Genomic DNA, 56496 nt, shown 5'->3' on the forward strand with positions numbered 1-56496 from the left:
CGCCATCAGACTCGCTCGAAAGCGAATCCAACCCGCACACATCATCGCATGGTCACTTTGGCGTAGAGCTCACCAGGCCGCCGCCCAGCGCGCGCACTTCAAAACAAAAAGACAACTGTAATGCTAGTCGACTTATACCCTTTCACTAGCCGGAGGGTACCTCAGTACGGTCACTTCATACCCGCGCGCAATGGCGTCAACCAAGTGCTCGGTGCTACCTAATGAATGCGGAGTGAAAGGCAACGGAACCGGCCACGAGCAGGCAGTTGCAGGATAAGGTCGGCGGCGTAGCGCCCGCCGGCCTTTCTCTTGATCGAGCCGCGCGTTTGCCGCTCCAGTAATTAGAGTCTACTGCAGTTGGCTGCGGAGAGTACGCCATGAAAAACGTTGCCGATCTCTTGATGCGGTTTTGGCAAGGCAGCCAGCGCGCGTCCAATACTTAGGTTGCAGCTATGGCCGGCAATCGGGATCGATCCAGCATGGCTGATTTTGTCCGCATCCTTCAAGCCTACGATCAAGAGCAGTACGGCAGGAGTTGGGGGGCGACCGCGTCCCTAGAGCTTCTTGGGTCCCTTGGTGAGCGTGAGGAATCCGGTGACCGCGCGACCCGATGTGAAGGTATTTGCAATTTCCATATACTCAATTATGTACCATTTGGTACACAACGACGGTGCGCGATGTGGCGAATGTCGCGTATCGAGACTGCGATCTTCGTCGCGGCGGTCGTCGTCATGGTCGCGCTGGCGGTATGGATTGGCCTGTAGCCAAGGATCGAGAGAGGTGACGATGACAGATCGATCAGACAGCAGGCGATCGGCGGCGGCGACAGGGCGAGCGTGTCCTACCTCTCCTTCATGCTGGATCACCGCATCACGCAGAAGGTGGTGTCGTCAGCGTTGCCGATGCTGGTCAATCTTGGCCTGATCGAGATCGAGACGGGTCCGCGCGGCGGCAACGTGTTTCGGTTATCGAACCGCTGGCGCGGCATTGGCGAGGCCGAAGCCAAAGAACTGGCGCGCGAGGTGAAGCCGCATCGCACGTTCGAGAAGCGGCCGGAGGCGAGCCGGGAAAGAATCGCCAACTTGGCCACTCTGAAGCTGCCGAAGCCCATGACGGGCGAGCGGCGGAGGTACAGGCGGCGGCCGCCGTCGCTGCCAACGATGCCGTGGCAGGATGACCGGCTATATAGCACAAGCCTCGCGACCTCAATGTCTTGCCCGCGGAACGCCAGCAACTTGATCCCGGCCGTCACCTGCTCAGCGAGGACGCGACTGTCGGTAAGCAGGATGCGGGCATCTCAGAACTTCGTGATTGGAGTTGCTTCCGTGCAATCCAGAAAAAGTGTCCACCACCTCGGACTTAGATCCCTCGAGGACAATGTACCAGCTTGGAAAGGATCAACATCATGGTCTACGCTATCGAAGTCTGCACAAGACGGCACGGCTTGTTGGTGAAGTACGGAAAGGACGCTGGTGGCGACTTGAACGGACCGTCCAGTTGCGTCTGGATGGTACCGGGGACTTGGAGCGAATGATCGTAAAGCGTCCGAAATTGGACAGTTTCCCGGCGCGACCTCGCAACGCGGGCAAGTCGCAATTTTGGAGTTGAAAAACCAGCGCTTAGTGAAGGAACAAAAGCACCGAATTTCGTGATTTTCCCGGTGTGTGTACCGAAAATCTCATCCGAGTTGATGACGTGATGGAATCTCCTAAGCTAGCGGAATGATCGAGGTTCTGCGGTTCGTGCTGGCTGTCCTGGCCTCGCCATTCGAGTCGAAGTTGCGGCTTGAGGCTGAGAACGCGGTGCTTCGACATCAGTTGAATGTCTTGAGACGGAGTATCCATGGTCGCGTCAGGCTTACGAACAATGATCGCTGGTTCTTGATGCAGCTGTACCGCTGGGTTCCGTCGATCTTGCAGGTCGTCACGATCATCCGGCCGAGACGCTCGTGGGTTGGCACAAAGCCCGCTTTCGCTGCTATTGGCCTTGGAAATCGCATCGACGGGGAGGGCGGCCGCAGCTCTACGCGGAGCTGCGTGCGCTGGTCCGGCTAATGAGCATCGAGAACCCGCTATCGGGGCGCGCCACGCGTCCACGGCGAATTGCACAAACTCGGGTTTGAGGTCGCGCAATCGAGTGTCGCCAAATACCTGGTCAAGCGGCACGGGCCGCCAAGCTAAGGATGGCGCACCTTCTTGAGTCACCATGCGCGAGATGTTGCCGCCATGACCTGTTCGTGTCCCGACCCTTCTTCGACCCGCTGTACGCCTGCATCATCATGCGGCTGGGTTGCAGAGAGCTTCTCTGGATCAACGTCACCCCGCACCAACCGCGGAATGGGTTGCACGCCAGATCACGGAAGCATTCCTGTGGAACGAAGCTTCGCGTTACATAGTCCGCGACCGGGACCGGATCTATGGCGCGCTCGTCACGCGTCGATTTGCGCGCCGTGGGCATCCGCGGCAGATCCGCCGCCGAACTTCTAATTCGGTGGAATCGACCTCTCATCTCGGTGGCAACCAGGAGCTTCATGTAGGCGCTGATTTGGTCGCGCAGAGGCCGGCCTCACGCCCGCATCGCTTCCAGCAATCCACCTACGCCCATGATCGTCCTCACGCGCTTCATGTTGTAGGCGAGCACGGTGAGCGCCATCTCAGTGGCCACCTTCGGCAGCTTTTTCGTGAGAAAGTGCGTTGCTCCCATCCAACACTTCATCGTGCCGAACGGATGCTCCGCTGTCTGACGGCGGACCCCCATTGCATGGGGGGTGTGGTCGAGCCTCTCCTGAACTTTCCCCAGAATGGCCTCGTGCTCCCAGCGTGAGATGCGGCGCTCGGGGGGCTGTCGTGCACTGAGCTTTTAGCGCGCAGGTTTTGCAGGTGCTTGTCCAATAGCGACGCAGGGTCTTTCCGTCCTCTACGTTCGTATAGTGATAAGTTAGCCGCTCGCCGGCGGGACAGCGATAAACATCGTCGGCAGCGACATAGACAAAATCCTGTTTGCCGAAGCGGCCAGCAGCTTTGGCGCCCGAAGTCATCGGCTTCGGCAACGTCACCGTGATGTCGGCTTCCCCGCAGGCCCTGATCTCCTCTCCATCGCAATAGCCGCGGTCTGCCACGACTTCGAGCGTCTCGACAGCCATCTCGTCGCGCGCCTGCCGGCCATGTTGGCGAGTTGGTGGCGATCGGTGCCCACGTTGGTCACCCCGTGAGCCACGATGAGATGATGCTGCGTATCGACTGCAATCTGCACGTTGTAGCCAACGATCCCGGTGTCCTTGCCGCTTGTCGCCATCGAGCGCGCGTCAGGATCGGTCAGCGAGATCTGCTTGTCCTCGCTCTTCATCATCTCCGCATTGACCGCATTGAGCCGGACGGTCTCCTCCTTGAGCTTCTCGATCTCGCCCTCCAGCCTCGCAACTTTCGCCTCTGGCACTGCATCGCCGTGCCGATCGGCGGTCTCGAGCTGCGAGAGATAGCGGGCGATGCTCTCGTCGATCCGCTCCAAGCGCCGCTTCATCTTCGCCTCGGTGAAGTTCTTGTCCCGCGCAGTGACGGCCTTGAACTTCGATCCATCGATGGCGACGCTCGCTGCAACAAGCAGGTCAAGCTTGCGGCACAGCGCGACGAACTCGCGGCAGACCTCACGAATGGCCTTGCCATTGTCCTTGCGGAAATCTGCGATGGTCTTGAAGTCCGGCGCGAGCTGCCCGGTCAGCCAGATCATCTCGATATTGCGCTGGCATTCCCGCTCCAGGCGTCGGCTCGACGGCACGCGATTGAGGTAGCCGTAGATGTAGAGCTTGAGCATCATGCCGGGATGGTAGCCGGGTCGCCCCGTGTCGAGCGGCTGGACGCCAACGAAGCCGAGCTTAGCCAGATCGAGCCCGTCGACGAACACATCAACCGCACGTACCGGATTGTCCTCGGCCACGTAGTCGTCGAGCAGCGCGGGGACCAACGTGCTCTGTCCGCGGTTCACCCCTTCAACAAAGCGCTTCAGTAGATGCTCCCTGCAAACGCAGGGAATTCTTATCGCGCCAATCACGGCAAACAGATCGTTTTCACACGGCCTGGGCCACTAGCCGACATTCGCTCCATCCGCTTTCGCTTCAGTGCAAAGCAATTAATTGAATGCCGCGCTTCCGGGACGCCGTCGGCCTCAGGCCGCTGGATGAGATAGTAGGCAAGCTCCAGTCCACCGCGTCGTCTGGCCCGCCGAAAAACAGTCACCAATGTTGCCCTACCCAAGGCAACGCCGCTTTCGTTAATCGCCGCTTGATAAGCCGCTGCTGAAGTCGTTGATTTGCAGCCCAGGCTTTCCGTGCCGCCGGCACAGTCATCTCTGTTGTGACAACGAAGGCTCTCTGTGCAGCCCCTTAGTGTAGCCCAAGAGTGCAGGCAGCCTGCAATTGCAGGCTGATAGTTTCAATGCCGGCGGACGAACGCGCCTAACCGGCACCATCCGCATCGGCAGGAGTTTTGGTAACCGCTTACGTCACGAAGAGCGAAGTTCGCTCACCGCTCGGCGGTGGCGCGTCAGGCCTCGGCGATCAGTGAGGCGATGTCCTCGAGCGGACGATGGCTGAAGTCCTTTGCGAGTTCGCCCAAGATCTTGCCTCTCAGGTCGTGGTTGAAGTGCTTGCGCATCTCGCCCAGGGTCCTGGGGTCGGAGACAACGACCAGGTGTTCTATGGTCCCGTCCAGGCTAAGCTTGTTCAGGAACGCGGCCGTCGCTGCCGCGAAGTCGTCCTCAACGAGCCGCCTCCCGTCGGGGTTAGCAAAAACGGAGCGATGCCGCGCACGCGAGCCTGAGTGGGCGGAGGCAGGCGGAGCTGCGGTGATCTCGACCAAGTGCACCCCAGGTTTCACGCCTGTATTGTGGAACAGGCGGATCGTCTCGCCGTCAGCAACGGCTACTGTCGTACCGGTAGGCAGAATCATCGAAAGACCTCCCGTTCACGATCCCGCTTTAACACGGCGGGCTATGATACTCGTATGCCGGCGTTCTGCTGCGCCTCTTAAGCTCCCGGCACGAAACTCCCCGGAGCAGGACAGTCCCAACGATCGCCGAAAGGAATCGACGTTAGGTAGAAGATTGAGTCTATGACGGTCCAAAGGAAAATCACCTCTCGCTATGGAGTCGATAGCCGGCCGTTATCGGCAACGGCTGAGAGACGCTTGGCACCGCTGCGGAGTGAGTGCGGCGCTTCTGTCTGCGAGCACTCGCCCGAGCGGAACTCTAGGGCGACCGCGACGAGATGTTCACATGCCTACCGCCATCATAACGCGCGGCTATCGACTTCATGGCGTGACGTCATTTCCCATTCGCCGCGCGTAATCTCATGCTGACGAGCGTGAGCGGCAACCTTTCGCCGCCTCTCCGACATCTGAACAAGGGTCCACAATCAGGAGGCTGCAAATGTCAGTGAAGCAACCGGTTCTCACGCCGCCCCACGGCGGCGAAACGGTGACCTCGAATGGGGGCTCGAGCGTCGAGATGAAAGTGGAGAGCAGCCAGACCGGAGGCGAATATGGCGCTGTCCTGTGGACGGTGCGGGCCGGGGAGGAGCCGCCGCTGCATACCCACTCGCGCGAGGACGAGCTGCTCTGCGTGGTGCAGGGGCAGCTAATCGCGCGGGTCGGCGATGCCCGCGTCGAGGTGGGGCCCGGCGCCTACGCGGCTCTTCCCCGCGGTGTGCCGCATACAATCGAGGTGGTCGGCGACCAGGCGACTCTGCTGCTCAGCTTCGTGCCGGGTGGGCTGGAGCGCTTCTTGGTCCCGCGGAAAGGCGAGCAGCCCGATCCGACAGCTTTCGGCCTGACGTTCCCCTAGGGGCGGGGACCACGGCGCGCGGCGTTCGCGACCGTGCGCCCGCTCCGGCCCGGGTGCCGGCCGCGCGCGACCGCGCCAACTGATTGGTTCCACGGGCCGGCCTAGGCGAGCGACAATGGCGCGAAGATTTGATCTACGATGAAAAATCACCTTTCGCCATGAAGTCGATGGCCAAGCGTTGTCGGCATGGCAGAAAGACGTTTGGCACACTGTGGTGGGAGTGCGGCGCTTCCCATCGGCGACCGCGAAGCGGTGTTCACGTGCTTACGGGGATCATAACGCGCGGCTATCGACTTCATGGCTTGACGTCATTTCCCATTCGCCGCGCGGAATTCCATGCTTCGCTGGTACCTTGCTCATCCGGCGCACAGCAGCTTAGCGTGTTGTGCGGGACTAAGCTCCTTTCACCCGCTGCTCCTTTCACCCGCTGACGGAGGAAATCCGCTATGGTCACTCGCGGTTTCACAGGCCGCCAATCCGGATCAGAACAATCGGACCGGATTCCCCCAGGACAGCACCTCGTCGAGAATTTCCCGGTGCTTACGGCCGGTCCCACGCCGCGAATCGAGCCCGCGGACTGGACTTTCACACTCAAGGTCGGACCTCGTCCGGTCAAAGCGTGGAACTGGTCGGAGTTCAACGCGCTTCCACGAACCAAGATGACGCGAGATATCCACTGCGTGACCTCGTGGTCGAAGCTCAACACCGCCTGGGAGGGCGTGGCCATCGACGACATCCTCGCCGACGCTGGCCTTAGCGCACCCACTCCGTTTGCACTCGCACATTGCTACGACGGATACTCGACCAACGTGCCGCTCGCCGACCTCGCAATGGGGAAGGCGATGGTCTCGCTCAAGTACGAAGGCCAGCCGCTGCCGCGCGACCATGGGGGGCCGGCGCGCCTGCTCGTTCCGCATCTCTACTTCTGGAAGTCGGCGAAGTGGGTGAACGGGCTTCAGTTCACGGAGCGCGACGAGGCCGGCTTCTGGGAGCTGCGCGGGTACCACATGTACGGCGATCCGTGGCGTGAGCAGCGATACGCGAATGACTGAAGCGATTGCCGCAAACGCGGGATGGCAGAGCTGTGCGATTATCGAGATCGCGACGAGAACGCCGGCTATCAAGAGCTTCTTTCTCTGCCTCTCCGAACCGTTCGACTATACGGCCGGACAGCACGTTGACGTGCGGTTGACTGCGCCCAACGGCTACACTGCCATGCGCAGCTACTCGATCGCCTCGGTGCCGAGCGATTCCAAGTTGATCGAGCTGGCGATCGAGCGCCTCCCAGACGGTGAGGTTTCCCCGTTCTTCCACGACGTCGCCCAAGTAGGCGACACGATCGAGCTTCGCGGGCCGATTGGCGGACACTTTCTGTGGCCGGGGCCTTCCGGCAAACCAGTGCTCTTGATCGGCGCCGGCTCCGGCGTCGTGCCGCTCATGGCGATGATCCGGTATCGGAAGGCCAGCCGAGAGCCAGTGCCTGTCGCGCTGTTGCTCTCCTCCAGGACCTGGGGTGACGTGCTGTTCAGGGACGAGCTCCTCGAGCTCGAGAGGTCGCTTCCCGATTTCGTGCTCGCCTTGGCTCTGACACGAGAGCCGGCGATGCGCCGCACCGACTTCAGCAGGCGGATCGACGGCAAGATGGTCGCTGACGTCGCGGGGCGGCTGCCTGTGTCCGCCGGCTGCGCCTTCGTGTGCGGGGCGAACGCCTTCGTCGACATCGCGGCGGACGCCGCGCTCGCCTTGGGACTGGAAGCCGCGGCGATCAAGACCGAACGCTACGGCGCTTGAGAGACGATCCCTCTCGCTCCGCGGGAGGATAATTTTCGCAAACGCCAGATTATCCGTGCGGCCTGCGGCGATCACGGTCGTGCTGAATGCAAGGATACGCAACTGTGAACGAAACGGGAGCCACGCAGATGCTGTCAAAGACGATCGATCGACGGCTCGAAGGTCTTCTGCTGTGAAGGCGGCGCGCATGGCGGGGGCACCCCGAAATCGAGATCCAGATCGACTTCGTCGCAACACTCTAGAAGCGGGATACGACCATGTTTTCAGTGATTTTCGAAGTCCTCCCCAACAAAGAGAACTGGGATGACTACCTCGACAACGCCAAGATGCTGCGCCCCGAGCTGGAGCAGGTCGAGGGCTTCGTCGACAACATCCGCTACAAGAGCCTGATCCGCGAGGGTTGGATCCTTTCGCTTTCGAACTGGCGCGACGAGAAGTCGCTCGTCCGCTGGCGCATCCGCATGCGCCATCACGAGGTTCAACAGAAGGGCCGCGACGAAATCCTCGCAGACTACCACCTCCGCGTTGGCCAGATCACTGCCGATAATAACGTGCCCGCGGGGTACGCGCTCACGGAGCAGCGGCTCGACGAGACCGAGGTCGGGGAGGGAACGACGGTCACGCTGATCAACGCGACGCGCCCCGCGGAGTGGAAGCAGACCAACAACCCGTACGACTGCGCCGAGTGGCTCGGACTGAATCCTTGGGCCGCCAACTGCACGTCCTGGGACATCTTCGACGCCGTGCTCACGCCCGGCGACCTGATTCTGCTCATATGCTGGAAGGACGCGGCTGCAGCGCAGGCCTACGAGGACGCTTCGGCGCCGAATGACAGGGCGAGGGTCCGGAGAGTGCGGATCGTGCGCGACTACGGGAAATACGACCGTCGCGAGGCGCCTCAATACTACGCAGATGCCAAGGGCGGCGCGACCCTCCACGCCTGACACCGCTCCGTCGGGAGGGGCGCAGCCTGCCGGGAGTTTGACTCCGCGTTCCTGCCACCCAGTCCCGCATTTCGCCAGGCTTCATGAGAAACAGACGTATTGGCGGTTGACGAATTGTCGCTGAGGCTCGCTCCGATTGTTGTCGAACGATTGACCTCAGCCCTCACGATCATGCCTTTTGGGGGTGCGTACACGCGGCGCGGCGGCCCGTCCGGTTCTCGCCCACCTCGCATGCACTGGCCCGGCTCTCAGAAGTTCCTGAAATCGTGTCCGTGCGTCCAAATCAATCGGCCGAGCCGTTCCAACGTGTGCACGCAAGTTACATCTACGCCCATGATTGCGACGTGCTCGACACGTCGTCGAGTGAAGGCTCGTCAGTATCGACAGCCGCACCTTGACGGAGAACAGAACAACCGATGGAGCTTCATCAAGTTCGCTACTTCCTCGCCGTCGCATCCGCGCTCAACTTCACCCGCGCGGCCGAGCAGTGCAATGTCACGCAGCCCGCCCTGACCAAAGGGGTGCAGAAGCTCGAGCAGGAACTCGGCGGCCAGTTGATCTACCGCGAACGCCAGCTGACCCAACTCACCGATCTTGGCAAGGAAGTCCTTCCGATGCTGGAGCGCACACTCGCCTCGGCAGACGCGGTGCGTCGCCGAGCCCAGGAGTTCCAACGCAAGGACGTCGCGCCACTGAAGATTGGCCTCGCCCCTTCCATCTCGGCGTCGCTCGTGCTCGATCCGATTGCGGAGATCGCAAAGTTCGTCCCTGGACTTCACGTCGAGCTGCGCGAGGGCGTGGCGGAGAAGCTCGTTGACCTCTTGCTTGAAGGGGAGATCAACGCCGCAATGGTCGGGGACGTGCGGGACGTGCCCGCCCGCATCGACGACTGGTCGCTGTTCGAGGAGCGCTACGTCGCGGTTCTCGCGCCGACACATCGGCTCGCAAATCGTCCCTCAATCGGCATCGACGACCTCCGTGAGACCGTCTTGCTGGAACGCGCCGGCTGCGACGTCGCCCCGAAAATCCAGCAATCGTATTTCCCCGAGAAGCCGCCCCAACTCGGCCACTGCAGCGGTCACGACTTGCACCTGCAGCACATGGCCGCTGCTGGCTTCGGCGTGATACTCGCGCCCGAGCACATGCCGCGCCTTCCGACGCTTAAGACCATTCCGCTCGAAGGCGATCCAGTTTCGCGGGAGGTGCGGCTCCTGGCTGTCCAGGGGCGTCGCTACTCCCCGGCGCTGGACGCTTTCGTCAAGGTCGCGCGGCTTCGCGACTGGTCGGTCGAAGTCCCCGACCGGGGCGTGCCGCACGCAACGCTCCCGGAGGTGGCGAGGGCGCCCACATGACCACGACACGCGCGCCGGCGGCCAACCGTTTCCAGCCAATCGATCCTCAGCCTGATGACCACCCACCGATGCTAAACCAGACCGACAAGACACTCGCCCGGGTTCGCACAGAGCTGCTGACCACGTTCAGCGCCGCGGACTGGGAGGCATACAACCACCTCGTAGCCAGGCTCCGCGATACAGACGTGGCATCCCACGCGTTGAAGGTCGGAGACGACGCGCCGGACTTCCTCCTGCCGGACGCCGACGGCCGTCTCCACTCCTCCGAACAGCTGCGCCGCAACGGACCCCTCGTCCTGAGCTTCTTCCGAGGCGGCTGGTGTCCGTTCTGCACGGCTGAGCTCTGCGCCCTCCAGGCCGCGAAGGATGAGTTCGAGAGCATCGGCGCGACCCTCGCAGTCGTGACACCCGAGACGAGAGACTTCCCGCGGCAGCTCAAGCGGCGCCTGGGCTTGGACCTGAAGGTGCTCTCGGACGTCGACTATGGCGTTGCCATGTCGTACGGCGTGCTGTTCCGGGTGCCCGACGAGATCAAGGCGCACTATTCCGGGCTAGGGTTCGACTTCGGCGCGCGGCATGGGTCACCGGTGTGGATGTTGCCCATTCCCGCGACCTACGTGATCGACGCAGAAGGTCGGATCCGCAGCGCGTTCGTCGAGCCCGACTTCACGATACGGAAGGAGCCGGCGCAAATCCTGGCCTCGCTGCGCCAGGCCGCTTCCACGTTCAAGTGACGGAGGCCGAAGGTGGAAAACGACATCCGGGACAATGCGGCAATGACGCGGTTTGGAATGTCCCTCGGCGACGGCGCGCTCGCAGTCGCCTACTACAAGATCGAAGACGGTCGCGTCGTTCTGCTCCACACGGAGGTGCCACAAAAGCTATCCGGCCTAGGGTACGGATCGAGGCTGGCGCATGGCGTTTTCGAAGCGTTGCGACGCGACGGGGAAAGAGTGATCGCGAAGTGTCCCTTCATGTCCTCCTACGCCGCCCGGCACCCGGAGTACGCCGCATTCCTCGACGGCTGATCGCCGACAGACGGGACGCCGGCGCGCACGGCGCTTTTGGACGGCGATACCTCACGCCTATCGAATGCATGTCCAAAGGGAATTTCTAATTTCGTCGGCTTCGTCCGATCTTTGGGTCTGCTAGGCCGGCCGAGCACACGCGGTCGGCTCCGCAGCGATTGAAAAAGTGATTGAAGCCGTCGCGCTAAGTCACCGTGCCGTGCGCGAGCAGCAAAGGAGACCCCCATGAAATTATCGAGGACTGTCGGCGTGGCTGTCGCCGTCTCGCCGGTCGCCGGCACTGTGGCAGCGCTCGCGCAGATCAGCGGAACGACTCCCGCCGGCCCGACCGCGAACGTGGCGGACGCCGCCGGGCACCTGCGCGTGCCGACGGACTACCGAACCCTCTACCAAGCGCTCGGGAGCTGGGCGATTGCCGCCGACAGCGGCCAGGGCTCGAAAGAAATCCACGCCGTCTACGGATCCCCGGGGGCGATCGACGCCTACCGGAAGACGGGGCACTTCCCGGACGGCGCCGTGCTGGTGAAGGAAGTCTTCGCGACCTCGACGAACGACATGACCACCGGCACGATAAGCCACGCCGACAAGCTCAAGGGCTGGTTCGTCATGGTGAGAGACAGCAAGGGAACGCACCCCGGCAACCCGTTGTGGGGTGACGGGTGGGGATGGTCGTGGTTCGACGCTGACAAGCCGTTCAAAACCACCTCAACGGACTACCATTCCGATTGCCAGGGGTGCCACGTGCCGGCCCAGGCCACGGACTGGATTTATGTGAATGGATATCCCGCCCTGCGTAACTAGGCGACAGTATGCCTCGACGCTCTCCTCTTGCCGCGGTTTCGCGGAGGTCATGCCCGCGAGCTGGTGCGGCAAGCCGGAAGATTGAAGAGCCTATTGTGGCCATTCGTTTCGGTGATCGACCTTTCGGGTCCGACCGACGTTCAGAGTACAAACGAGCGCATGGAGTTCGACGTGTCCCTGTCGGTCTATGACATCACGGTCCCTATCATGGTGCACGGACTGAACGTGATGGACGACTATCTCGACCACGCCCAAGCGCTCGAGCGGACCAGGGGATTCGAGCCTGGAAGGATCCTTGGCGAGCGGCTCGCGTCCGACATGCTGACTTTCGGAGAACAGTTTTCCGTAAGCTGCAATAAGGTCGACGCCCACATGGCGAAGCTGATGCAGCGTGACGCGCCAGCACCCCACAACACCCTCATGATGTATTCGGCATTGAAGGGGCGGCTCCTCGAGACGCGCGGCTTCCTGCAAAACGTGCAGCCGGACGAGATTGCCGGCGCGCGCTCCCACACATACGAGCTGACGCCGCCTATCGTGCGCGGGTGGTTCGGCGGCGACGACTACATCCGGCACCTGGTGCTGCCCGACTTCTTCTTCCACATCTCGATTGCGCACGCGATCCTTCGGCACCTCGGAGCGAAGATCGGGAAGCGCGACTATCTCGGCAACCTCAGTCAGCAGAGCGGCGGTGACTACTCATGAGAGGCGGGCGGGGCGCGCGGCACGGCCGGGGCTTTCAAAACAGGAAAGCAAGTCGAGGGGACGCCGATAGTGAGCGAGTTGCGAGAGGTCATTGGCGCGCTGCAAGGCGACGCGGACTTCAAGGCTGAGATGAGAATTGCGCGAGTTTTCCACGAGACGGTTGGGCGGGACAACGACATGCATATGATAGACGTACTCGCAAGCGGGGTTGCTCACGACTTTAATAATAGATTGCAGACCATGGCCAGCGCCCTTAGCTTGATGCGCGTGCATGTTGCCGCAGGCCGTGCGTCTGACCTCGGTTCTCTCATAGAAGTTGCAGAACGGTCATTAGTTAGCGCCGGCAAGCTCGCGCATCGTCTTATGACGGTTGCGCGTAAACCGGTTCATCAATCGGACAACCTATTTCAACTTAACGATGCTCTTCTTTCAATGAGTGACCTGCTGCGCTGCGTCCTCGGAGAAGGAATCGTGCTGCGCTTGGCTTTATCGGATTCAGAAACTCGGATCCGATGTGATTCTCACCTGCTCGAATGCGCGATCATAAACCTTGTGATGAACAGTCGAGACGCGATGCCCCTGGGAGGTATCATTACAATCGAGACCAGCAAGTCTCACTCGCCCAAAGGCGACGATGGCCAAGAGTATGTTTCCCTATGCGTCACTGATTCTGGATGCGGCATTACCTCCGACATCCTGGAAAAGATATTCGAACCATTCTTTACGATGAAGCCACAAGGCGTTGGAACTGGGCTCGGACTTCCAATGATACACCATTTTGTTGATCAGGCGCGCGGCCACATTGAAGTTCACAGCATGCCGCAACAGGGCACATGCATAAAGCTCTACTTACCGACTGCCGCCGAAAGCTGAGAGTATGCGCAAAGTCGGCGGCCGAAAGGCCGCGTCAGAGATTGCATTCTGATGGGCGGCGTCGAATGTTTAACGGCATCTCAGCGCCGCTGGGCAATGCTCTGCATCTTGCTTGGACTTGGCCTAAGTTCCCTCGGAAGCGCGATCGTGAATATCGCCTTACCCAATATCTCGCGTTCATTCGCTAGTAGTGACGCGGCGACCGTTTGGGTCGTGAATGCCTATCAGCTTTCGGCAACAGTCTGCTTGTTGCCCGTCGCAAGTCTGGTCGAGTCACTCGGTCTGAAGCGCGTTTATGCCGCGGGTCTAGCTATTTTTGTTCTCGCGTCGTTAGGTTGCGCTTTCGCTCCAACATTGCCGATGCTGGTGAGTGCGCGCTTGATTCAGGGTGTCGGAGCGGCCGGGGTTGCTGTGGCCGGCATTGCATTTATACGCGTGATCTATCCGTACCGCATGGTCAGTACGGGCCTCGCGTTGGTCGCATTAGCGGTGGCGATACCTGGAGCATTGGGGCCTACCATCGCGGCGACAATACTTGCCGTGGCAAGATGGCCCTGGTTGTTTCTGGTGAATGTGCCATTCGGCCTTGCGGTACCGCTGTTTATTGCCGCTGCACCATCAGACGTTCGGGTTCCTCGTCCCCTCGATTTGATCGGGGCCGCTCTCAATGCGTTGGCGTTCGGGCTTTTCGTCGTCGGTGTCGGTACGTTGGGTATTGGCGATAGGCGCATTGCGATGGGAGAGATCGTCGCAGGTCTTTTCTGTTTCAGCCTCTTCGTTCGACAACAGCTCCAGCACTCTATGCCAATGCTGCCATTCGATCTTTTCCGTATACCTCTGTTTGCACTATCGGCGTGGACATCTGTCTGCTCCTATGCTGCACAAATCCTGGCTTACGTCTCCTTGCCGTTTCTGCTTGAGGCGGGGATGCATCTTTCGGCCGTGGAAACAGGCTTTCTCTTGACGCCCTGGCCGTTGATGACGGCCATCACGGCTCCAATCGCCGGCCGCTTGACAATCCGCTACCCCGCCTCGGTGATTTGCAGCATTGGTTTGGCGTTGTTGGCGGCCGGTTTACTTCTGATGGTCTTCTTGCCGACAACTCCGGCGAAGTGGGATGTCGTTTGGCGCCTCGCCCTTTGCGGTATCGGCTTTGGCCTTTTCCAGACCCCGAACAACACCGCGATGATGACGGCTGGACCCATAGGGCGTAGCGGGGCCGCGAGTGGGATGAATGCCGCGGCTCGCTACGTCGGATGGTCACTTGGTTCCGCCTTGGTCTCACTGATCTTCGGCTTGGGCGGAGATCATGGCGCGGTCTTTTGTCTGGTCGCCGGAACGGCCTTCGCTCTGATGGGAGCCGCTACCAGCAGCGCTCGTCGGTTCAGATAGCGTCAAAATGCCGGACGCCAGCACCTCGTCGAAGGTTGTGTGGCAATGTGTGCGCTGTCCGGGGCATAGGTTTTGGGTACACACAGCGGCCGAGATCACCAACGCCCGCCGCGTGGCGAATGTTTGCCTCCGCTAGAATGGGACTGAATAGGCCTGTCCCTAGCCCCGTTGCAGCAACAGGGCTGTCAGCTCGTTTGGCATGTCGAGCATCACATCATGCCCGCACGCAAACTCCTCTCGCCACCAGCGGCGTTCTCCTGCGAGCTCGTAAAAGCCGTCGAAATAAGGGCTGTCATAGCTCCGCGCCCGGATGTATCCGATGTTCGGAATCGTGTCACAAGCGCCGCTGATCTGCGCCGATGCTTCAAAAGTGGACAATGGCTGCACCGTGCACTGTCGGTCAACCCAATCGGCGTCTGCCGCGTTCACTGCCAAGAACGATGCCGGAGGCGGCGGGACCTTCCAACCATCGCCGTTCGCCGCGGCGAGTTCTCGGAATCTCTTCCCCTTGTCGGGTACGTAGTCGAAAAGAGTTTTGCCGTTGTTTGGCACAAAGGCATCGAGGTAGATCAACGAGCGAATCCGGTCTGACATCCGGTCGGCGACGTGGCGCACGACAAATCCAGCATAGGAATGTCCGACCAGGACGATGTCGCGCAGTTCTTCCCAAACCATGAGGTTGGTGACATCCGCGATGTGGGTGCCGAGGTTGACCTCAGGGCTCAAGAGGTGCGACCGTTCTCCAAGACCGGTCAGCGTCGGCGTGAACACCCGGTGGCCTTTTGAGGCCAGGAGGCGGCGCACGCGAGTCCAGCACCAACTGCCGTGGAACGCGCCGTGGATCAGAACGTAATCTGTCATTCTTAAGCTTCTCCCGAGCCGCCCGCTATCGCCACGGCCGGCGTCGGGGTTGTTGCAGCTATAAAGGCGCCGCAGATCGAGGTCGCAGCGGCTACGACGAGACCGACCTTGTAACCGGACTCGAAAGACGCGACACCGGCGGCCAGGGCCGCGCCGACAAGTTGCGCAATCCGGCTCGCCGCATTGTTGACGCCGGAGGCGAGCCCTTCGTCCGTCTGGTCAACACTCGACATGACGGACGCGGTAAGCGGCGCCACGAGCACAGCGAAGGACAGGCCAAGCAGCGCCATCGGTACGATCACACCGAGCATCAAGGATTCTTTCTGACCAAGCGCCATCCAGAGGTAGGCCAGTGCGGCACCTGCTGGTCCCGCGATGAGCATGGTCCGCGCGCCAATCTTGTCCGCCAAGCCACCGAAGACATTCGACAAGAGCCCTACGCCGAGCGTGAAGGGCAGAAATGCCAGCCCGGCATCGGTCGACGACAGGGTGCGCCGATCGACGAGCTCAAAAGGTAGCAGGAAGAACATGATCGAAATCCCCGTATAGACCATCAACGTCGCGACGTTCAGTCCGAGGAAAGCGCGGTTCTCTACCAGACGGGGCGGCGTCATCGGGTGTGCGCTTCCGCGCTCCCAGATCGCGTAGACGGCGATCCCGACAATGCCGAGCCCGGCGACGATCGTGAGTGCCGTGGTCGTCCGGGCGGAAGCGCCTGCGGCCGCCCAAGCTTCACTGCGTCCGATTTGGCTAAGCGCCCAGGCAAGCGCGCCGAGCGCCGAAGCGAGGATCGCGGCACCGATCACGTCGAACGGGCGCTGGATGCGGCCATCTTTGGGCGCGAAGACCAGCAGTACTCCCACTGCTACGAGCGCGAGCGGCGGGTTGATCCAGAACACGGATGGCCAGCCAAAGGTCTCGGTCAGCCAGCCGCCCAGGACAGGACCTCCGGCGGTGGTGAGAGCCGATGCCGCGGCCCATATGCCGATCGCCCGGTTCCGCTCCGCGCGCCGGTAGGTGGCGCCGATCAGGGCGAGGCTGGCGGGGGTAACAATCGCCGCGGCCGCTCCCTGCGCGCCGCGGGCAGCGATCAGCCAGGCCGGCGAAGGCGCCAGCGCGCAAGCCGCGGATGCCAGACCAAACAGGACGCAACCGGACGCGAGCATGCGCGCCTTGCCATAAACGTCCGCGAGCGCGCCGCCGATCAATGTCAGCGAGGCGAGCGCCAGCATATACCCGTTGAGAATCCATTGAACGGAGGCGAGGTCCGCTCCGAGGTCAGCGCGCAATCTCGGTAACGCAACGGGCAGCGCTGTCGCATCGATGAATGCCATCGAGGACGCGATCACACAGGCCGTGAGCACCATGCGCCGGCCCCAAGGTGCCGTTTCCTGCCCGGGCTCTCGCGGGCAGGGTTCTGCATCGATAACGCCGCGGCCGCACTGCTCTATAAACGGCTGCGCCTCGTGGTGACAAGCTCGCCAACTCTGGTTTGCAGGAGTGGTCATTCGCGGTCTCGTATTGCGTTGTAGGTGCTTCTGACAGCGTGGCGGTCGCCACCCGGCGAGGGAAATCGCCTCTCGCCATAGAATCGATAGACGATAGTTATTGCCTCGCCGCGCGGCGTGAGGCCGCCGCGGTCTGCGCAACTTGCCTTGATTTATGAATGGCAGAGAGGACCGTCGCAGCAGCATTCTCGGCTGCTATGGAAACTATACATGCCGGCTATTGGAAAATTTCGTCCCGCGCTGCGATCAATGGTTAGCACTGTCGCAGATTTCATCGAGTAACGCGCGGGACAATCTCGGACGGAGATTACTCAATTGCGTGGGAGAAAAAGTATGGTCGGGGAGAAAAAAGGTAGGCGCCTTACCCTACTGATCGCCGGAGCGGTTTCCAGCGCAGTTGGCAGGACAGCTGTATTCGCGCAATCCGAATCCAATAACATCGGCGCACCGACGAGGAAGCGCTGTCTCCCCGAATATACCGCATCCGGCGACTTGATACTGCCGGAGAATTTCAATGAGTGGGTGTTCGTCGGCTCACCTGTCACTCCGAACGCGCTCAACGGCGGGAAGGCCAATTTTCCTGAATTTCACAACGTTTATATCAAACCGGGTTCATACGAGATCTACAAGAAGACAGGTGAGTTTCCGGAGGGAACGATCTTCTTCAAGGAGCTACAGCTGACGCTCCCAGCCGAGAACCCGGATGGCTCCCGCACCGAGGCCTCCCGGCGAGGCTTCTTCCCCGGAAAGCTAAACGGCGCGGACGTTTCCGTCAGGATAGCAAGCGCTACGACGACACTGGAGGCTGGGGTTACTATAACATCGATCACCACGAGCCGAAGGCTCCGACAGCCTAGCTGCGGCCGAAGTCCGAATGCGCGTTCTGCCACATGGCTAGCGCTAAGAAAGACGACGTCTGGACCCAATTCTATCCGTTGCTGGACAAATGAAATCGTCAACGAACGCTACCGGTTCGCCAACACAGGGTGCCGCTGGCATGAGATGTCGAACGGGCTCTCATCGCTGGAACATATCCAGCAAAGAGACAAGTAACCGAGGAGACAATTCATATGAAGGCGATCATCGTAACGGACCGGGCCGCGGGAACGGCGGGAATGAAGCTGGGGGAGCAGTCCGAGCCGCAGGCAGCGATCAACGACGTCGTTGTTCAGGTTCATGCGTCGGGATTCACCTGGGATGAGCTGACGTGGCCTTCGACCTGGACCGATCGCTTCGGCCGTGACCGGGCGCCGGTGATTCCCGGGCAAGAGCTGGCCGGAGTGGTCACCGCCCTTGGCTATGGCACGAGGGGACTGTCGGTCGGGCAGCGGGTGTTCGGAGTCACGGACTCGTATCGCGGCGGCACGCTGGCCGAGTATGTGGCCGTCGAGGCACGCAACCTCGCGCCGCTGCCGGGCGATGTCGAGTTCGCGGTGGGCGCGAGCGTGGCTATGCCGGGCCTGACCGCGTGGCAGGGACTGTTCGTGCACGGCCGCCTTCAGGCAGGGCAGAGCATCCTCGTGCACGGCGCGGCCGGCGCGGTCGGTTCGATGGTCACCCAGCTCGCACGTGAGGCCGGCGCCTACGTGATCGGCACCGGACGCGCCGCCCACCGTCAGACCGCGCTCGACTTCGGCGCGCAGGAGTTCGTCGCTCTCGAGAACGACGCCCTAGAAGACGTCGGCACAGTAGATCTGGTTTTCGATATGTTCGGCGGCGACATCGCGAAGCGGTCCGCAGGCCTGATTGGAGCCGGAGGAACGCTGGTGACCATCGCCGGCCCGACCGAGGCACGGCCTGCCGACGGCCTGACGATCGACTTTGTTCTCGTGTCCGATCGCGCCCAACTGGGTGAGATCGTCCAGCGGGTGCGGGACGGACGACTGCGGACGAACATCGGCAACATCGCGACCCTCGATGATGCTGTCGCCGCTTTCAATCCGAGCAAGCGGACGAGCGGGAAAACGATCATCCGCGTTCGTCCGTGAGGACTCGGGGACGGCGAGCGGTTCTGCGCTCCTCGTGGATCATCGTCGCCTTTTGGATCGTAGCGTAGCAACACAAGGAGACTGGTTGGATGCAAAATTACGTCTTGGGGCATTCGAGCCGGGAACGGCACCGCGGAAAGTGTCTCGACAGGTGGAGGCGGTCGGCCGGGCCGCCTTCGTCACGGGCGCGTCGTCCGGATCGACCGCAGCGCTGTCGCGATCACTACGGCCCGCGAGCGCGCGCGCCGCTGGTCACGCCAATATCGAATTCGAAATGACCGGCTCCGGAAACTGCGATCTGGCTATCGGTCGCTATGTCTTGGTCCACCAGAGCGACCCTGTCGCACTGATCCGCAGCGGCCACTCACGTCCAGCGAGGCGGCGCAGTTGCCTTCCACGAGGTATTCCTCCTCGGAACATGGTGGTCCTTTCCCCTGGTCCCGCTATGGGAGGATACCTCCGATCTCATCAATACGACGTTTCGCTCAGTCGTTACGTGCCCTGATGCCGGAGCGCGGATGGTGGAGCATTTCTACAATGCGGGGGGGAGTTGCCTCGCCTGTTTTCGGAGACTCCGGTGGACGGCGGCCCCGACTCGTCTCTTACGCATGGGCCGCGGAAACTCTTCCGTTCGCTGTTGCCAAGAGCCGAGGAAATCGGCCTTGTGGCACGCGGCGAGATCGATATCGACAGGCTTGAGGACCACCTGCGCCAAGCGGTGACGGCGGTCCATGCTCAGATCGGCTTTGCCCATCAACATTGCGGCTGGGCGCGAGTCCTATGACACTTTTTGAGAAGAGTACACGGGGAGGACCGACGAAGTTCATATGTCCTCCCCCAACGGAGGCGAATCGTCCTCGGTGCCTGACAAGGGGTGGCCCGGTAGAGCCTCTAAGCAAGGGGCGCGTGTCATGTGCGATGATAGCGTGGCTTACGTAGCCGTGAGCCGGAGATCCGGTCGGTTTCGCTGAGGTAAGGGGGGATTGAAGTTCATCCTCAATCTTGAAGGGATTCCCAGACAAGTTCTCAGCTGAAAACAACTTCGTCAGCCGATCCATGATAGGTGATAAACCCGTTCAGTGCTGTATCGGCAATCAGCCCCGTCGCGGCCTTTCCCGCCGACAAGAAAGCCCGTGCGGTCGGTATCTGATCCGCCATCGCGGTTGTCGCCAGTGGCGTCGCGCCCGCGATCGCCGGCGCGATCCTCGATGACAAGTCCTGGCGGATGATCTTTCTGATGCTCCCGCCTGCTATCGCCAGCGCGCTGGCCGTCGGCGCCCTTAGGATACCCAACGACAGCCCGACTAGGTCGTGGACTCAATTGAGCGAAGCTAAATATTTTTCAGTCTCGCGATGAGATCACGCGAGACTGCTTGAAACAAGATGAAACAGGTAAGTGCCTGACGGTACAGGCTAACTTCCGTTTCGTGCCTCGTTTCTGCCGTCTCTCTTGGTCTCACTGCGAAGCACAGTATTTCGCACTTTTGTTAGCAGAGCTAACAGCAACCCGAGAGACGACATCCATGAGAACGAAGCTCACCGACGCGGCCATCCGGTCGTTCGCGCCGCGCGAGGCCCCTTACCCGGTCGGCGATTCCACCTGTCCCGGCCTCTGCATCAGGATCACGCCGAAGGGGGTAAAGACCTTCGCCTTCGCGTACCGCAACAAAACCACCCGCAAGGTCGAGTGGCTGACCCTCGGCCGCTACCCGGACCTGTCCCTGACGCGGGCGCGCGAACAGGCCAACGACGCGCGCAAGGTCGTCGCCAATGGCGGTTCGCCCCAGGCGGCCAAGGTCGAGCGCCTCGACGCTGAAAAAAAACTAAGACCTATGCCGAGGTCGTCGCGCTCTATCACGACGCCAAGCTGGTCCTGCTCCGTTCCGGGAAAAAGACGCTCAATACGCTCAATCGCATCGGGCGCGTCTACGACTGGAACGACCGCCCGCTGTCCTCGATCACCGACGACGATGCCGCCGAAATGCTCCAGGACATCGCCGACGAGCGCGGCAAGAAAGCAGCGGCAAACCAGACCCGATTTATCCTTGGCGCGATGTTCAAGTGGGCGAAACAGCCCGGCCGCAAGTTCACGGCTATCAACCCTTTTGCGGACCTTCCCGCGCCCGGTGGGGCCTCCGTTCCGCGCGACCGCTTCCTGAGTACCGTCGAAATCAAACAGGTCTGGCGGGCTCTGGAGGAGCCGGAACGGTTCAAGGTGTCGCGCGATGCCGCAACCGCGCTGCGGCTGATCCTCGTGACGGCGGCACGGCCGGGGATGGTAGCGGGCATGGTTGGCAGCGAGCTTCGCGACCTCAGTGGGCCGAGCGAGCACGGTCCCCACTGGTCACTGCCCGCAGAGCGCATGAAGGCCGGTAGCCCGTTCATCACGCCGCTCACCGGCCTGGCGCTCGAACTGCTACGGCCGCACCTCAAGAGCGATGCGGATGTGCGGCTGTTCAAGCTAGCCGGGCGGCAGCAGTTGTACGAAGCGGCCCAGCGCATCGTCGAAGGCCTCGGGATGCAGCCGTGGCGGCCGCACGATCTTCGCCGATCCGCCGCGACGATCCTCGACAAGTCGGGCTACTCGCTCGAACAGATCGGCGCGATCCTCGCGCATACCCGCAAGGGCGTGACGGCGGTCTATGCTCGCTGGGACAAGTTCGACCTGCGGCGCGAGATGGCGACGGTCATCGAACGGTCATTGCGCGAAACGTTGACCGAGACGCCCCAAGTTGCACAACTCAACCGGGACCTGCTCGCGGCGTGAGATATAAAAGCGACGCCAGCGCCGGTCTGCACCCGGTCAGCACATCGCTGGCCGGGTTTTTCTCATTCCGGCCAGCGCGAGAGGGGCCGCGTCAATCGGTCAGGTTGAGCGTCTTATCGGCGCAGACGTTGATGCCGGACGCATCCATCGACTCGCCGTCGTTGAACATCCCGCGCAAATCGAAGCGGCAATCACTGGCCTGCGGCAGTTTAGCCGACGCTTGCTTGCCGGATTTCACCGGGCCGACCACTTTCTTCCAGTCTGAAGAGCCGGACTGGGCCGCCTCCAGTTGGACTAGATCCGCTTTGCGCGAGTTCGTCACCGTCACTGTGACGGTGACTGCCGGCTTCGCCTTGTGCTTGGGCGTCGGCGCGGCCTGCGCGGTAAGGCCGAACAGAGTCGCTCCCGCGAGCGCCGCAGCAAGTGTCCGAGTGATCATCAGGTTCACTCCTAGCTCAGGTTCACCCCCTAGCATCACCACGACGCGCGACCCTTACGCCCACTGCGTTAAGCATCTGTTAAAACGAATTGGGTCCGGCCCGACGATTTCGCGGCCTGCTTGCGGCATCGGGTTGGTGTCGGGAGCGGATTTTGTGCTGATCGATCAACGCACCGCGTGCGAAAGCCGCTGATGCGCGCTTGCCTCGCCCGGTGTCGGTAGCGGCCACCTCGAAATAACGCACCGGCGAGGCTGGCTGCGAGGCGGGCGAATTCGACAGTTGTCGGATTTGAACGGCGATGTGCCGCTCGGTTTCTTTGATCCATGTCAACGGGCGGTTCGGTTGGCTGCCTTTCCTTTTTCCAAAAGGAATAAGCCAATGAAACGCCTGATCCTCACCGCTGCCATTATCCTTGCCACATCAACACCAGCGTTCACCCAGAACACCGAGCAGGAGAACAGTGCGGCGATAGCTGCCGTCATCTACATGATTGCGCAGAAGCGCTGCAATCTGACCACGGGGGAAGATGGCAAGCTTCGCGGAATGACCATCTCCGTGATCGAGGGCAACGGCTTCACTTGGGAGCAAGTTGTCTACGGTGAGAAGCCGATGATCGGTGACTTCCTGAAAGACAATCCGGTCTATGAGAAGGCTACCAAAAATGATCCTGCTGCCGTCAGGACCATCTGCAATGAGGCGCGCGCCATGCTTGCCAAAAAGAAATAGACCTAGCTGAACGTACCGTGACTGGCCGTTTCCCGGCAGACGAGGCGGTCACCGGCACCGGCCTCGGCACGATGACTTCGCGGGCTGATTGTTCGCACGCTCGGCTTCGATCCGGCCGCATTCGCGGGCCGGATCATCTGGATGCCAGCGCGAAGACGCCGCACCGCCGCATGCGCTGCAGCAGCGCGATCAGCATTCCCGACCCTGACACTGGAGAACGGCGCAGATGCGAGCGAGGAGGATGACAGCCCCCAACGATGGCACCATCCGCATCGATCACCGGGTCCTACAGACCACGGAGGACCCGCGGGGACCGCGCGACCGCGCTTATTGAGGATATCCGGTGCGAGAAAATCCGTGGTTGCAGTTACAGGGGAAGCGGCCCGTCCTACTCAATGCCGCTATGCCGCGATAGCGACCAAATTCGGCAGCGCAGCAAAACGACGCGATGTGGCAATAGATTGCGGACTCGATGTGTTGCTTTCGGTACAATGTACAAATGGGTTCTAAGATACCGGCAGCGGGTCCCGCATCCGCTAACACGATTAAACGTCTAACACGCATCGCACCAGGCGTGCAGGCGCTTTCGCGCTATCAATTTGCCGAAGACTTCCGGTACGACCTCGTTGCAGGTATTTCGGTTGCGGCGGTCGCGTTGCCTGTGTCGATAGCGTACGCCCAACTCGCCGGGTTCAACCCTATCGTGGGCCTTTATTCGAGCGTCTTGCCGCTAGTCGCTTACGCAATATTTGGTACGTCGCGCCAACTGATCGTGAACCCCGATGCAGCGGTCTGCGCGATGATCGCGTCCGCAATCGGACCGCTCGCTGCTGGCGATGCTGAAATCTACCTCTCGCTCTCGATCGCGCTGACGTTTCTCACCGGCCTGTTGTGCATTGGCGCGAGCTTCTTTCGCCTCGGGGCATTGGCAGATTTTCTATCCAAGCCAATCCTTGTAGGCTTCCTAAACGGCATCGCGATCAGCATTTTTCTCGGGCAAGTCGGTAAACTGCTTGGATTTTCAATCGAGTCGCATGGCATCGTTCCTCGGCTACTCGAAGTCTTCTCTAAGCTTCCGCAAACCCATTTGCCGACGCTCGCGGTAGGAGCCAGCAGCTTTGTCGTACTCTTCATCTCACTACGGTTCTTGCCGCGCATACCGGCGGCGCTGGTTGTGCTGATCGTTGCGGGCGCCGCGGCTGCCATATTGAAAGTTGACGCACAGGGCGTCGCAATTCTGGGCACAGTTCCTGCCGGGCTGCCACCATTGCGCTGGCCGACGTTTCCACTCGAACACTTGCCGTCACTGGTAGCCGACGCGGCCGGGTTAGCCCTCGTACTCTTTACCAGCGGCACATTGACGGCCCGCAGCTTTGCCTCGAAGGGTCACTACGAAATCGACGTCGATCGCGAACTAGCGGCCTATGGTGCAGCCAACATCGCTTCGGCCCTGTCGCAAGGCTTTGCCGTCACCGGAGCCGACTCGCGCACTGCAATGGGCGCCGCTGCGGGAGGCCGTGCGCAAGTGACTGGGCTAGTCGCCGCGGCCGCGATAGCGATCGTGCTTTTGTTTTTGACCGGGCCGCTGCAATACGTGCCGATCGCGGCCCTCGGAGCGGTACTGGTGTTTGCGGCTTTCTCGCTCTTTGACGTGAAAGCGCTTACAGAAATCTGGAAGATCGACCGTCTCGAATTCGGACTGGCGATGATCACTACGCTCTGCGTCGTGGCGGTGGGGGCGATCAACGGCATTCTCATCGCAGTGGCGTTCGCGCTGGCGCGCTTCGTAAAGCAAACCGCGCGCCCGCGCGCCGAGGTGCTGGGCAAGGTAGTTGGCTTACCCGGTTTTCATTCGATCGAGCGGCATCGGTCTGCGAGGACATTCCCCGGCCTCACGCTCTTTCGCTTCAATGCGCCTCTGACGTTCTTCAACGCCGACTATTTCAAGCAGCGAGCACTGGCTGCGGCCGATGCAGCAAGCCCCGGCCTGCAGTGGTTTGTCATCGACGCAATTCCAATTAGCGACGTCGATATCAACGGCCTGTATGCTTTCCGCGACCTGCGCAAGGCGCTGGAGGCGCGCGGCGCCACCCTCATCATTGCGGGCCGCAGGACTGAGTTTCTTATGTGGCTACGGGAGATCGACCTCTACCGAGCGGAACACGAGCAACGCATCTTTCCGACTTTGCGTCAGGCGATGAAGGCATACAGCAAGGCGCATCCGGCCGAATTGCCGCCGGACGAGGAATAACTTGGCAGCCGTTCCCTTTGACCGCGACTTTAAAAGAGTTCTTTCACGAACCGCCGGCCCTTCAACCTTGCCGGGTCATTCGCGACCGAGCCGAGCCAGCAACGAGTCCGGTCATGTCCGCAGTACCGCCGAAAGCGGAAGTGGGGCTGCGGTAGAGACCGCCTTCACGCTGACGCTGCAATCGGAGTATCCTACCGACGCAACAGGAATGACGCTGATGACCGAGACCGTCACCATTGATCGCCCGCCCGTCGCCAAGCCGGTCTCTCGACGGCAATCCGCCAAGCCCGCGACCGTCAGCGCGTCCGCACTGGCACTGCATCTCGATTGCAGCCGCACCTACATCGGCAAGCTCGAAGCCGAAGGCGTGATCCAGCGGCAAGGTGACGGCTTCCCGCTTGATCAGAGCCGCGTAGCTTACCTCCGATACTTGCGGCGCGAGCGACCGAGGTGAACGCGGCTGTGAAGCCTATTCACCCGAAAGCCATGCCGGTGATCTTGACGACCGACTTGGAGCGCGACGTCTGGATGCGCGCGCCATGGGACGAAGCCAAGGCGCTGCAGCGGCCATTGCCGGACGATGCGCTCAGGATCGTCATGCGCGGGGCCGACAAAGAGGATCGAGCGACGGCCGCATGACCGCATGCGGCGGCCCCCCGGCTACAGCGAACCCTGCCAGCCGACGAAGGTGACCCGGCCACCGTCCGGCCCATTGTGGGTCCATGAAATCAAGCACGACGGCTACCGGCTGATGGTGCAGCGCAACGGTGCATGGGTTCGGCCATCGATGCTGACCTAGATTGATCGGTCAAAGTTAATCCAGATCAATGCTGCGCTCAGTAAGGCCGCAGACGGTGATCATCCCACTACGGCCTTGGAGGTCGCCATGACCAACGCTGTACAAGCTTTTGTTCTCTGCGCAGGAGTTTTTCTGCTTTCGTTTGCCGCCATTGTTGCATTCTGGTTCGCTGAAAGGTGGCGACCTGGCAGCGGACCACAGTGGACAACCACGCCGAAGAGAAAGGACTAGCTAACCTAAGCCGTTCGCCAAATCCAGCGGCGGCTTTTAGCTCAACGAACGCATGCAGGGCGAGATCGGCGCGGCCGTGTTCGAACACACGCCTGCAAGCTCCGCCTGAGGGCATCGTCTCCAAGCACCGGGACGGGGCGGTCGTCGCACTGGCTACGTGCAAGACGGCTCGGCTAACTAACCACGCGCCAAGTTACAGCAGTCTAAGTGTGAACGGCCCCACACACGGCTACTTTTTTGGGGTCTAACGTTATCCTCCATGCAAGGAATTTATTCTAGTTAGGGAGTTCGACCATGGAAACTTCCAAACAACGCACACTCGTCTTTGCGGGTTTCGCAGTTTTGATCGCTGCAGTACTCTACCTGGCATTTGAAGGGGCGGGTGCCGATGCGCTTCTAGTAATTGCAACGTTGGTGCAGTGACATAGCGCCGACCCAAAGCGGCGTGAGGTCTAGGCTTGGAAGACGCCGCGCTGCTGGCGGTCTGGTTCTTCTTGCGCGCGGCGGAGCCACCGCTGCATGGGAGAGCTGCAATGATCCAAACAGAGCTGATCTTTGATCGTGTGCTGAAAATAACCGTGCCTGAGAAGTTGAAGGCCGGGGACTTTCGGCAGCTTGCACCGCAGATCGATTCCCTCTTGCAGCAGCAGGGCAACATAAGCTTGCTGGTTGACGCCTCGAAGTTTGGCGGCTGGGAAGATATCGCTGCGTTCGAGAAGCACATCGGCTTTGTGAAAAATCACCACCAGAAGGTGGAGCGCATAGCCGTTATCGTCGGGCATAACTGGCAGTATTGGGTCATAGGCACCATGCGGCTGTTCCTGCATCCTGAAGTGCGGACCTTTGACAAACGCGAAGAACGTGAAGCTTTAGAGTGGATCACCGGGCAAGCCTGAGCGAGCCAGCTGGCTAGAAATCACGGGTGTCTAGTTCCCAGCGGGGGGGCAATTCATTGATATTCTCGCGGCCGATCATCAAGGCAGCTACGTCGTGTTCGAGCTAAAGGTCTCGCGCGGTTATGATCGAGAAATCACAATTGATCTCAAGCCAGATCGCGCATCCCCAGCGTTCGCTTGATTGAATACGAAATCGATTTCAAGTTGCGTCCCCTCGCGCAGATGCGGCTATCGATGTGCCGACGGCGACACGCTTAAAATCCACGGCCAGCGTATTCGGCTCTGGGGCATTCGATGCGCCCGAGAGCAGCCATCTTTGCCGTGGGCGAGAACAGCCTGCAAATATCGTCAGCCGCGCCCCGCCATGACTCGGGCAGCGCCGCCAATGCCGGCTGTTAGCCACTAGCCGCATCGAAAAACGAGTCCAAGGACTGAGCCAATCGGTCCGCCATTTGCGTAGCGGTCGGCGTGGACTGCTTTTCGGGGGGCAGCGGGCCGAGAGAAATGACGGCCAGCCCAGTACAAGCGGCAAGAACGGCTATCGCAATCGCAGCGAGATATTTGATCCTCATAGCGACGGTCCCCTTTATCGTCCCATAAACTAACCGGGCACTCTCTGAAATGGTTCCGAGTGCTATCCGTGTGTCCGTTGGGCCATCGTCTAAGACCCAGCCGACCGAGTCCGGGTTCTCCGAATGGAACATCGGGTTGCAATCAAAGGATCAAGGAACGAAAGAGCCTGCTAGGCTTTAGAAAAAACATGAGACCGTCGCTCGCCGGTACTAACACGGCGCATGTCGCGGATAGCCAAAGGTCGCTAATAGAAGACCCGCTGTTCTCAAACCAGCGCTCGCGCAGATAGCCAAAAGCGGCGGTCTCCGGTTCCATTCGGAACGGCCAGCCGTGCTCGCAAGCAGGAGAGCTAGGGGGCGTAGGTCTTCGCTGCTGGGCGCATTCTTGCCCCGAACGAGGCTTCGTTATGCCCAACCGGATTGACATAGACCACAAACACAGCCGCGCCATTGTTCGAGAGATCGGCGAGAGATTGCGTGCGTCGCTGAAACCGGAGCCGGAATTGCCAGCGAGCATTAGAACGCAAATCCACCGGCTCCGCGAATTGGAAGAGCAGTCACCATCGATCATTCCGGCGGCTGAGCGCTGGGACAGGCCTCGCCGCTGAACCGCTGTGGGACAGCACAGACGGCTCGGCCGAACATGGACGAGCAATGCCATCGGTGAAACGCCGTGCGTCAAGATTTTGCGTGAGTACGGTGAGGCGCAATCCGAATTGATCGGCAAAACCGTCGTCCTTACCGATGGAAAGGCAGGCACTGTTGAGAACGTATGGCTGGATGAATTGCACGGGCTTCGGATTTCGATCAAAGGTCATGATGGACGGTGGCCGGTCTCAACCATCAAGCTCGTGGAGAATTAGACCATCGGCTGCGCGCCGCCCAGCGCGCGCCCTGCTTTCCAGATCATTCCAGAAGGCGTGAAATACGAGCGGCGCGGTGCCAGTTCCCGAGCCCCAGGGAGCATCCCCTGAGAGCGCGCGGGATTCCCCATGGAATCGCCAAGCGGCAACCCGACGGCAGGGACGAATGAAACTATTTGAACTGTCGGGCTTTGGGTTTGCGGAGGGAAGATCGTGAACAGAATCCTGAAATTCCTCACTTACCTCATCGCCGTGGTGTACTTCGTGGTGGACGTGGTCTTCATGGCCGTGGCGAAGCCGGTGTCCGACTGGATTGCCAGACACGTGATGTTGCGCAGATTGCGGGCTTGGATCAGGTCGCTACCGCCATATTCCTCGCTGGCGTTGTTTTCCGTGCCTGTGATTATCCTGGAGCCGGTTAAACCTGTGGCGGCTTACCTCGCCGCAACTGGCCAAATCCTGGGCAGCGCCGTGACATTGATTGTCGGCGAGCTTCTCAAGCTCATACTTGTGGAGCGCCTGTTCAGGCTCACGCGCGACAAGCTGATGAAGATCCCCACATTCGCGTGGGCCTATGGCAAATTCCGACAACTCAAAGCATGGCTTGAGGCCACGGAGGCCTGGAAGACCATGCGGGCATTGAGCCGGGCGGCGCGCGATTACGTCGCGCATCTCAGACCGCGCGCTTTCGCCGACTGACCGGGGACGGTTTCTAGCCATGCTGCGTGAGATATAGCCGGGAACGCGAGGCGACGAGGCGACCAAACGGCTCTGTCGCTCATGGCGCAAAGGTATCGGTGCTTGCTCACCTATCGTTCAGCTCACCGTTGGCACCGGACTCGCAAGTTCAAAGCTCATTGTCCCATGGCTTCGGTCCATCTAAATCCGGGGCGCGACGGCCGACCGTTGGATCAGTCCTGCTTTTGTGGCGACAGTCGCAATCTCGCTGACAATGACACCATCGCCCGCATCGCCTTTTCCTGGACGACGATCCAGGGGCTCGGCTTGCCGTCCACGACGGCGCCGCGGGGCAGTTCAAACGATAGCTTTCTCGCCGAGAGTTGCCGCCTCGACATATCGGCAAAGCAGCGGCAGATCGGATTGAACGAAGTGTGTCGTATCGCGCGGCTTGACGATAGCAACGAAGGCGTTGCGCTCGGGCCGCTGAACGTTGATGGCGGCTCGAGCCGCTTAGGCTTGCCGTCGACTGCTATCGTCGCAAGTGCGGCGACCCGATTTCTTGCCGCGTTGGCGCATCCGAATGGACCTTCCTAAGGTCGGGCGACGAAAAGCCCGGTGAAGCCTGCGGGCCGGTCGCGGCGCGAAGCTATGCATTTCCTCTCATTTCCCCGGCCGCTTGCACTCCACAATCGAGCAGCCTCCGCGCTCGGTCCAATTCGTTCTAATGCCGCGATAAGGTCTGACGTTGACGTCCATGTCTGGTTTCGTCCGTCACGCCAATGACTCCGGCTTGCTGCCAGGACGTTCAATAAGTTCATATATGGGGACGTGGGTGCATTCTGTCCACGATTCTAGCGCAGCTCCGCAGACCGCGCAGATCGCGTCACCCGTATGCGGCACCAAGAACTTCTCTTCAGTGCGTCTGTACTCGGCGCCGCAATCGCATTGAACAATTGTCGCCATGCCTGAAGTATGCGCTTGGAAATGTGCATTTGCTATCGGGACCGCCAACAAAATGGGGCCGCCCAGCATCTGTGGGATGCCTAGCGGTTGGTGGCCATCCTTACTTCGATGCCGATTCAAGTGACGAAAGCAGCACAATTCGTGAAGGGTCAGTGCTCCTTCCATGGTTCTCCCGACCGCCAGGGAAAATCCAGTGCTATAAGAAAGGCTGCTTTTGTTTGCGTTGGCTGAGGGCGGGGCAATGCCAATCAATCGGTTGTTGAAAGACAAGCGCACGCCGCAAGAAATCGAGCTTTTGAATATGGCCTTCAATCAAGCTCTAAACTTGCTGGGCGTGGTTGATCGTAACGACCCGTTCTGCGATATGGTCGCTCGCAAGGTTATCGAGGCCCGCGCGACAGGCATAAACGGGTCGCGAGAGATCGCGGAAATTGCTGTGCAGCGCATGGGCCTCCGGTAAGGCCGCTCGGTTCGCCTAAGCCGAACAACGCTCTGAACAAGTTGGCTAACTGAGCCAGACCGGACGCGCTTTGGCGTTTTGATTGCCGCCGGTTCTGACCCTATTGAAAAGGGGTAAAATGCCCCAGGGTCACTTCCAAGGAGCAACAACATGACCCTACAAATCCCCAAGCTAGTTTCCGTCAGGATCGACTGGCGTGCCTTCGCGATCATAGGTGCAACGATGCCGCCCCGCGATCCCGACGACGACGAGGATGAAGACGAGGACGAAGAGGAAGAAGACGACGATGAGAATCGAACCGACGATCCGCCGGTCGTGCGAGAGCCGGACGAAGGCTGATACTTTGGGATTGGCATCGGCTGAGCTTCTGAGGACGTGATCCGCGCGGCCCGCGTGTCGTGCTCTACTAAAAGCATCCGATGGCGTCCAGGATCGATCTTCTAATCTGGAGCGACCGGCCAGACGTCGAATGGAAGACGGTGCAGGAGGCCAGCATGACCCTTATATGGCTTGGTGTGCTCCTTGTTTTCGGCGGCGTGCTCCAGATGGCGTATCAGCCAATCTGGCGAGGCAGATTAAGCGGTGGAAGACGGCTTCGCTCCGGTCGCGACACGCTGGAACCGGAAAGACCGGGTAGCGGTTTCGAAATCAAATCCAGTTGGCCCGGACTCGTGCTGGTCGCGCTCGGCGGCGCTTTCTTGCTGGCCGGAGCCGCCGTCTGAGTCGAAACAACTGACCGCTAATTCACCGTCATTTGGCTGTCGGATCAGTTCGCCCGAGAGAGGATTGCCTCCCTGGCGAATTGCTTTGGTGCTATACTTTAGGCGGTTTGCACTGAGGGAGGCATCGATGTCTGGCAAATCGCGATACGGCAGCTTCGGGAGCGTTAACAGACATGACGCGACCAACATCGCGACCGAGAAATCCATCCGCGCAGCGGCAAACACCGCGGCCGCCAGTGACGTAGCCGTTCAGGCCTCGTGGGCGCAGTACGTTCAGAACCTTGTAAGCGAGCAGATCGCAGAGATCCGTGACGGCGTCATTGAGGGATTGCGCGAGGGCATCAACGAACAGGTCGGTCGCCTTCGACGCGAGTCGGATTGCAATTCAGCGAAATTGGAACGGGCGCTGGCCGATATCCGCGCGGCCAAGGCGGAAATGCGGGAAGCGATTCGAACCGAGCTTCGCGCCGAAATGCGCGCTGAGATCGCAGAGCGGACGGCGCTGATCAAGCAGCCTGCCGATGGCGTACCGGGTCCGCGCGGCGAAAAGGGCGAGCCGGGTTCGATGCCGGTGGTCGAGCCGTACATCGCAGGCCGCATCTATTATCGCGGCAACGTGGTGGCCGATCAGACCGGCAGCTATCAGGCCAAGCGCGATACCGCAAAAGCGCCTTGTCTGGAGAGCGAAGATTGGACCTGCCTGGCGCGATCCGGTGCAGACGGCAAGGATGGTTGTACAATCCGGTCCCGCGGTACCTATGATCCCGCAAAAACCTACGAACGGCTCGACATAGTTATGCTGAACGGGTCCAGCTTTGTCGCGCACCGTCACGATCCTGGGCCGTGCCCTGGCGAGCACTGGCAACTGTTCGCTTCCGCGGGCAAGCGCGGCCAGCAGGGTCAGAAGGGCGAGCGCGGTGAGCGTGGTCCCGCAGGTCCGCTCGCGATTGCACCGCGGATCACGCGTTCTGAAATCGATGCCGAGTACAATCTCCATCTCGACTACACCGACGGCTCTCACGACACCATTCCGCTTCGCCCGGCGTTCGAGCAGTTCGAGATGGAGACCGGACGAACATGAAACACGATGCAATCGAGCCTTTCCACCGCGATGACCTGAAGCGCGCCAGAGAACTAACTTATCTCCGCGCATCCGCAGAAGCCTATTTCCTCATGGGCATCAAAGGCTGGAAGTTCGACCACGATACGTTTCGCCTGACGCCGGTCCTGCTCGACGGCAGCGACGGGCCGGTCGCGGAATTGCGGGAGATGTACGCGCACTTTCTCAGAGAGCACGCGCGCAAAGGTAGTTAAGGTACACCCAGGAGCGAGATGTTGCTGCGCGAGCATTCGCGCATCGCCTGACGCGCTGGTACGGGGCAGGCCTCTGTAAGCACTGGGTCAAAGGAAAAACGGCGCACACTCCGCCCATTTGCGGGTTCAGGATCAGCTTTGAGGTCAGTAAATCGCTTTTCGGAACAGACTATCCAGCCGCGTGCTTAACGTCGGCGATGGAATCGGCCGCCCCAACTCGCTCGCCGCTTCGATCCACACCGTGATGGCGTTCTGCGCATTGGCAAAAGCCTCGGCCGGACTTTCACCGTCCGACATGCACCCGGGCAGATCCGGCACCAGCGCGATGAAGCCGCCGCCATCCACCGCTGGCAACGGGCGGATCAGCACGGGATATTCGGTCAGCTGATTCATGAAAGATGCCAAATAAGCTCGAGGAAACGGACAAGGTCAAGGAAACGTACCACACGCCGGATATGTATCGGTTTGACCGATCGTCCGGAAGGAACGGTCATGATGTGATCCAGGCGCTTACCGAATAGCCTGTAGTGCGATCCACTGCCGCGCGCAGCTTCGCACGAGACGTTATACTGTTGGCAAAGCTTCTCCACGTCCTCAATAGTCCAACCGGCTTGCGGGTTTCGCCGCATCCGGTCCAGAAGATCGTCGACCAATGGCTGCTCCCAAAGGAAGGCGGCCAGATCTAAACAAGCACTGGCGCAAAAGCCATTTTAATTGCCGGATTTTCCCGCTTTCCGTCAAGAAGCTGCTTTCGCGGTGCAGCATCAGTTTCTGAAGCGTCCGGGACGGCGCGGGCCGCTGCAACCGCTGGAGATGAAGAATCGGGCCTAACCCGCCTATTCGCAGGAGCAAGATTGATTCTGAACTTTCTGGCCGCCCATAGGCATAAATTGCACTGACGCGGCTTAGCAAAAATCGTCGTTTTCTTCGTCGCTCCAAGCTCCGGCTTGGATGGCAGATGCTGATGACGGCGGCGAGAAGGGTTTGCCCTGCGTATCCCGGAAAGGGCCTATACCACGGCGTGATCGTCGCTGGCGGCCTTGCGCGGTGATGGTGGCGTTCGTGGCCGAGCCATCGGAGAGCCGGCAATGATCCAAACAGCCCCGCCTTCCGAATCGACATAAAAACTCACCCCCCGTATTCCTGATCTTCGCTTTTCTATCTCTAAAGAACCCGATCCGCATCGTCAGTTTCAACACCGCCGAAGGCTGGTCGCGCGACGCCTCGGAGGAGATCGCCACCGAACTGAGCCAGCGCTGCGCCGAGCGCGGCGAGGTGCCACCGGCACTGGACGGCTTTCTGGCGCGGCATGGGCATCGCGTCGATATCCAGCTTTCGCTGTTATAAAGAAGGGTTCAACCAACCCTACTCGCGGACAGGGGCCAGCTTCTGCGCACGAGCCGGACCCGCTCGATGCGCCCGCATTCCTCGCAGCGATATTGAATGAGGTCCTTGCCGTCGTCGCCCGGGCTGCTCCGCTCAAGCCGCATCGTCTTCTTGCAGATGATGCAGGAGATCAGCGTGAGCAGGGGGTTGCGATCGTCATTCACGGCTTTCTCTCGACCCAGCCTGAAAGCACGAGCTGCCGTTCATAGCGACTGCGGTGTTTGCGGCTGTGATGTTTTGTATCGCCAACGCGCCGAACGACCTTTGCCTTCGCGCGCGACGATGCCGGCTTTTTCCAGCCTCCACAGACTTATGAGAAGCGAAGAGGTTTTGCCGGGTAGCGTTTCGTGAACGGACACGTCATGGCCGAGTTTCAGCATTTCCCGGACCATGGCTTCTGCTGTCATCGGCCCGTGCTCGGCTAAGATTTTGCGCATCACTATCAGCCGCGTGCTGCTCAATTCATCCTCGCGGGGTTTGACCGCCCCGGCGCCGAGGAGTCACCGGATCAGCGCCGGGGCGTCGCTACCTTTCGGCCGACCCTTCGGAGGCTCCCAGGGATCGGCGCGAGAGATCGCCCACCGAGGCAGGCACACTCGAGGCCGCCTGTCTGTGCACTATGTAACCAAAGGGGCTCAGAATTCGAGTTGGTTACGGCACAAACTGCACTGACATCCGCGCTGCAGTTGTGCTTTTCTGTTCACGCGACCTCTCGCTGATCACCCCAGCCCCCTTCTACCCCGGTCGGCCGAGAGGGAGCGCCCCGGCGTCGATCCGCTCAATGATCGCGCCGGGGCCTGCTACTTAGAGGGCTAGCGTCATGCAGGACCGTCTGTTTACCGCGCTCGTCGTCATGGCGGGCATTGCCTCGACGATCATGACAGTGATTGCGGTTCTCTCAGTTCAGTGACTTGCTGGCCGCCTCGATCGGCCGCGCGCCGAGCCGGTAGAAGGTCTGCCTGGCCGGATGCCAGGTGTCGGGATCGAGCGCATGGCACAGCGCTTGCTGCGCGCCATGGTCTTCATCTTTGAGATCGGTTTCGGCGAGGATGGCTTCGATCTCGAGCAGCTCTGCCTCGATGGCGTCACGGTTCACGGCGGTCAATCAGCGATCCTCCTCGCTCGGGTGCACCCATTATAGGGTGAGATCTGACGCTGTTCGGTGAGTTTGATCATGTGCACGGGCGGCGCGGTGTGGCCCTTCCGGCAGTGGCGACACTTCAGCGAGGCTTCCAGTTTCCAGATTGGGGTGGCTTGGTGCTCACGGGCGCAATCGTCGGTTGGGCCATTGTGCAATGAACGGCTGACCGGCGTTCAGCACATCATTTGAAGGAGCTGGGGTACAGTTGGAATCTGACCACGATCGATGCCCTAACGAACACGTATGACATAACTTTGAAGAAGCAGGGATCATCATTCCCAGACTGGCCCCGTCATCCCGCCCGGATGGCGCGGCTTTTTTTGCGTCTGGGAGAATTGGCGCTCGGCGGCGCTTCCTTCAGGCGGAGCGGCGCATCGGGATTTGCTGGACGGAAGCCGCCTCGCCGGCCGCGCGCTGCCGGACGCCATGCCCCTGCTGCGGCACGCTGACGCGCTCGCGATCATCTCCCTCGGTAATCCAGGGGGATTCCGGACGAGGCAAGCTCGTAGACGCGCGGATCCGGTAGATCACGTCACTGGCCAGAAAGCCCTCCCTCACGATGCAATCGAGCGCTTGTCGTACCTCATCCAGGTCCAGCGGTCGATGATCCAGAAAGTGCCGAGTGGCCTGAGCGTAAGTCACTATCGTCGCAATGCGTTGCGTCACGTCAGCCAAATTTTCTGATGCGGCGCCCACATGTTCAGTGTCCATTACAGTGCTCTCCATTGCATGTTCGGAGTGGAGCACAAGACCGCAAAGGTCTGTCCCACGGCTGAGTATCTAACAACTGATCTAGCCTCTCTTTCAATTTCGACCGATTCAGCGGGGGTTGTCGGCTGGTCGATGTCCGCTTCTCCCGTACTCAGCCATCGCCGAGCAAACGCGAGCCGGAACAGTAAGAAGCCCCGGACGAATGCCGGGGCTGAGTTGGCTGGAGTTCGGAAAAATCAGTAACTGGTACCAACCGGTGGGGCGGAGGCGCCCCAGTTGAAGCGGTAATTGACGCGCAACGTGACCATGTCCACGTCCTGGCTGATCCGATTGAGCGCGGCGGCAACGATGGGATTGACCACCGAGAACGAATTGTTCGCGTGGCCCATGAACAGGTGGTCGTACTCGACACCGAAAGACCAGTTCGGTGCGAAGCCGTACTCGTATCCGACACCCACGCTACCGCCCCAGCGGGTCGAATTAAAAGAGGCGAATTCAATGCCGGTAAGCGTATCGAGAATGCTGAAGCGGTTGCTCGTCACCGCCGCGCCGCCCTTGAAGTACAGCAGCGACGTGTTCCAGGCATAGCCAACCTGGCCCGTGAAAAGGCCGATGCCATCGGTTCTCGCGCGGGTCGAGAACGTCGGGTCGATGAAGCTGGCGCGCGTGCTTTCGATACTAGTCCAATCCCCTTGGGCCTCCAGGCCGAACACCCAGCCACCGCCCCACTGCCACCGATACCCGATCTGCCCACCAACCACGGCGCCGGACTGGTCATGACACCCGTCCCTGAACGCGTTACCGAAAGCGTCGACAAAATCCACGCAATTGCGGCTCTGGCCCCAGCCGGCATTGGCGCCGACGTAGAAGCCGCTCCAGTCGTAGATCACCGGAAGCGGGGGCGGTGGCGGTGCCTTGACGGCCATATCCGCGGCCAGCGCCGGAGCGGACATGCCGAGGGCAATCAACCCAACAGTGCCCAGCAAAAACTTCTTCATGTCGTTCCCCCTTTTCGGCGTCGCTCAGGATCGGCGGCCGATGAATTTAATTGCGGCGGTTGTGTCTAAGTCCCAATGCGGCCTAACGAGCATAGGTGAATTGACGCCCAAAGGCCGTGCCGCAAGCGCAACACTCGGATTTTGTTTCGAGAAGAAATGGCAGCTAAGTTGACACTATGGTTATGCAAGTCTGTGCCAACCGGCGTCTCATAAGCGCGGCGGCTTTCCAAGGCCCATCTCTTTGGTCAACCGACCGCCTGCGGAAACTTCGACCGTTCGCGGGCCATTTCGGGCGGCTGCTCGATCATTTGGTCAGCCCATCATCGTCTAAGCAATCCCCTGAAAAATCCCAGAACAAACCACGCCGCCGTCAGCGTTATCAGAACAAGACGAAGCGGCGGCTGTCACAACAGATTGAGCGCGCAGTGATCGAAGGCGGGAAGCGCTGAGAGCCTTCCGCGACAACCAACCAATGAACTAAACGACCTACAGGTGAAACAATGACGGAAGCGATCGTGCTATCCGTGCTCTATGCAGCCAGCGTGTTGCTTGGCGCACTCGCCATCATGTTTGTGTGGAAGACAATCCAAATCACAGCTCAGAGCGTCGCCGCGTGCGTGCGGGGCAATGCAGCCGTCTTCTTTAGTCGCGCGGCCGGCGGATGCAATCCAGCGGAATGCTCGCGCGGGTCTTGCAGCGGTGGCACGCGACCTCCAGCCAGCTTAAGCCGCCGTTGAGGCATTGCGTTGGCGACGGCTGCGCCGGGCCGCCGTAACCTTCCATGCGAACGGACCAGGCCTCGGCCTCGGCGCGATCGGCGGCCTTGACCGCTTTGATCGCCTCCTCGCGGGCGTGCTTAGCGCGGAGGGCGGCGCCCATGATCTGGCCGCCCCAAATGACCTCGCGTGACTTCGTACCCATGCCGGCAATTACAGCGAGTCACGGCGCGCGATTCAATCCACTAGGACTAGCGTCGGTCGGTTGGTCGAGCCCAATGCCTCGGTCAATGGTGCTGCTGCTGGTCGACAAAAAAAGAGCCCCCGGCTTCCATCGGGGGCTCCGCAGGGGTCGTCTTCAGTAGGCGCCAAATGTGAAAAGGGCATCTCCACATTCAGCACGAGCAAGTGTGCCATGCCGAGGCCTGAGATCAAATAACTGGGTTAGGGTGTGGCGGCGATGGGGCTGGTGATCGCGCTTCGCCATGTCGTGGCGGTAGGGCCCCACCGAGGCGGCTCTTAACCTAGGTGGTTGATGGTGCCGGTTGGCATGGGGGACCCTTAGGCGCGCTGGTGAGCTGGGCGCGCCTACTTGCTGGCAAACAAATGGGACCAGATGAACTCGAAAAATTCGGAAGGTGCCATTCAGATGTTGGTTTGGGCCATCGAGGAGATTGCGAAGACTGGCAACAAAAAGGCCGAGCACCACGCGCGTCTGGCGTTGAAACACCTTCGGCCATCAGACGACGAACGCTCGACATCTAGTCGAGGTGCTTGACGCGGCGCTGGTCGCGTTCGCGTCGGCCGCTTCGCGTCCCTCAGCTTCGATATGACCTACGCGCTACCGCCAGAACACAGCAAACGCGGCCATCATGACCGCCGCCACACAGGCGAGCCCGACAATATAGGGCATGTCGCGTTTCTCGCGCGGCGTCATGCTCATTTCCTCTCGTTGTCTTAACCCGAACCAGCGCTTGCTCATCCGTTTCCGTCGATAGGCTAGAGCGCTGCCCGGGCGCGACTTTCGGGGGGAGCACGCCGGAGCTGCGCTCCTCTTCTGCCGATTATGGGCAAGGTAGATGATCGGCCAGAGGGTACGCCACTGAGCCAAGCGCCGCTTGGGCGGGAAGTCTGTGCACTTGTGCACCGGACGGCTTCGATTCGATTCCGCACCTGCGAATGTTTCGGTGCGCTGATGGTCTTATCCATAAAAAAAGAGAGCCCCTGTTGGGGTCCATCACCAAACGTGCAAGTCGAGATGTGCGGCGGCCGATGTGTCCGCTCGCGCGCGCCCCCTTGCCGCAGCGTGCGGCTTTGCTGTCATCGTCCCGGCAGAACAGTGAACTCTCGGGACGCGTCGATTCTCCAAAACGGATATGCAGCCATTTCTCTCGAATACTTCCCGATCATGTCGATCCGCCTGCTTGTAAATTCTGCAATGAGCGCGAAAAACTCGAGTGGTGACCTAATCGTCGCAAGCCTCTGGCTGAATTCAAAAGCAAATTGCGTGTTGGCATGTGCCATTTCCAGAAACTTCGCATGATAAGCCTGCATGTTTCGCGCCGCTAAAGAAACATCAAACCCTTCCTTTGGATTGTTATCCCTCGTCATCTGACTGATGGCTAAGTCAGCCACTCGATTGTCAAGGATGGGAGCCGCTTGTTTTGAATTGTCATGAACCTCACGAGGCGGTTCGGTCGAGCCTGCGGCGACAGCGTGCAAAGGGTTGCTTTTCGGGCTTCTAACAACAGTTTGCTTGTTCAGTTGGGCCCGCGCAGCTATTTTCCTGTCGCGGGCGCGCTTTAACGCTATGGCTGGTTTACGCTTACTCATCTGACGCTCCAAAGGAATGGTAGGTCGACCAAGACGGTCCTTTCTGAAAAGAACAACTGGCCTTGCGATGTAGCGTTCCAAACGCGCTTATGGGACGTTTGCGGATTTTAGGTAGCAACCGAGCGAACGAACGTCGTGCTAGAGAGGTCCTAAAAAAGGTGCTCATCCGCACAAGTGGCACAGCCGCCACTCGTTCTGCTTCCTACAGGATAGCGCTTTTAGTTGCAGCGACTACGCGGGTCTTTTCGAGCGGGACTTCCTTCGGAGCGAGGGAATGAGAAAACACCCATCGCTTCGAGCCACGAGCGCGAGTAGCCCGGAGAATAGGGAACGATCAGCTCCGTCGGTTATAGAGTCGGCGAAACAGCAGCTGGAAGCCGGCATGAACAATCCGCTGATCGTGGGGGTCGTCGCCTTTGCCGTAATCTTGGCCGGGGCATTTGCCGGCTGGAAGGTCAGAGACTACCTGCCAAATGATCACCTGACAGAGGAGACCAAGAGCCTCGTCACCCTATCGATGACCGTGGTTGCCACGATTTCGGCACTGGTGCTTGGACTTTTGATCTCGAACGCCAACACATCGTTCAATCGGCTCGCAGGAGAAGTAACCACCTTGTCAGCAGAAATCCTTCGGCTCGATCATATACTGCGAAGATACGGCACGGAGACAGACCCCGCTCGGAGAACGCTACGTCAGTATGCCGAACAGAAGGCTGCCGACCTGTTCCCCGAAGATGGAAACGTACGCCTCGGCAAGCCGTCGACCTACGAACTCCTCCAGCGCGTCGAGGACATGCTGCTTGCGTTGAAACCATCAAACGCCCGCGACAAATGGTGGCTGGATCAGGCGATGACGCTTGCGGGCAAGATCGGTGACGTTCGCTGGTTGCTCGCCCAGCAGTTGGGCGAAGGTACTCCCAGGGCCTTCGTCGCTCTCCTGATATTCTGGCTGACCTTGCTATTTGCCAGTTTTGGCCTGTTCGCGCCTCGCAATTGGACTTCCGCCGTCATTCTAACCTTGGCTGCGCTAGCCGTAGCTGGCGCTGTTGCAATGTTCCTCGAACTGGAGCAGGGCTTAGGGAGCATCATCCGCATCTCCCCGGGGCCGATGCATGAGGCCGTAAAAATCTTACAAGCCGGACAATTCCAGGCCGCTCCCCAGCCCTAGTTCAAGACCGCCCAACTTCCGCAAGCGATGGCAGAGTTCGGCTGGGGGACCGTTGACGTGACGCCTTACTGGGCTGCTTTGTCTGGCGGATTAACAAGTTCCCAGTGAATTTCGCGGCCTGTTTCGTTGAGGACCGAAATTAAAAGGCCTGCTTCGTTGTTGAAGCGTCGTTGCCGAAGCCGCGCGGCCAAGTCCCTGCAGTGTTGGATGGCTTCATCGTCCGACGTGAACCGCACTTCGAACCGGGCAAGGTCGGAAACAGCGCCTTTCACATCAAAGTAAAATGTTTTTAGCAAAAACCTCTCCGGTCTTGTAATTTGCCGGTTTCCAAGCATCCCCGCTCATTCTTTCGCTCGGCTCCACGCCCTATCTCATCGGGCTCGCTGGTTTGGCGGCGGCCCTGATCGTCGGGCTGGCCATGTTCTGGCGATAGCGTGCAGCCCCGAGCCGAGCGAAAGAATGATCGCGCGTCTCGCGTGGCGTCATCAGTTCCCTAGTGTCTTTTTGGCCAAAAGAAAGCCCTCGGAAGAACGACATCTCTTCGGGGGCAGCTGCAATCAGTCTTCAGGTAGTAAGGGGCGATGAAAGAGAAACGGGAATATCTCCTCCTTGGAGGGGGTGCCATGCCGACCGGTGATAACTTAGGTTAAGGCAGGCGGAGTTTGACCGCCCCGGCGCCGAGGAGCCGCCGGTTTGCGCCGGGGCCTCGCTTCCTCTCGGTTGACCCTTGGGAGGCCCTGGTGATCAACGTGAGATCGCCCGCCGAGACGGCGGCACACTCAATGCCAGGCGGCAGTGCACTATGTACCCAAGGACTCAGGAAATCGACTGCGCCGCGCGGCTGAAAAGCCGAGGCGGCGTCACAATGAAGCGGACTTTAGCGCGCGCGGAATAGGCAGCGGCTCTGCCGTACATGCCCGTGAGGCAGTGGCATCCGGCAAAAATCTCTGGTCTAATGCAAACACTGTGCTTCAAGTGAGGCGGTGACCATGGCTGAAACCACCAAGCTCTCGGTTGAGAAAGCGCTCGAAAAACTGCGCGGTACCGAGCCGCCGAAATCGAAAAACGAGCGGCTAGATGAGAAGATCAGCGAGCTTGACGAGGATATAAAGCGCATGAAAGCACAGAGGCTGCGTTTGGACCGGCATCAAGGCCGTCGGGATTAACGATTGTTGTCCGCGCCGACATCTTCGCGACGTGCGCCAGGAATCGAGCGTGTTTTAGAATTGAGCGCGCGCGAAAAGAGGCTTTTGAGGCGCGCTTGGCCAAAGGAATGACGGATCGCGCAATCGCAGCGCAAATCGGCGGCACCGAACGGCAGATCAATGAGCAACGCCAAAGGCTCGTCAACAAACTCGGAACTCAATCGCAAGCGCAGCTTGTCGCGGCGGCGATCGAACGGGTACCTTGGGCTTCAAGGGCGAAACCGCATCACACCTGACACAGCCACCCATGCCCCGTGGACCCAGCTGCGCGTCTTTCATGGGTGTCGGAAGGGCCTGCTTCTGAACGCACCATATTCAAGCCTTTCCTCGAACTTCGGCGGCATCGTCGAGCATGCGGGAACGCCTCGTCCTCGCGGCTAGACATCCGCTGGTCCGTTACTGGCCATGGCGATCGGGAATTTCTGGTCGAATGCTGGAAGCAGTGTTAGCCGAAACGACAGCAGATGTTGAGCCCGCAAGGCTCCGCCCGAGAGCTATCTCTTGACGGTGATCATGGAGGCGGCTGCGAGGGCGCTGCCGTCAATCTCCGTCCGCTCTTCGAGCAGTCCAGGTGCGAGCGCGATGGATAAGCCCAGCGAGCCCGGCAGCTCGATCCCCGACAGTTTCAGCCGAGCAGTCCATCGAATTTCGACGGCGGTGGCGGCGGCGTAATGCCGCTAAGCCGTAGCCGCCCGGACGGCGTCAAGCCGAACTGAGCGCCGATGCGCTGCATATCGTTCATCGCTTGGCTCGCGATGCGCAGCAGCGGGTTCGTGACCTGACTGCCAGCGCTGCCCGTGATCGTCAGCGCATGGCCACGCTCATCCTCCTTCGCCATTCGCTGGATCGCCTCCTCGGCCTGTCTGAACTGGGCGGCGGCGGTGCAGTAGGCGGCAAGCGGGCCGACGTCGAGGATGGTAAGTAAACCGAGTCGAAACAATTCGGGCGCCAGCTGATGCCACGTTTCCCTTGCGTAGCCGTTCAGATGCTCGGGCGGTGGAGGGCATTCGTCGGCGCGCGCAGGCTCCGGCGGAACGCGGACGGGGCGCTTCGAACGGTTACCCTTGAGCAGGCGCAAATGCGGACCTTGAGGCGGCGGACCGGGCATAAAATTTCTCCGTGAATTCGTGATGACGGACAGACTACCACGGTTAGCGTCGCGCGGAGATCGCAATCAGGCCGAGCCGAGTCCGCTTATGAGGTCACAGCGGACGTCGCTGCTCGCTTCAAATGATTCCGATTCTGACCCATAGCAGTCCTTCACACGCCAAGTCACGAACTCGCGCAGACATGCCATGACCGCGCAGGTTTGACCCGGAGCAGACCCTCTTTGATATGGCAGTTGCTGTCGCGCGCTGCGCCGCGAGACGCAAGACGCATCTTTTGCGATGATCGATTGCGCGAGCTTATTGGGGAGCAGTCGCCGAGACGTCGACGGGCCCATACAACTGGCTAAGAAGGAGATCTCATGGCGAACGACGACCACATCGCTCGGCTGAAGAATGGGGTGGATGCCTGGAACGCCTGGCGTGACGAGAACCCGGACATCCGTCCGGACCTGTATCAGGCGAACCTCCGTGGGGCGAACCTCAGCGGGGCGAACCTTAACGAGGCGAACCTCGGTGGAGCGAACCTCAGCGAGGCGGACTTCATCCGGGCGAGCCTCTTCAGGGCGAACCTCTGTGGGGCGGACCTCAGTGGGGCGGACCTCGGCGAGGTGAATTGCGCTTGGGCGATCCTCATCGGGGCGAACCTCGTCAGGGCAAACCTCAGCAGGGCAACCTTCATGGACGCGAACCTCTGCTTGGCGAAGCTCGGTGGGGCGAACCTCATCGAGGCGAACCTCCGAGGAGCGATCCTCCGCGATGCAGTCCTCAGCGGGGCGGACCTCAGCCGGGCGGTCCTCGAGGCTGCCACTCTGGTGAACGCGGACCTTACGGGCGCTGACCTCAGCGGCTCTCGCGTCCATGGTGTATCCGCGTGGTGTCTGAAACTGGACGGCAGGACCAAGCAGCAGAACTTAGTCATCACAGACGACCGCGAACCCGCGATCACCGTGGACAATATCGAGGTCGCGAAGTTCGTCTACCTGATGCTTCATAACCAGAAAATCCGTGACGTGATCGACACCATCACTTCCAAGGCGGTGCTGGTCCTGGGTCGCTTCACGACTGAGCGCAAGCCAGTCCTCGACGCCATACGTGAGGAACTGCGCAGGCGTGACTACCTTCCGATCCTCTTCGACTTCGCCGTTCCAGCCACGCGGGACATTACCGAGACCGTCTCACTGTTGGCTCGCATGACCCGTTTCATCATTGCCGACCTAACTGACCCGAGCAGCATTCCTAAGGAGTTGGAAGCCATAGTTCCTAGCCTTGCTGTGCCGGTTCAGCTGCTCGAAGGTTCGTCTCGGCCCTATGCGATGTTCAAGGACTATTAAAAGTATGAATGGGTTCTTCCGGTCTACCGATACGAGGGGCTTGAACCACTGCTCGCAACGCTCGCGGAGAGGGTCATCGCTCCTGCGGAAGGAAAGGTGAAAGCTTTGGAAGAGCGGCGCATGATCGAGGCGGAATTGACCAAGCCTCAATAGCGCTGTCGCAAAGAGTAGCGACGAGTCCAATCAGCGGCTTCATCTTCACTTCTTTTTTGCCTTGGGCTTTGCTTTCGTGGGCGGTGGAGCCGCGGCCTCTCGTGCGAGCCGCTCGGCTTTCAGACGCTCGCGGTTCTTCGCAAATGCTCTTTGCGCGATCTCGTACTCGCTCATTGCCGTTGCCGCGTCTACTTGGCGAAACGCCTTGCGCGCTTCCCGCTCGGCCCTGGTGATTTGCTTCGGTAGTTCAATTCCGCCCGGTGCCTTCGTCATTTTTTTGCCTTCGGCCGATCGACGCGCGCCTCTCTGAATTCTTCAGGTCCCTTCAGCAGCCGGCTTTTGCGGCTGGCCCGATCATCAGCACTCGCCGCACCGTCAGGCAGGTTGTCGATTACGTTGGCAGCCAATTCCTTGGCTCGCGTCGCGTTTAGCTGTGCTGGCTTTACCCCCGCCGCCAGCCCCAGTTCTACCAGCCGGTGGAGAGCGTCGGAGCGGGTAGCATCGTTGGCGGTCGCCCAGGCGTCCACCTGAGCCAGCAGCGGTGCGGGCAACGTTGTTGCGGGCGGATCCCGTTCGGTAGAGGGCGCATCCCTTTCGGTGAACTGTTTTCATTGGAATCTCACGCGCGGAGCCGCGATTAGTTCCGTGGTCCGGGGTGTAATCCGGCGGCAATTGTGCCTGCCGAGCCTCGCGCCGACATATTGACCCCTGCCGGAGGCACGCTTCCGCACGTCCTCGTCAGGGGGCGGATCGTCATCACCCTTGAAATGATGGCAGGGACATCCATTTACCATCCATCCAGATGGTGAATGGAAGGTGATAACGATGACTAGTAATATCCGGGAACTCCGACCCAGGCCGCCTGAAACAGAAAAAATCACGATCAATCTTGGTTATGTCGACCTTGGTCATGTCGATCTCATGGTTCAGGACGGGTTCTACTCGAACCGCACCGATTTCATCCGAACGGCGATCCGTAACCAGCTCGAACGTCACGCCGACGTCGTAAAACAGTCAACGGCCCGAAAAAGCCTGGACCTCGGTCTGCGGAACTACAGCCGCGAGGATCTCGAAGCCGTGCAGCGCGCCGGCGAGATGCTGCACATCAATGTTCTGGGGCTTGCCAGCATCTCCCAGGACGTCACGCCCGAGCTTGCGCGCGCCACCATTGCCTCAGTCTCCGTGCTAGGCGCATTGCACGCCAGTCCGGCGGTCAAGGCCGCGCTCGCCGACAGGACACGGTGAACGCGATGCTGAACCAGGACATCATTCGGGAGGCGACACGCCTCACGCGCGCGGGCCAACTCGTCGAGGCCACCGCGCTCCTGCAGCGCATGCTTCGCGGGGATGGCGCGCCGGACGCGCCATCGCGCACCGGCGGCCGCATCGCTCTTGCCGCGCCGCTCATTATTGATGCGGAGGCCAATGTTATTGAGGAGACGGATCGTCAGCCGCAACCAGAGCCAGTCGCATCCGCACAACCGCGCATGCGCCGGACGTTGCTGGATCGGAAAAAGGGGCGCTCCGGGATCGGACTGCGAGGTGTTAAGCGCGCCCCGCTGTCCACACCGGACATCGTGCCGGAGGGCGCTCGGTTCATCGAAGGCACCTACAGCAGTCGCGCGGGAAGCCGCGCCTACAGGCTTTTCATCCCGAGCAGTTATCAGGAGCGGCCGCTTCCTTTGGTCGTCATGCTTCACGGCTGTACCCAGTCGCCGGATGATTTCGCCGCCGGCACGAGGATGAACTTTATCGCCGAGGAACAAGGTTGCTTCGTGGCCTATCCTGCTCAGCCCAGGCAGGCAAACCAGGCGAAATGCTGGAACTGGTTTCGCACAGCCGACCAGCAGCGAGGCAGAGGTGAACCCTCGCTTATCGCGGGCGTCACTCGCCAAATCATGGATGATTATTTGGTTGATCGAAGGCGCGTCTACGTTGGTGGGCTGTCAGCCGGAGCGGCCGCCGCGGCCATCATGGGAGAAACGTACAACGATCTGTACGCGGCAATCGGAATACATTCTGGCCTCGCGTGCGGGGTTGCTACGGATCTTCCCTCCGCGCTTCTCGCGATGCGACAGGGCGGGTCCGATCACAAGATAATTTCAGGTGACCGCACACCTGTCCCGACCATTGTTTTTCACGGCGATCACGACACGACCGTGCATCCAAACAACGGCGATCAAATTCTTGAGCAGTCTGTGAGAGGGACGAGCACGCAAAAGAAGGTGCAGCGCGGGCAAGTACCCGGAGGGCATGCCTATACCCGAACGATCCTGAGTGATGCGAGTGGACGCGGGATGTTGGAGCACTGGAATATCCACGGAGCCGGACATGCATGGTCCGGAGGCAGCCCTGTGGGCACCTACACCGACCCGCGAGGACCGGACGCAACAAGGGAAATGCTTCGTTTTTTCCTCGAGCATTCGCTCCCAGAGAACTAGGGCACGCGTTTTGTTCGGCAGCATGGTTTGATGGCGGTCCATTCATAATCGCTGACGGAGCTTGAATCATGTTTCGGGCAGCGCCATCGACCCGCGCTGGCTCGTCGCTATCTCGCTAATGGTCTGGATTTACTTCCGCTTTCGGCAGCACAGCGGACATGACCGGACCCGCTGCTGGCTCGACCTGGTCGCGATTGACCCATAGCAGGCCTTCAGAACCCTATGGACTCGCCGCGATTTTACCTCGTAGTCTTGTTTTTTATAAAGCGGAGCCTACACATGGAGGAGGCGCGGGTCGGACGCAGGTTGGCGGCCATAGTCGCGGCTGACGTTGCAGGCTACTCGCGGCTCATGAGCTTCGACGAGGTCGGCACCGCCCACACGCTCCGCGAGCACCGAGCGGTGATTGACGCACTTGTGGCCAAACGCGGCGGCCGCATCGTCAAGGCTACCGGAGACGGTGTGCTGCTTGAGTTTCCCTCGGTAGTTGATGCAGTCGAGTGCGCGGCCGCTATGCAAGTGGTGATGGTCCAGCGGAACAATGGGATTCCCGAGGCGCGGCGCATGCTGTTTCGGATCGGGATCAACCTCGGCGACATTCTGATCGAGGGGGATGACATTCTTGGCGATGGCGTCAATGTCGCGGCCCGACTTGAGGGCATCGCCGAACCGGGCGGCATCTGTATCTCAGCTTCCGTGTACGATCAGGTTCGCGGCAAGGTCACGGTCGAATTCATTGATCGTGGCGAGCAAAGGCTGAAGAACATCAATCGCCTGGTGCGCGTCTACGCGACAAAGTCGATTAGTAATTTCGGGACGGTTGCGCCTGACATGCCGCCTCCGCACCCTCAGATCCATGAGTCACTTCCGCTTCCCGACAAGCCGTCGATCGCGGTGTTGCCGTTCCAAAACATGAGCGGCGATCCGGAACAGGAATATTTTGCCTGCGGCATAGTCGAGGATATCATTACAGCGCTCTCGCGTATCCGCTGGCTTTTTGTGATCGCTCACAATTCGAGCTTTACCTACAGCGGGCATGCCGTCGATGTGAAGCAGGCTGGGCGCGAGCTAGGCGTTCGCTATGTGCTCGAGGGTTCAGTGCGCAAAGGCGGCAACAGGATACGCATCACCGGACAATTGATCGATGGGCTTACAGGCGTGCATCTGTGGGCCGAGCGCTACGACCGCGATCTTGGCGACATCTTTGCGGTTCAGGATGAGATCGCCGCGAGCGTCGCCGCAGTTATCGAGCCGGCATTGGCTGCCGCCGAGCAAGAGCGCGTGCTGCGCAAACCGCCTGAGCGACTTGACGCGTGGGAAGCCTATCAGCGCGGCCTTTGGCACCTCCACAAATACCGACCGCAGGAGAACAAAGCCGCGCTCGCCTTCTTCAGCCAAGCTATCGCGCTCGATCCGAATTTCGCTCCCGGCCACTATGGATATGCGCTGGCTCTCCAATGGGACATCTGGCACTTCTCGAGTCGCCCCTTCTTGGAGGTTCAAGAAACCGCTCGCGAAGAAGCGCAAATCGCGGTATCGCTCGATGACAAGGATGCGGTGGCGCATGCTGTGCTGGCACACATGCTGATGTGGGGTAGCGAATGGGAGGCGGCGATCGCCGAAGCGCGCACCGCAATTGCCCTCAATCCAAACAGTGCCTTTGTCATCAGCATGCTTGGTTGTGTGCTCGGGTTCGGCGGTTATCGAGAGGAAGCACTCGAAAGGCTGCAGCAGGCAATGCGTGCCAGTCCACACGATCCGCTGATTTGGCTTTGGTTGATCTGGCGTGGGCTTTTGCAGTTCTTTTCACGCGATTTCATCGCTGCGCTGCAGACATTGCGCCAAGTTGCTCGCCTGCGTCCGGGTTATGCCGTCACTTCCCAGTACCTCGCGGCGTCGCTTGCTTATCTCGGGCGTTCGGACGAGGCGCGCGAAACACTCGAACGTATCCCCCCTCAATCGGCGGATCAGCTTCAGCGTTGGCAGCAAAGGCCGCCCTGGATGCGGCCCGAGGATTATGCGCTTCTCGTCGAAGGTTTTGGCCTTGCAGCAGGAGAGCGGCGTTGAGTGACGCCGCGATCTCTATCATCTCCACGACTTTCAGACGGCAAGCTCGCTGTTCTGCAGCGAGCGAGGACATCAAACTGGGCCGACTTCCGTTGTTGGCCCTTCTGAGACATGCCGATCGCTATGATGAATGTCCGCATTCGAGGGCAAAGCGGAAAACATGAGCTTACTCTAAGTTCTTCTCGGTTTGACCGTTAGCGGACGTGCCGCGGCATTTTAAACTTGGTCAATTGACCCCTCATTCGACCGCACGTCGATGCGCGTCCATTGCTCGCGCTCGGCCTCTATTTCTTGGGAGGTGCTTGTCCAGTGGTGTGGTCTTCGACCTTACCTTCGCTCTTGAGCTTTGCGACCCTGTCCTCGTTCTTCTTTGCAGAGTCTTCCTTATCGCGTGGAGTGGCGCACTCCGAGCCGGCCTTGAGGTCGCCCCTGACCTGAGCCTCATCGGCTGAGTTCTGCTGGGGTTTGTCCTGCTGGAGCTTGTCCTCGCATTGCTCGGCCGACGCGGTGGCGGCGAAGCAGCCCACGGTCAGCCCGAATGCGATCGCGATCAATCGATGCATGGACGTGCTCCTTGAATATTGGGCCCACTGGACGCCGCAGAAAGCTCTCGGGCCCGGCGTGGATTGAACTAAAAAACTCCGGAAGGTTCCGGTTTAGCTGGTTGCCGTCTCTAATCGGCCTATGCTCCATCTTTTGGAATTACGAGTTCGTGCCGCAAGTGATCCGACACTACGTGCGAAGTGCCTTCAAGATGATCGGCGGTCAATTCCGTCGTGGCCCTAAGCGACGGTTCCGCGACGACCGCAATCCTTCAGCTCTCGGGGCCAAGCGGACATGCCTGCTGGGAAAATTTCTTCCAACCTGCGGCCGCTAACGTTCGAGCGCCGCCGCGCTGGAAGTCGAAGGACCTTCGGATTTTCAGCACCTCCCCCCGCCCCTTGAACGCTTGCCGCGACTAAAATTCCCGGGCTCGAAACTTTTGCGTACCGGATGGTTGCTCTGGCGCCGTCGGCGGACAAATCAGAAGTTGCAAGGTCACCGAGGCGCCGGCACATGCGGCGAGCTGCTCACGACGAGCGGGCTATCGTCGGGATAGTCGCGGTTTCTGAGCAGGGCTTTCAGCACCAGGAAGAACTTCTCTGCGAGCATGGGCATGCCCTCGCGGTTCGTATTGGAGCCATCTAAACAGCCAGGCGTCGAGCGCCTTCTCGGCGCCGATGTGATCGCGAAAACCAAGCACGGCTGCGGTGCAGGCCCGGACCAGCGAGCGGCGATGGGCGCGCTGCAGCTCGGAGGGATCGGGTCTCAGCGGAACGGGGCGATCGATGGCTCGGTCGGTGTAGTTCATGGAGGCGCCTCCCTGATCAATCGGGCTGATCATGGTACGGCACGAGACGACCAGCCGTAGTGCGCTCTCCAAGAATGTAAGCGACATCACTCGCGCGCCGACGAGGCTAATATCTCGCAGATCATTTGCCGACAGCGTCCAGGTCTTCCATGCTCACATTGGGGTGCTGGTGGCGATAATGCCGCTCCAGCCAATTCAGGATCACGGCGTCGACGGGCACCGGAACGATCCGCTTGCCCTCGCGCTCGCGTTTCATCCGCTGGCGCTTGAGCAAGCGCTTCCGCGTGCGCCGCGAGGTCATCAGCGCCTGGCGTCGGCGGTACGCATGGTGCTGGGATATGTGGCTGATAAGTGGCCGGATCGAGCCGCCGACATGGTCCGGCGGCGCCGCTCCCCCGACGCCGATCCGACGCTGCGGTGACCGTGTGACCTTTCCGACTGTGAGAATCGCCGCTTTTCCCTAGAACATGCATTTCCATGTACTTCCTTCTTCCTTTTCTCTCTTATGTGGTTCTACGGCTAATAGGGAAGAGAACGGTCATCACGGTCACCGCTTTTAAGTTACCCCTGCGGCGCAGGCACTTCTGTCGATGACCGTTGTGGTGACCGTTCTGGTGACCGTTCTTGGCGCGGCCTGTAGAATGGTCATCAAAGGAGGTTCCAAGGGTGACCGTTCTCTGCGGGTGACCGTTCGCACTTTGCGGCTTTGAGAACGGTCATCGGTAACGGTCACCGGCTCAAAGCTCCGTAGGGTCGCTTTCGTTCTTGATCACGTTGACCGCCTTGGCGGCGTCTACAAGCGCCGGGAAAGGCATGCCGGTCGGGTCGTAACCCTGTGCCTTTCGCATCGCCGACACCGACGCTTTTTGCTCCCATTCAAGCGGGATCGACGTGTTGACGACGTCGTCGGACGCGGTGGTGTTGGTGGTCTTTCCTTCAAACCGGTCTGCGGTTGTCGCTCTGTTCCAGAACGCCATTCCGGCATCGTTGAGGGCGATCCCGACATAGTACCGGCGATGCTTGTCACGCAGCTCCTTGCGATCCATACCAATGCGGGGGTCGCTCATCGCCGCCAGTGCTCGACCGATGCTCTCGTTACTCGGGGTGCCGCGATCCTCGCCCTTGTTCTCGGTGAACCAGACGGCGAACGCCGCGCAAAAATCCGGCGCTGAGACGCGACAGTGCGGGTCGTATTCGATGCATTCGTCAAGGAAGCCCGCGACAAGGTTGCTGTCGCGGTGAATGTCTTCAGATGTTTCCTTGATCTGATCGGTCGTAGCGATCCGGCCACGCTCCGCCGCGCGCTGCAAACCTTTGATAGCCCAATTCAATAGCCCCGGCAGTTCGGTTTGCAGGATCAGCGATGACGGTTTGTCGAAGCCGCGACGCCGCGCTTCCGCCGCTGCGCCAATCAACTCGGCGTCAGGATCAAAGTAGCGCAGGCACTCGATGACGATGATCCGATTGACGATTGCGCGGGTCGCTTCTTTGAACTGTGGTGGATGGTTGGTCGCCCAAAAGAGCGGACCGCGAAAGATGGTGGTAAACACCGGGCCGTTCTTGATATTGATCGGTACCGGTTCGTGCGTGATGATCGCTTTCACGATCGATGAGAAGTGCCACTTTCCAGATTGAAAGGCTTCGTGCAGCACCCTGGCGCCCGCTGCGTGAACTGCATTAACCCGTGTGTCCCATCGAGTTGATCCAGCGCGGTGCTGATTTGCGCTGCTCCGAACAACCCTGCCAGTACTTCGAGCATGACGGATTTACCGAAGTTGCTGCCGCCCTGCATGATCAGAGCTTTCGACATCTCGCGAGGTTTGACATCGATCAGTGCGCTGCCGAGCACTTCCTGAATGACCCGGATATGTTCGGCGGCAACATCGGGTTCGCGATCAGAAAAGAAATCCGCGATCATGGTTTCCCACCACGGGCAAGCAGCGTTCGGATCGTAGTCGCACTCAATCCGCCACGAACAAAAGTCGGTGGCCTTTGCTGGTGTCAACTCCAGGGTGATGGGATCGATCAAGCCGGAGCGCGTCGGGATTTTGCCGTGCGCGTCCCAAGGAATATCCCGGAGCCGATAGACCTTGGGGTGCCTCGTAATCCAGCTGCGCGTTTCGGCAATTAATCTGTTCGTGCTCTTGTAGTTCAAGCCACGACAGGCAATTTCGATCAGTGCATCGAGCCAGAGAGTGTCGGTTCGCAGTTGCCAGATGCCTTCGCAATAGTACCAAAGTCCTTTCGACACGCTGATGATGTCCTCGCCATCGTGACGCAGTTTGGCGATCACCATATCGCCGATAATGTGATGCAGCGGGACCAGTGGCGCGCTGTCGTCGGGTGCGGTGTTGGTCTTTTGGTCGCTTTGCGGTGCCGGGACCGGCTTGGATTTCTGTGGATGTTTCGCCACCCAGGTTTCGCACATGCCGCGAATGTTGCGCTCTTCGCGCCGCCAATTCCAGCGCGCGCCGTAGTCGCCAGCAGCAGCCTTGGTGGCGGCCAACACGATCTCGACCACTTCATCAATCGGTGTACCGGAGCTGAGCAGCGATGCGGAGACGGTGAGTTGCGTGGGATGAATTGCAGCGTCACCACCGGCCATGAACATCATGGCGTCCAATCGCGCCTTGACATCGACGCGCGGCTTGAAATTGCGCGCCTTGGCATACTCACTGAAATAATCGGTCTCGCCCGCCGTCACTTCCCGCGGTCGTGTCTTCCGCAGCAGCACTGGTGACGCCTCCGCGAGCCATTCCTCCAGGTCATCCAATTCATAGCGGCGGCCGTTCTGCTCGACGATCTCCACCTCGGTCCATTCGCCGTCCTTGGTGTTGTGGGTGCCGGGCAACCGCATCAGCCGCGCGACCTCACAGCATTGCAAGTCACCACCGACCAGGTCGGCAAGCTGACGCAGCGCGGTTTCAATCCGCTCGATATTCTCTTGGGTGTCCACCGCTTCCTTGAACAGCCAGTAGCAATGCAGCCCGTGACCGGAGAACACGATGATGCTCGGTGGATACCTCAGGCGCGCGAGCTGGCGCAGAACTTCAGCGCGATCAGGATCACCATCGAGATTGCTGAAATCAATATCCGTATGCAGGCAGGCGGTTTGGACGATGTTCTCTTTGGCGCGCCGCGCGCCTTGCTTGACGATGCCGGTGCAGAAAAACAGCCCGCGCTTCGGACGGTCCCACTTCGCGACAAATCCCGCGATGTGCGACGGCACGCGGGTGGCCACGTGACGTTCAGGAGGTTCGGTTTCATCTCCACGTTCATTGGGCAGTGATGAAATATATACCGGCGGCTCGGTGGTCGTGCCGAACACAATTTTGGTGAAGTCGGCAGCGACGGTGTTGCTGTTGATGTTGGTCGCGTCCATGGCGGTGCGTCCTGCGATGATCGGTCATGACAGCGCGCCTTTCTGTTTGCGTTTTGCTGTTCAGCTTCGCCTGAGTGCCGGCGGAGCCGGATTGCGTGCGCGTTAGCGGCCAGTCTGCCGCGCTTCCAGCTGGCGCTGATGCTCGGCGCGGCGCTCGGCGGCGCGCAGTTCCATCGCCTGCTCAATCTGATCGGCGGCGGTGCGCAAGGCATCGACCAAGGTCTTCAATAGGAAGTCGGTGTAGATGCTCGGCGGCCCCTCTATCGCCAGCGCGGCGACGGCGATGCACTGCACCTTCCAGATCGCGGTGTTGATGAACTTGTAGAGCGGGATTGGCCGAGGCGGTTGCTTTGGAGGAACGATAAAGAAGGTCATGGCCGGTGACCTTCGCGGTAAGAGCGCGGCTTGATCGCCGGAATCTGGGAGATTATCTTCGCGTGATCCATAGTTCGGCACCTCCATGCCGGAAGTGGTGTGATCATCGCCTGCCGCGCCCCCAAGTCCCAGCGCGGCAGGCATTCTGTTGTTGTCGGTCTCGCTTACGCGCTCTCACCACCCCGGCGCGGTTACGTTTGTGTTGCTGGGTGTCAATAAAACTGACACCCAAAAAAGAAGGCCCGGGGTTTTAGGCCGGGGCGGGTTTCGGTATCGATTTGTTTGCTGCGCCTGGCGCAGGCGGTGATGGTCGCGGCTCGATCTTGGGCGAATCCCGTTGCGCCGCGCGTGCCGCGATCCAGGCAAGTATGTCGGTTTCGAGCCAGCCTACGGCCGCCGACGAAGACAATCTGAAAGGCTTGGGGAACTGATCGCGCTGCACCAGCCGCCACAGCGTCGGGCGCGACAATCCGATCAGGCGGCAAACCTCGCGAGCGCGAACGACGCGCGCAAGGTCAGATGATTGTTCGGGCATGATCCGGCTCCTTCGGCGGTAAGGTCAAAACGAGTGACCGGTTATGATGCTGGTTGAATACGCGCGAGCGCGCCGTCTGTCTTCAGACGGGGGCTGAGTTATCGTTGAGAAAATGCACGTGGCGTGATTTTGTTAACGATAACTCTGTTGCAGTGCGCCTTACGCGTAGCGGCTGCGATCATGAGGCCGGTCCGGTTGTTCCGTGGCCGTTTCGACCGGCTTTTCTGCGCGGCCAGACACTCCCGCGCGAGACCTTGTTAGCTTGGCGTTAGCGCGCTCGGCGCGGCTTTTTGGTATGTGTTTGACAACTCATGCCGAAATAGTGGTTGACAGGATTAGCGAAGCGAAATTCGCACGGCGGCGAGCTGGATAAACGCCAGGAAGCTCGCGCCGAGCTTGTCATAACGGGTGGCGATGCGACGGAACTGCTTGAGCTTGTTGAAGAAGCGTTCGACGTGATTGCGCTCGCGATAGAGAGCTTTGGTCCACCGGAAGCGCTTTTTGCGCCGGATCATGTTGGGAATGTTGGCGGTGGCGCCGCGGGCCTTAAAGAGGGCTCGCAGGCGATCGGCGTCATAAGCCTTGTCGGCGATAATGATGGTGTCTTGGCCGAGGCTGGCCAGAAGAGGTTCGGCGCCGGTCAGATCGTGGGCTTGGCCAGGTGTGATCAGGATCTGGATCGGCCGGCCTTGGTGGTCGACGCGCGCATGGATTTTGGTCGAGAGCCCACCGCGGCTTCGCCCCACACAACGATCTCCACTTTTTTTGACCCCTGAGGCATGCTGATGCACCCGCACGATCGAGCTGTCGATCATCTGAACCTTGCCCTCATGGGCCTTGGTAACTGCCCCCATCAGCCTGTCCCAGATGCCAGCCTTGCGCCAACGATCAAACCGATTGTAGACGGTCGTCTAAGGTCCATACCGCTCGGGCAAATCCCGCCACGGCGCTCCCGTCCTCAGCACCCAAAAGATGCCATTCACGACCTGCCGGTTGTTCTGCGGCTGCCGGCCGCGGCGTCCCTTCGGCAGCACTGGTTCAATAACGCTCCACTCGAAATCCGTCAGATCGTAGCGCATGATCAAGCCCCCAATGGAGGACTTGAATCACTCCTCGCTGATTTGCGCTAGAGTTAATTGAGTATAGAACCTAGTCACGCCCGCGGTGTTCATTATCGAGCTGGGGCCCCACGTCCACTTCATCCCGCGAGATTGACCCGTTCGGTGTTCGTAATCAACAGGGCCGCAAGGCCGAGAAAAAACAATGCAGAACGAAGGAGAAAGCCCATGAAGATCCGAACCATCATTGCGGCCACCTGCGCCTCCTTCGCCTTCTCGATGGCCAGCCCGGTCTACGCCCGCGATGGCGAAGCGGAAACCGTCACGAAGAACTTCGAGTCGGCCATTCCCAATATCCCTGGCAAGTCGCTGATCGCCGTGGAGGTCGAGTACGCGCCGGGCGCGGCCTCTCCGTCCCACACCCACGCGAAGTCGGCCTTCATCTACGCCTACGTGATCTCGGGCGCGATCGAGTCGAAGGTGAATGATGGCGAGACGCGCATCTATCGGGCTGGCGAGAGCTGGTCTGAACCGCCGGGCGCGACCCATTCGATCAGCCGCAACGCGAGCAGGACCGAGCCGGCAAAGCTGCTCGCTGTCTTCGTCCTCGACACCAATGACAAAGCGCTGACCACGCCCGTCAAATAAGCTACTCGCTGCGCCAGCCGAGAATCTACGGTGGTGATATCGGCCGCGAGTTTACCGCGGCCGTCATCCGCCGTGTGCCGAAAGCGGAAAATATGCTTCACGCAAAACAGCATCTGCCCTGTTGA

57 protein-coding genes and 5 pseudogenes are annotated in these 56496 nt (G+C 60.3%); 37 read left to right on the top strand and 25 right to left on the bottom strand.

Annotation, left to right across the window (positions count from 1 at the left end; all coding sequences use genetic code 11):
- The first annotated feature begins 479 nt into the window (after window positions 1-479).
- Window positions 480-764 (top strand): hypothetical protein, encoded by a 285-nt coding sequence (locus tag ACZIRK_RS27110; protein WP_165435611.1) that lies wholly within the window; start codon window positions 480-482, stop codon window positions 762-764.
- A 98-nt stretch (window positions 765-862) separates the two neighbouring features.
- On the opposite strand, the gene ACZIRK_RS27115 is transcribed toward ACZIRK_RS27110, so the two are convergent.
- From ACZIRK_RS27115 to ACZIRK_RS27125, 3 genes and pseudogenes are all read right to left on the bottom strand, one after another.
- Window positions 863-1081, bottom strand: a complete 219-nt coding sequence (locus tag ACZIRK_RS27115) for a hypothetical protein (protein WP_130230749.1) — start codon at window positions 1079-1081, stop codon at window positions 863-865.
- 1484 nt (window positions 1082-2565) lie between these two features.
- Window positions 2566-4002 (bottom strand): annotated as a pseudogene (locus tag ACZIRK_RS27120) (IS1182 family transposase).
- Between the two features lie 536 nt (window positions 4003-4538).
- Entirely contained in the window at window positions 4539-4943 is a 405-nt protein-coding gene (locus tag ACZIRK_RS27125) for a baeRF12 domain-containing protein (RefSeq protein ID WP_130230751.1), read from the bottom strand.
- 478 nt (window positions 4944-5421) lie between these two features.
- Here ACZIRK_RS27125 and ACZIRK_RS27130 point away from each other — a divergent pair, with 478 nt between their 5' ends.
- The 11 genes from ACZIRK_RS27130 to ACZIRK_RS27180 all read left to right on the top strand — a co-directional run bounded on the left by ACZIRK_RS27130 (window position 5422) and on the right by ACZIRK_RS27180 (window position 14721).
- Complete coding sequence (locus ACZIRK_RS27130; protein ID WP_130230753.1) at window positions 5422-5835, top strand: cupin domain-containing protein; 414 nt, start codon at window positions 5422-5424, stop codon at window positions 5833-5835.
- 446 nt (window positions 5836-6281) lie between these two features.
- A complete protein-coding gene (locus ACZIRK_RS27135; protein WP_130230755.1) occupies window positions 6282-6887 on the top strand; it encodes a sulfite oxidase-like oxidoreductase in 606 nt (201 codons plus the stop codon).
- Entirely contained in the window at window positions 6880-7626 is a 747-nt protein-coding gene (locus tag ACZIRK_RS27140; RefSeq protein ID WP_130230757.1) for a ferredoxin reductase, read from the top strand. Before ACZIRK_RS27135 ends, ACZIRK_RS27140 begins: the two co-directional genes overlap by 8 nt.
- Window positions 7627-7883: 257 nt before the next feature.
- Window positions 7884-8570, top strand: coding sequence for an antibiotic biosynthesis monooxygenase family protein (locus ACZIRK_RS27145; RefSeq protein ID WP_463328402.1), 687 nt, complete (start codon window positions 7884-7886; stop codon window positions 8568-8570).
- A gap of 416 nt (window positions 8571-8986) precedes the next feature.
- The gene (locus ACZIRK_RS27150) at window positions 8987-9922 is read left to right on the top strand and encodes a LysR family transcriptional regulator (RefSeq protein ID WP_463328403.1); all 936 of its coding nucleotides are present in this window, start codon (window positions 8987-8989) and stop codon (window positions 9920-9922) included.
- Window positions 9919-10656: a peroxiredoxin-like family protein gene (locus ACZIRK_RS27155; protein WP_130227777.1), complete on the top strand. Its 738-nt coding sequence runs from the start codon at window positions 9919-9921 to the stop codon at window positions 10654-10656. The genes ACZIRK_RS27150 and ACZIRK_RS27155 overlap by 4 nt, the downstream gene beginning before the upstream one ends.
- Window positions 10657-10668: 12 nt before the next feature.
- Window positions 10669-10950, top strand: a complete 282-nt coding sequence (locus ACZIRK_RS27160; protein WP_245474870.1) for a GNAT family N-acetyltransferase — start codon at window positions 10669-10671, stop codon at window positions 10948-10950.
- Between the two features lie 225 nt (window positions 10951-11175).
- Window positions 11176-11751: a cytochrome P460 family protein gene (locus ACZIRK_RS27165; protein ID WP_130227776.1), complete on the top strand. Its 576-nt coding sequence runs from the start codon at window positions 11176-11178 to the stop codon at window positions 11749-11751.
- 93 nt (window positions 11752-11844) lie between these two features.
- Entirely contained in the window at window positions 11845-12456 is a 612-nt protein-coding gene (locus ACZIRK_RS27170; protein WP_130227775.1) for a DUF1993 domain-containing protein, read from the top strand.
- A 69-nt stretch (window positions 12457-12525) separates the two neighbouring features.
- The gene (locus ACZIRK_RS27175) at window positions 12526-13329 is read left to right on the top strand and encodes a sensor histidine kinase (protein WP_130227774.1); all 804 of its coding nucleotides are present in this window, start codon (window positions 12526-12528) and stop codon (window positions 13327-13329) included.
- A gap of 51 nt (window positions 13330-13380) precedes the next feature.
- Window positions 13381-14721 (top strand): MFS transporter, encoded by a 1341-nt coding sequence (locus tag ACZIRK_RS27180; RefSeq protein WP_130227773.1) that lies wholly within the window; start codon window positions 13381-13383, stop codon window positions 14719-14721.
- Between the two features lie 159 nt (window positions 14722-14880).
- Here the strand turns inward: ACZIRK_RS27180 and ACZIRK_RS27185 are convergent, their stop codons facing one another.
- Window positions 14881-15582 carry an alpha/beta fold hydrolase gene (locus tag ACZIRK_RS27185; RefSeq protein WP_130227772.1) on the bottom strand — a complete coding sequence of 234 codons (702 nt, stop codon included), beginning with the start codon at window positions 15580-15582 and terminating at the stop codon, window positions 14881-14883.
- 2 nt (window positions 15583-15584) lie between these two features.
- A complete protein-coding gene (locus tag ACZIRK_RS27190; protein WP_245474868.1) occupies window positions 15585-17090 on the bottom strand; it encodes an MFS transporter in 1506 nt (501 codons plus the stop codon).
- A 333-nt stretch (window positions 17091-17423) separates the two neighbouring features.
- Here ACZIRK_RS27190 and ACZIRK_RS27195 point away from each other — a divergent pair, with 333 nt between their 5' ends.
- The 4 genes and pseudogenes from ACZIRK_RS27195 to ACZIRK_RS27210 all read left to right on the top strand — a co-directional run bounded on the left by ACZIRK_RS27195 (window position 17424) and on the right by ACZIRK_RS27210 (window position 21845).
- Window positions 17424-18143 carry a cytochrome P460 family protein gene (locus ACZIRK_RS27195; RefSeq protein WP_245474867.1) on the top strand — a complete coding sequence of 240 codons (720 nt, stop codon included), beginning with the start codon at window positions 17424-17426 and terminating at the stop codon, window positions 18141-18143.
- A gap of 17 nt (window positions 18144-18160) precedes the next feature.
- The gene (locus tag ACZIRK_RS27200) at window positions 18161-19078 is read left to right on the top strand and encodes an NADP-dependent oxidoreductase (protein WP_130227771.1); all 918 of its coding nucleotides are present in this window, start codon (window positions 18161-18163) and stop codon (window positions 19076-19078) included.
- A 1523-nt stretch (window positions 19079-20601) separates the two neighbouring features.
- A pseudogene (locus ACZIRK_RS27205) lies at window positions 20602-20868 on the top strand (Arm DNA-binding domain-containing protein); the annotation flags it as partial.
- Between the two features lie 191 nt (window positions 20869-21059).
- A complete protein-coding gene (locus tag ACZIRK_RS27210; RefSeq protein WP_463328405.1) occupies window positions 21060-21845 on the top strand; it encodes a tyrosine-type recombinase/integrase in 786 nt (261 codons plus the stop codon).
- Between the two features lie 91 nt (window positions 21846-21936).
- On the opposite strand, the gene ACZIRK_RS27215 is transcribed toward ACZIRK_RS27210, so the two are convergent.
- Window positions 21937-22293 (bottom strand): hypothetical protein, encoded by a 357-nt coding sequence (locus ACZIRK_RS27215; protein ID WP_130227768.1) that lies wholly within the window; start codon window positions 22291-22293, stop codon window positions 21937-21939.
- Between the two features lie 370 nt (window positions 22294-22663).
- Here ACZIRK_RS27215 and ACZIRK_RS27220 point away from each other — a divergent pair, with 370 nt between their 5' ends.
- From ACZIRK_RS27220 to ACZIRK_RS27280, 13 genes and pseudogenes are all read left to right on the top strand, one after another.
- Window positions 22664-23011: a hypothetical protein gene (locus ACZIRK_RS27220; RefSeq protein WP_130227767.1), complete on the top strand. Its 348-nt coding sequence runs from the start codon at window positions 22664-22666 to the stop codon at window positions 23009-23011.
- A gap of 574 nt (window positions 23012-23585) precedes the next feature.
- A complete protein-coding gene (locus ACZIRK_RS27225; RefSeq protein WP_463328406.1) occupies window positions 23586-25262 on the top strand; it encodes a SulP family inorganic anion transporter in 1677 nt (558 codons plus the stop codon).
- A gap of 217 nt (window positions 25263-25479) precedes the next feature.
- Window positions 25480-25716, top strand: a complete 237-nt coding sequence (locus ACZIRK_RS27230) for a hypothetical protein (RefSeq protein ID WP_130227765.1) — start codon at window positions 25480-25482, stop codon at window positions 25714-25716.
- Window positions 25707-25901: pseudogene (locus tag ACZIRK_RS27235) on the top strand (SOS response-associated peptidase); the annotation flags it as partial. The gene ACZIRK_RS27230 and the pseudogene ACZIRK_RS27235, both read left to right, overlap by 10 nt.
- Window positions 25902-26586: 685 nt before the next feature.
- The gene (locus ACZIRK_RS27240) at window positions 26587-26715 is read left to right on the top strand and encodes a hypothetical protein (RefSeq protein ID WP_283813287.1); all 129 of its coding nucleotides are present in this window, start codon (window positions 26587-26589) and stop codon (window positions 26713-26715) included.
- A gap of 35 nt (window positions 26716-26750) precedes the next feature.
- The gene (locus ACZIRK_RS27245) at window positions 26751-27188 is read left to right on the top strand and encodes a SpoIIAA family protein (RefSeq protein WP_463328408.1); all 438 of its coding nucleotides are present in this window, start codon (window positions 26751-26753) and stop codon (window positions 27186-27188) included.
- 1231 nt (window positions 27189-28419) lie between these two features.
- Complete coding sequence (locus ACZIRK_RS27250; protein WP_130227778.1) at window positions 28420-28623, top strand: PRC-barrel domain-containing protein; 204 nt, start codon at window positions 28420-28422, stop codon at window positions 28621-28623.
- Window positions 28624-28836: 213 nt separating this feature from the next.
- The gene (locus ACZIRK_RS27255) at window positions 28837-29322 is read left to right on the top strand and encodes a hypothetical protein (protein WP_130227761.1); all 486 of its coding nucleotides are present in this window, start codon (window positions 28837-28839) and stop codon (window positions 29320-29322) included.
- Window positions 29323-30508: 1186 nt separating this feature from the next.
- The gene (locus tag ACZIRK_RS27260) at window positions 30509-30727 is read left to right on the top strand and encodes a hypothetical protein (protein WP_165435362.1); all 219 of its coding nucleotides are present in this window, start codon (window positions 30509-30511) and stop codon (window positions 30725-30727) included.
- Between the two features lie 150 nt (window positions 30728-30877).
- Window positions 30878-31066, top strand: a complete 189-nt coding sequence (locus ACZIRK_RS27265) for a hypothetical protein (RefSeq protein WP_165435361.1) — start codon at window positions 30878-30880, stop codon at window positions 31064-31066.
- 155 nt (window positions 31067-31221) lie between these two features.
- Window positions 31222-31449 carry a hypothetical protein gene (locus ACZIRK_RS27270; protein WP_130227760.1) on the top strand — a complete coding sequence of 76 codons (228 nt, stop codon included), beginning with the start codon at window positions 31222-31224 and terminating at the stop codon, window positions 31447-31449.
- A 127-nt stretch (window positions 31450-31576) separates the two neighbouring features.
- Complete coding sequence (locus tag ACZIRK_RS27275; RefSeq protein ID WP_130227759.1) at window positions 31577-32530, top strand: hypothetical protein; 954 nt, start codon at window positions 31577-31579, stop codon at window positions 32528-32530.
- Window positions 32527-32763, top strand: coding sequence for a hypothetical protein (locus ACZIRK_RS27280; RefSeq protein WP_028169047.1), 237 nt, complete (start codon window positions 32527-32529; stop codon window positions 32761-32763). The genes ACZIRK_RS27275 and ACZIRK_RS27280 overlap by 4 nt, the downstream gene beginning before the upstream one ends.
- Before the next feature lie 144 nt (window positions 32764-32907).
- Here the strand turns inward: ACZIRK_RS27280 and ACZIRK_RS27285 are convergent, their stop codons facing one another.
- From ACZIRK_RS27285 to ACZIRK_RS27325, 9 genes and pseudogenes are all read right to left on the bottom strand, one after another.
- Window positions 32908-33156: a type II toxin-antitoxin system HicB family antitoxin gene (locus tag ACZIRK_RS27285; protein ID WP_130227758.1), complete on the bottom strand. Its 249-nt coding sequence runs from the start codon at window positions 33154-33156 to the stop codon at window positions 32908-32910.
- Window positions 33153-33416: a type II toxin-antitoxin system HicA family toxin gene (locus ACZIRK_RS27290; protein WP_130227757.1), complete on the bottom strand. Its 264-nt coding sequence runs from the start codon at window positions 33414-33416 to the stop codon at window positions 33153-33155. Before ACZIRK_RS27290 ends, ACZIRK_RS27285 begins: the two co-directional genes overlap by 4 nt.
- Before the next feature lie 702 nt (window positions 33417-34118).
- The gene (locus ACZIRK_RS27295) at window positions 34119-34313 is read right to left on the bottom strand and encodes a hypothetical protein (protein ID WP_245474865.1); all 195 of its coding nucleotides are present in this window, start codon (window positions 34311-34313) and stop codon (window positions 34119-34121) included.
- Between the two features lie 39 nt (window positions 34314-34352).
- Entirely contained in the window at window positions 34353-34610 is a 258-nt protein-coding gene (locus ACZIRK_RS27300) for a hypothetical protein (RefSeq protein WP_130227755.1), read from the bottom strand.
- A 437-nt stretch (window positions 34611-35047) separates the two neighbouring features.
- Entirely contained in the window at window positions 35048-35254 is a 207-nt protein-coding gene (locus tag ACZIRK_RS27305) for a hypothetical protein (RefSeq protein ID WP_130227754.1), read from the bottom strand.
- 393 nt (window positions 35255-35647) lie between these two features.
- Entirely contained in the window at window positions 35648-36001 is a 354-nt protein-coding gene (locus ACZIRK_RS27310) for a hypothetical protein (protein ID WP_463328409.1), read from the bottom strand.
- 236 nt (window positions 36002-36237) lie between these two features.
- Window positions 36238-36999, bottom strand: a complete 762-nt coding sequence (locus ACZIRK_RS27315; RefSeq protein WP_130227753.1) for an autotransporter outer membrane beta-barrel domain-containing protein — start codon at window positions 36997-36999, stop codon at window positions 36238-36240.
- A gap of 645 nt (window positions 37000-37644) precedes the next feature.
- Window positions 37645-37920: pseudogene (locus tag ACZIRK_RS27320) on the bottom strand (hypothetical protein); the annotation flags it as partial.
- Between the two features lie 1115 nt (window positions 37921-39035).
- Window positions 39036-39548, bottom strand: a complete 513-nt coding sequence (locus ACZIRK_RS27325; protein WP_165435359.1) for a phasin family protein — start codon at window positions 39546-39548, stop codon at window positions 39036-39038.
- A 382-nt stretch (window positions 39549-39930) separates the two neighbouring features.
- On the opposite strand from ACZIRK_RS27325, the gene ACZIRK_RS27330 reads away from it, so the two are divergent.
- Entirely contained in the window at window positions 39931-40716 is a 786-nt protein-coding gene (locus ACZIRK_RS27330; RefSeq protein WP_130227751.1) for a bestrophin-like domain, read from the top strand.
- Window positions 40717-40781: 65 nt separating this feature from the next.
- On the opposite strand, the gene ACZIRK_RS27335 is transcribed toward ACZIRK_RS27330, so the two are convergent.
- Window positions 40782-41012: a hypothetical protein gene (locus tag ACZIRK_RS27335; protein ID WP_130227750.1), complete on the bottom strand. Its 231-nt coding sequence runs from the start codon at window positions 41010-41012 to the stop codon at window positions 40782-40784.
- Between the two features lie 693 nt (window positions 41013-41705).
- On the opposite strand from ACZIRK_RS27335, the gene ACZIRK_RS27340 reads away from it, so the two are divergent.
- Together ACZIRK_RS27340 and ACZIRK_RS27345 are read left to right on the top strand one after the other, a co-directional pair.
- Entirely contained in the window at window positions 41706-41882 is a 177-nt protein-coding gene (locus ACZIRK_RS27340) for a hypothetical protein (RefSeq protein ID WP_165435358.1), read from the top strand.
- 95 nt (window positions 41883-41977) lie between these two features.
- On the top strand, window positions 41978-42157 hold the full coding sequence (locus ACZIRK_RS27345; protein ID WP_130227749.1) for a helix-turn-helix domain-containing protein: 180 nt from the start codon (window positions 41978-41980) through the stop codon (window positions 42155-42157).
- 389 nt (window positions 42158-42546) lie between these two features.
- Here the strand turns inward: ACZIRK_RS27345 and ACZIRK_RS27350 are convergent, their stop codons facing one another.
- A complete protein-coding gene (locus tag ACZIRK_RS27350; protein WP_474418536.1) occupies window positions 42547-42999 on the bottom strand; it encodes a phage terminase small subunit P27 family in 453 nt (150 codons plus the stop codon).
- Window positions 43000-43389: 390 nt separating this feature from the next.
- On the opposite strand from ACZIRK_RS27350, the gene ACZIRK_RS27355 reads away from it, so the two are divergent.
- Window positions 43390-44361, top strand: coding sequence for a pentapeptide repeat-containing protein (locus ACZIRK_RS27355; RefSeq protein ID WP_463328411.1), 972 nt, complete (start codon window positions 43390-43392; stop codon window positions 44359-44361).
- Between the two features lie 422 nt (window positions 44362-44783).
- Here ACZIRK_RS27355 and ACZIRK_RS27360 read toward each other — a convergent pair whose 3' ends face one another.
- Window positions 44784-45065 carry a hypothetical protein gene (locus tag ACZIRK_RS27360; protein ID WP_130228086.1) on the bottom strand — a complete coding sequence of 94 codons (282 nt, stop codon included), beginning with the start codon at window positions 45063-45065 and terminating at the stop codon, window positions 44784-44786.
- 274 nt (window positions 45066-45339) lie between these two features.
- Here ACZIRK_RS27360 and ACZIRK_RS27365 point away from each other — a divergent pair, with 274 nt between their 5' ends.
- The 3 genes from ACZIRK_RS27365 (at window position 45340) to ACZIRK_RS27375 (ending at window position 49022) form a co-directional block, all read left to right on the top strand.
- Entirely contained in the window at window positions 45340-45759 is a 420-nt protein-coding gene (locus tag ACZIRK_RS27365; RefSeq protein WP_130228087.1) for a CopG family transcriptional regulator, read from the top strand.
- Between the two features lie 5 nt (window positions 45760-45764).
- Window positions 45765-46955 carry an extracellular catalytic domain type 1 short-chain-length polyhydroxyalkanoate depolymerase gene (locus ACZIRK_RS27370; RefSeq protein ID WP_130228088.1) on the top strand — a complete coding sequence of 397 codons (1191 nt, stop codon included), beginning with the start codon at window positions 45765-45767 and terminating at the stop codon, window positions 46953-46955.
- A 279-nt stretch (window positions 46956-47234) separates the two neighbouring features.
- Window positions 47235-49022 (top strand): adenylate/guanylate cyclase domain-containing protein, encoded by a 1788-nt coding sequence (locus ACZIRK_RS27375; protein WP_463328412.1) that lies wholly within the window; start codon window positions 47235-47237, stop codon window positions 49020-49022.
- A 284-nt stretch (window positions 49023-49306) separates the two neighbouring features.
- Here the strand turns inward: ACZIRK_RS27375 and ACZIRK_RS27380 are convergent, their stop codons facing one another.
- The 7 genes and pseudogenes from ACZIRK_RS27380 to ACZIRK_RS27410 form a co-directional block, all read right to left on the bottom strand.
- The gene (locus ACZIRK_RS27380; protein ID WP_130228090.1) at window positions 49307-49585 is read right to left on the bottom strand and encodes a hypothetical protein; all 279 of its coding nucleotides are present in this window, start codon (window positions 49583-49585) and stop codon (window positions 49307-49309) included.
- A gap of 909 nt (window positions 49586-50494) precedes the next feature.
- Window positions 50495-50674 carry a hypothetical protein gene (locus ACZIRK_RS27385; protein WP_130228091.1) on the bottom strand — a complete coding sequence of 60 codons (180 nt, stop codon included), beginning with the start codon at window positions 50672-50674 and terminating at the stop codon, window positions 50495-50497.
- Window positions 50675-51110: 436 nt separating this feature from the next.
- Complete coding sequence (locus tag ACZIRK_RS27390; protein ID WP_463328413.1) at window positions 51111-52025, bottom strand: hypothetical protein; 915 nt, start codon at window positions 52023-52025, stop codon at window positions 51111-51113.
- Entirely contained in the window at window positions 51974-53755 is a 1782-nt protein-coding gene (locus tag ACZIRK_RS27395; protein ID WP_463328414.1) for a DNA-primase RepB domain-containing protein, read from the bottom strand. Before ACZIRK_RS27395 ends, ACZIRK_RS27390 begins: the two co-directional genes overlap by 52 nt.
- A gap of 102 nt (window positions 53756-53857) precedes the next feature.
- Entirely contained in the window at window positions 53858-54130 is a 273-nt protein-coding gene (locus tag ACZIRK_RS27400) for a hypothetical protein (RefSeq protein WP_130228093.1), read from the bottom strand.
- A 250-nt stretch (window positions 54131-54380) separates the two neighbouring features.
- A complete protein-coding gene (locus tag ACZIRK_RS27405; protein WP_130228094.1) occupies window positions 54381-54665 on the bottom strand; it encodes a helix-turn-helix transcriptional regulator in 285 nt (94 codons plus the stop codon).
- Between the two features lie 335 nt (window positions 54666-55000).
- Window positions 55001-55744: pseudogene (locus tag ACZIRK_RS27410) on the bottom strand (IS5 family transposase).
- A 207-nt stretch (window positions 55745-55951) separates the two neighbouring features.
- Here ACZIRK_RS27410 and ACZIRK_RS27415 point away from each other — a divergent pair.
- Window positions 55952-56371: a cupin domain-containing protein gene (locus ACZIRK_RS27415; protein ID WP_130228095.1), complete on the top strand. Its 420-nt coding sequence runs from the start codon at window positions 55952-55954 to the stop codon at window positions 56369-56371.
- Window positions 56372-56496 lie beyond the last annotated feature (125 nt).

It is taken from the genome of Bradyrhizobium sp. Leo114, assembly GCF_055229415.2.

What these genes read in the sequence shown, in the direction of transcription:
- ACZIRK_RS27110 (WP_165435611.1), top strand. Translation starts at nt 480, where the DNA reads ATGGCTGATTTTGTCCGCATCCTTCAAGCCTACGATCAAGAGCAGTAC.
- ACZIRK_RS27125 (WP_130230751.1), bottom strand. Translation starts at nt 4,943, where the DNA reads ATGATTCTGCCTACCGGTACGACAGTAGCCGTTGCTGACGGCGAGACG.
- ACZIRK_RS27130 (WP_130230753.1), top strand. Translation starts at nt 5,422, where the DNA reads ATGTCAGTGAAGCAACCGGTTCTCACGCCGCCCCACGGCGGCGAAACG.
- ACZIRK_RS27135 (WP_130230755.1), top strand. Translation starts at nt 6,282, where the DNA reads ATGGTCACTCGCGGTTTCACAGGCCGCCAATCCGGATCAGAACAATCG.
- ACZIRK_RS27140 (WP_130230757.1), top strand. Translation starts at nt 6,880, where the DNA reads ATGACTGAAGCGATTGCCGCAAACGCGGGATGGCAGAGCTGTGCGATT.
- ACZIRK_RS27145 (WP_463328402.1), top strand. Translation starts at nt 7,884, where the DNA reads ATGTTTTCAGTGATTTTCGAAGTCCTCCCCAACAAAGAGAACTGGGAT.
- ACZIRK_RS27150 (WP_463328403.1), top strand. Translation starts at nt 8,987, where the DNA reads ATGGAGCTTCATCAAGTTCGCTACTTCCTCGCCGTCGCATCCGCGCTC.
- ACZIRK_RS27155 (WP_130227777.1), top strand. Translation starts at nt 9,919, where the DNA reads ATGACCACGACACGCGCGCCGGCGGCCAACCGTTTCCAGCCAATCGAT.
- ACZIRK_RS27165 (WP_130227776.1), top strand. Translation starts at nt 11,176, where the DNA reads ATGAAATTATCGAGGACTGTCGGCGTGGCTGTCGCCGTCTCGCCGGTC.
- ACZIRK_RS27180 (WP_130227773.1), top strand. Translation starts at nt 13,381, where the DNA reads ATGGGCGGCGTCGAATGTTTAACGGCATCTCAGCGCCGCTGGGCAATG.
- ACZIRK_RS27185 (WP_130227772.1), bottom strand. Translation starts at nt 15,582, where the DNA reads ATGACAGATTACGTTCTGATCCACGGCGCGTTCCACGGCAGTTGGTGC.
- ACZIRK_RS27190 (WP_245474868.1), bottom strand. Translation starts at nt 17,090, where the DNA reads ATGACCACTCCTGCAAACCAGAGTTGGCGAGCTTGTCACCACGAGGCG.
- ACZIRK_RS27195 (WP_245474867.1), top strand. Translation starts at nt 17,424, where the DNA reads ATGGTCGGGGAGAAAAAAGGTAGGCGCCTTACCCTACTGATCGCCGGA.
- ACZIRK_RS27200 (WP_130227771.1), top strand. Translation starts at nt 18,161, where the DNA reads ATGAAGGCGATCATCGTAACGGACCGGGCCGCGGGAACGGCGGGAATG.
- ACZIRK_RS27210 (WP_463328405.1), top strand. Translation starts at nt 21,060, where the DNA reads ATGCTCCAGGACATCGCCGACGAGCGCGGCAAGAAAGCAGCGGCAAAC.
- ACZIRK_RS27220 (WP_130227767.1), top strand. Translation starts at nt 22,664, where the DNA reads ATGAAACGCCTGATCCTCACCGCTGCCATTATCCTTGCCACATCAACA.
- ACZIRK_RS27230 (WP_130227765.1), top strand. Translation starts at nt 25,480, where the DNA reads ATGACCGAGACCGTCACCATTGATCGCCCGCCCGTCGCCAAGCCGGTC.
- ACZIRK_RS27240 (WP_283813287.1), top strand. Translation starts at nt 26,587, where the DNA reads ATGGAAACTTCCAAACAACGCACACTCGTCTTTGCGGGTTTCGCAGTT.
- ACZIRK_RS27260 (WP_165435362.1), top strand. Translation starts at nt 30,509, where the DNA reads ATGCCAATCAATCGGTTGTTGAAAGACAAGCGCACGCCGCAAGAAATC.
- ACZIRK_RS27265 (WP_165435361.1), top strand. Translation starts at nt 30,878, where the DNA reads ATGACCCTACAAATCCCCAAGCTAGTTTCCGTCAGGATCGACTGGCGT.
- ACZIRK_RS27270 (WP_130227760.1), top strand. Translation starts at nt 31,222, where the DNA reads ATGACCCTTATATGGCTTGGTGTGCTCCTTGTTTTCGGCGGCGTGCTC.
- ACZIRK_RS27275 (WP_130227759.1), top strand. Translation starts at nt 31,577, where the DNA reads ATGTCTGGCAAATCGCGATACGGCAGCTTCGGGAGCGTTAACAGACAT.
- ACZIRK_RS27280 (WP_028169047.1), top strand. Translation starts at nt 32,527, where the DNA reads ATGAAACACGATGCAATCGAGCCTTTCCACCGCGATGACCTGAAGCGC.
- ACZIRK_RS27285 (WP_130227758.1), bottom strand. Translation starts at nt 33,156, where the DNA reads ATGAATCAGCTGACCGAATATCCCGTGCTGATCCGCCCGTTGCCAGCG.
- ACZIRK_RS27310 (WP_463328409.1), bottom strand. Translation starts at nt 36,001, where the DNA reads ATGGACACTGAACATGTGGGCGCCGCATCAGAAAATTTGGCTGACGTG.
- ACZIRK_RS27315 (WP_130227753.1), bottom strand. Translation starts at nt 36,999, where the DNA reads ATGAAGAAGTTTTTGCTGGGCACTGTTGGGTTGATTGCCCTCGGCATG.
- ACZIRK_RS27325 (WP_165435359.1), bottom strand. Translation starts at nt 39,548, where the DNA reads ATGAGTAAGCGTAAACCAGCCATAGCGTTAAAGCGCGCCCGCGACAGG.
- ACZIRK_RS27330 (WP_130227751.1), top strand. Translation starts at nt 39,931, where the DNA reads ATGAACAATCCGCTGATCGTGGGGGTCGTCGCCTTTGCCGTAATCTTG.
- ACZIRK_RS27340 (WP_165435358.1), top strand. Translation starts at nt 41,706, where the DNA reads ATGGCTGAAACCACCAAGCTCTCGGTTGAGAAAGCGCTCGAAAAACTG.
- ACZIRK_RS27355 (WP_463328411.1), top strand. Translation starts at nt 43,390, where the DNA reads ATGGCGAACGACGACCACATCGCTCGGCTGAAGAATGGGGTGGATGCC.
- ACZIRK_RS27365 (WP_130228087.1), top strand. Translation starts at nt 45,340, where the DNA reads ATGACTAGTAATATCCGGGAACTCCGACCCAGGCCGCCTGAAACAGAA.
- ACZIRK_RS27370 (WP_130228088.1), top strand. Translation starts at nt 45,765, where the DNA reads ATGCTGAACCAGGACATCATTCGGGAGGCGACACGCCTCACGCGCGCG.
- ACZIRK_RS27375 (WP_463328412.1), top strand. Translation starts at nt 47,235, where the DNA reads ATGGAGGAGGCGCGGGTCGGACGCAGGTTGGCGGCCATAGTCGCGGCT.
- ACZIRK_RS27380 (WP_130228090.1), bottom strand. Translation starts at nt 49,585, where the DNA reads ATGCATCGATTGATCGCGATCGCATTCGGGCTGACCGTGGGCTGCTTC.
- ACZIRK_RS27385 (WP_130228091.1), bottom strand. Translation starts at nt 50,674, where the DNA reads ATGACCTCGCGGCGCACGCGGAAGCGCTTGCTCAAGCGCCAGCGGATG.
- ACZIRK_RS27395 (WP_463328414.1), bottom strand. Translation starts at nt 53,755, where the DNA reads ATGGACGCGACCAACATCAACAGCAACACCGTCGCTGCCGACTTCACC.
- ACZIRK_RS27400 (WP_130228093.1), bottom strand. Translation starts at nt 54,130, where the DNA reads ATGACCTTCTTTATCGTTCCTCCAAAGCAACCGCCTCGGCCAATCCCG.
- ACZIRK_RS27405 (WP_130228094.1), bottom strand. Translation starts at nt 54,665, where the DNA reads ATGCCCGAACAATCATCTGACCTTGCGCGCGTCGTTCGCGCTCGCGAG.
- ACZIRK_RS27415 (WP_130228095.1), top strand. Translation starts at nt 55,952, where the DNA reads ATGAAGATCCGAACCATCATTGCGGCCACCTGCGCCTCCTTCGCCTTC.